At 62.9% G+C, this 56,854-nt stretch carries 54 protein-coding genes (2 of these 54 only partly in view); 41 read left to right on the top strand and 13 right to left on the bottom strand.

Annotation, left to right across the window (positions count from 1 at the left end; all coding sequences use genetic code 11):
• The 8 genes in view from deoC to NCR93_RS21645 are tightly spaced (at most 60 nt apart) and all read left to right on the top strand, a layout consistent with a single transcriptional unit that may run on beyond the window.
• A protein-coding gene (gene deoC / locus NCR93_RS21680; RefSeq protein WP_175980988.1) for a deoxyribose-phosphate aldolase crosses the window boundary here: on the top strand, positions 1-82 show its 3' end. It extends 926 nt beyond the left edge of the window; 82 of the gene's 1,008 nt are visible here — the last part of the coding sequence; the start codon falls outside the window, past its left edge; it ends in the stop codon at positions 80-82.
• A gap of 26 nt (positions 83-108) precedes the next feature.
• A complete protein-coding gene (locus NCR93_RS21675; RefSeq protein WP_008348187.1) occupies positions 109-2,499 on the top strand; it encodes an aldehyde dehydrogenase family protein in 2,391 nt (796 codons plus the stop codon).
• Between the two features lie 60 nt (positions 2,500-2,559).
• Entirely contained in the window at positions 2,560-3,042 is a 483-nt protein-coding gene (locus tag NCR93_RS21670) for an RbsD/FucU family protein (protein ID WP_175980986.1), read from the top strand.
• Complete coding sequence (rbsK, locus tag NCR93_RS21665; RefSeq protein WP_008348182.1) at positions 3,039-3,971, top strand: ribokinase; 933 nt, start codon at positions 3,039-3,041, stop codon at positions 3,969-3,971. The genes NCR93_RS21670 and rbsK overlap by 4 nt, the downstream gene beginning before the upstream one ends.
• Complete coding sequence (locus NCR93_RS21660) at positions 3,968-5,011, top strand: ABC transporter permease (protein WP_008348180.1); 1,044 nt, start codon at positions 3,968-3,970, stop codon at positions 5,009-5,011. Before rbsK ends, NCR93_RS21660 begins: the two co-directional genes overlap by 4 nt.
• 52 nt (positions 5,012-5,063) lie before the next feature.
• Positions 5,064-6,068, top strand: coding sequence for a substrate-binding domain-containing protein (locus NCR93_RS21655; RefSeq protein ID WP_008348178.1), 1,005 nt, complete (start codon positions 5,064-5,066; stop codon positions 6,066-6,068).
• A 47-nt stretch (positions 6,069-6,115) separates the two neighbouring features.
• Entirely contained in the window at positions 6,116-7,636 is a 1,521-nt protein-coding gene (locus tag NCR93_RS21650) for a sugar ABC transporter ATP-binding protein (RefSeq protein ID WP_175980984.1), read from the top strand.
• A 38-nt stretch (positions 7,637-7,674) separates the two neighbouring features.
• Positions 7,675-8,694: an ABC transporter permease gene (locus NCR93_RS21645; RefSeq protein WP_235366231.1), complete on the top strand. Its 1,020-nt coding sequence runs from the start codon at positions 7,675-7,677 to the stop codon at positions 8,692-8,694.
• 74 nt (positions 8,695-8,768) lie between these two features.
• On the opposite strand, the gene NCR93_RS21640 is transcribed toward NCR93_RS21645, so the two are convergent.
• Together NCR93_RS21640 and NCR93_RS21635 are read right to left on the bottom strand one after the other, a co-directional pair.
• Positions 8,769-9,491, bottom strand: coding sequence for a DeoR/GlpR family DNA-binding transcription regulator (locus tag NCR93_RS21640; protein ID WP_008348173.1), 723 nt, complete (start codon positions 9,489-9,491; stop codon positions 8,769-8,771).
• Between the two features lie 112 nt (positions 9,492-9,603).
• Positions 9,604-10,284, bottom strand: coding sequence for a dihydrofolate reductase family protein (locus NCR93_RS21635; protein ID WP_175980982.1), 681 nt, complete (start codon positions 10,282-10,284; stop codon positions 9,604-9,606).
• Between the two features lie 125 nt (positions 10,285-10,409).
• Here NCR93_RS21635 and NCR93_RS21630 point away from each other — a divergent pair, with 125 nt between their 5' ends.
• The 5 genes from NCR93_RS21630 to NCR93_RS21610 all read left to right on the top strand — a co-directional run bounded on the left by NCR93_RS21630 (position 10,410) and on the right by NCR93_RS21610 (position 14,423).
• Positions 10,410-11,624 (top strand): YeeE/YedE family protein, encoded by a 1,215-nt coding sequence (locus NCR93_RS21630; protein WP_175980980.1) that lies wholly within the window; start codon positions 10,410-10,412, stop codon positions 11,622-11,624.
• Positions 11,625-11,703: 79 nt separating this feature from the next.
• Positions 11,704-11,955 (top strand): hypothetical protein, encoded by a 252-nt coding sequence (locus tag NCR93_RS21625; protein WP_033536209.1) that lies wholly within the window; start codon positions 11,704-11,706, stop codon positions 11,953-11,955.
• A 262-nt stretch (positions 11,956-12,217) separates the two neighbouring features.
• Complete coding sequence (locus NCR93_RS21620) at positions 12,218-12,505, top strand: DUF3649 domain-containing protein (protein WP_175980978.1); 288 nt, start codon at positions 12,218-12,220, stop codon at positions 12,503-12,505.
• Positions 12,472-14,130, top strand: a complete 1,659-nt coding sequence (locus NCR93_RS21615; RefSeq protein ID WP_502799857.1) for a PepSY-associated TM helix domain-containing protein — start codon at positions 12,472-12,474, stop codon at positions 14,128-14,130. Before NCR93_RS21620 ends, NCR93_RS21615 begins: the two co-directional genes overlap by 34 nt.
• Entirely contained in the window at positions 14,127-14,423 is a 297-nt protein-coding gene (locus tag NCR93_RS21610) for a DUF3325 domain-containing protein (protein ID WP_175980974.1), read from the top strand. Before NCR93_RS21615 ends, NCR93_RS21610 begins: the two co-directional genes overlap by 4 nt.
• On the opposite strand, the gene NCR93_RS21605 is transcribed toward NCR93_RS21610, so the two are convergent.
• Complete coding sequence (locus NCR93_RS21605; RefSeq protein ID WP_175980972.1) at positions 14,411-15,535, bottom strand: DSD1 family PLP-dependent enzyme; 1,125 nt, start codon at positions 15,533-15,535, stop codon at positions 14,411-14,413. The genes NCR93_RS21610 and NCR93_RS21605 overlap by 13 nt on opposite strands.
• Before the next feature lie 22 nt (positions 15,536-15,557).
• Positions 15,558-15,854 (bottom strand): hypothetical protein, encoded by a 297-nt coding sequence (locus tag NCR93_RS21600; protein WP_239294832.1) that lies wholly within the window; start codon positions 15,852-15,854, stop codon positions 15,558-15,560.
• A gap of 166 nt (positions 15,855-16,020) precedes the next feature.
• Between NCR93_RS21600 and NCR93_RS21595 the strand changes: the two genes are divergently transcribed.
• From NCR93_RS21595 to NCR93_RS21535, 13 genes are all read left to right on the top strand, one after another.
• Complete coding sequence (locus NCR93_RS21595) at positions 16,021-16,326, top strand: non-heme iron oxygenase ferredoxin subunit (protein ID WP_175980970.1); 306 nt, start codon at positions 16,021-16,023, stop codon at positions 16,324-16,326.
• Positions 16,327-16,340: 14 nt separating this feature from the next.
• Entirely contained in the window at positions 16,341-17,585 is a 1,245-nt protein-coding gene (locus NCR93_RS21590) for an NAD(P)/FAD-dependent oxidoreductase (protein ID WP_175980957.1), read from the top strand.
• Positions 17,572-18,864 carry an aromatic ring-hydroxylating dioxygenase subunit alpha gene (locus NCR93_RS21585; protein WP_175980955.1) on the top strand — a complete coding sequence of 431 codons (1,293 nt, stop codon included), beginning with the start codon at positions 17,572-17,574 and terminating at the stop codon, positions 18,862-18,864. Before NCR93_RS21590 ends, NCR93_RS21585 begins: the two co-directional genes overlap by 14 nt.
• Complete coding sequence (locus NCR93_RS21580) at positions 18,865-19,374, top strand: aromatic-ring-hydroxylating dioxygenase subunit beta (RefSeq protein ID WP_175980953.1); 510 nt, start codon at positions 18,865-18,867, stop codon at positions 19,372-19,374. It begins immediately after the preceding gene.
• Positions 19,375-19,394: 20 nt separating this feature from the next.
• Positions 19,395-21,800 carry a xanthine dehydrogenase family protein molybdopterin-binding subunit gene (locus tag NCR93_RS21575; protein WP_175980951.1) on the top strand — a complete coding sequence of 802 codons (2,406 nt, stop codon included), beginning with the start codon at positions 19,395-19,397 and terminating at the stop codon, positions 21,798-21,800.
• The gene (locus tag NCR93_RS21570) at positions 21,797-22,633 is read left to right on the top strand and encodes an FAD binding domain-containing protein (RefSeq protein WP_175980949.1); all 837 of its coding nucleotides are present in this window, start codon (positions 21,797-21,799) and stop codon (positions 22,631-22,633) included. The genes NCR93_RS21575 and NCR93_RS21570 overlap by 4 nt, the downstream gene beginning before the upstream one ends.
• A gap of 10 nt (positions 22,634-22,643) precedes the next feature.
• Complete coding sequence (locus tag NCR93_RS21565) at positions 22,644-23,834, top strand: xanthine dehydrogenase family Fe-S subunit (RefSeq protein WP_175980947.1); 1,191 nt, start codon at positions 22,644-22,646, stop codon at positions 23,832-23,834.
• A gap of 71 nt (positions 23,835-23,905) precedes the next feature.
• Positions 23,906-24,871, top strand: coding sequence for an amidohydrolase family protein (locus tag NCR93_RS21560; protein WP_175980945.1), 966 nt, complete (start codon positions 23,906-23,908; stop codon positions 24,869-24,871).
• Between the two features lie 34 nt (positions 24,872-24,905).
• Positions 24,906-25,658: a maleate cis-trans isomerase family protein gene (locus tag NCR93_RS21555; protein WP_034471022.1), complete on the top strand. Its 753-nt coding sequence runs from the start codon at positions 24,906-24,908 to the stop codon at positions 25,656-25,658.
• Positions 25,659-25,669: 11 nt separating this feature from the next.
• Positions 25,670-26,518 carry an alpha/beta fold hydrolase gene (locus NCR93_RS21550; protein WP_175980943.1) on the top strand — a complete coding sequence of 283 codons (849 nt, stop codon included), beginning with the start codon at positions 25,670-25,672 and terminating at the stop codon, positions 26,516-26,518.
• Complete coding sequence (locus NCR93_RS21545) at positions 26,505-27,539, top strand: 2,5-dihydroxypyridine 5,6-dioxygenase NicX family protein (RefSeq protein WP_250532281.1); 1,035 nt, start codon at positions 26,505-26,507, stop codon at positions 27,537-27,539. The genes NCR93_RS21550 and NCR93_RS21545 overlap by 14 nt, the downstream gene beginning before the upstream one ends.
• 18 nt (positions 27,540-27,557) lie before the next feature.
• The gene (locus NCR93_RS21540; protein ID WP_175980940.1) at positions 27,558-28,181 is read left to right on the top strand and encodes an N-carbamoylsarcosine amidohydrolase; all 624 of its coding nucleotides are present in this window, start codon (positions 27,558-27,560) and stop codon (positions 28,179-28,181) included.
• A 47-nt stretch (positions 28,182-28,228) separates the two neighbouring features.
• Positions 28,229-29,824 (top strand): MFS transporter, encoded by a 1,596-nt coding sequence (locus tag NCR93_RS21535; protein ID WP_175980938.1) that lies wholly within the window; start codon positions 28,229-28,231, stop codon positions 29,822-29,824.
• Here the strand turns inward: NCR93_RS21535 and NCR93_RS21530 are convergent, their stop codons facing one another.
• A complete protein-coding gene (locus NCR93_RS21530) occupies positions 29,825-30,331 on the bottom strand; it encodes a MarR family winged helix-turn-helix transcriptional regulator (protein WP_200889168.1) in 507 nt (168 codons plus the stop codon).
• Between the two features lie 290 nt (positions 30,332-30,621).
• Here NCR93_RS21530 and NCR93_RS21525 point away from each other — a divergent pair, with 290 nt between their 5' ends.
• Together NCR93_RS21525 and NCR93_RS21520 are read left to right on the top strand one after the other, a co-directional pair.
• A complete protein-coding gene (locus NCR93_RS21525; protein WP_239294831.1) occupies positions 30,622-31,944 on the top strand; it encodes an MFS transporter in 1,323 nt (440 codons plus the stop codon).
• A gap of 75 nt (positions 31,945-32,019) precedes the next feature.
• Positions 32,020-33,228 carry a benzoate/H(+) symporter BenE family transporter gene (locus tag NCR93_RS21520; RefSeq protein ID WP_175980936.1) on the top strand — a complete coding sequence of 403 codons (1,209 nt, stop codon included), beginning with the start codon at positions 32,020-32,022 and terminating at the stop codon, positions 33,226-33,228.
• A 1-nt stretch (position 33,229) separates the two neighbouring features.
• On the opposite strand, the gene ptsG is transcribed toward NCR93_RS21520, so the two are convergent.
• On the bottom strand, positions 33,230-35,014 hold the full coding sequence (gene ptsG, locus NCR93_RS21515; protein WP_175980934.1) for a PTS glucose transporter subunit IIBC: 1,785 nt from the start codon (positions 35,012-35,014) through the stop codon (positions 33,230-33,232).
• Between the two features lie 23 nt (positions 35,015-35,037).
• Positions 35,038-37,569, bottom strand: a complete 2,532-nt coding sequence (ptsP, locus tag NCR93_RS21510) for a phosphoenolpyruvate--protein phosphotransferase (RefSeq protein WP_175980932.1) — start codon at positions 37,567-37,569, stop codon at positions 35,038-35,040.
• Positions 37,570-37,889: 320 nt separating this feature from the next.
• Here ptsP and NCR93_RS21505 point away from each other — a divergent pair, with 320 nt between their 5' ends.
• Both NCR93_RS21505 and NCR93_RS21500 read left to right on the top strand, forming a co-directional pair.
• A complete protein-coding gene (locus tag NCR93_RS21505) occupies positions 37,890-38,102 on the top strand; it encodes a DUF6900 domain-containing protein (protein ID WP_008348149.1) in 213 nt (70 codons plus the stop codon).
• A gap of 152 nt (positions 38,103-38,254) precedes the next feature.
• The gene (locus tag NCR93_RS21500) at positions 38,255-39,166 is read left to right on the top strand and encodes a LysR family transcriptional regulator (protein WP_175980930.1); all 912 of its coding nucleotides are present in this window, start codon (positions 38,255-38,257) and stop codon (positions 39,164-39,166) included.
• 9 nt (positions 39,167-39,175) lie between these two features.
• Here the strand turns inward: NCR93_RS21500 and NCR93_RS21495 are convergent, their stop codons facing one another.
• Complete coding sequence (locus NCR93_RS21495) at positions 39,176-40,480, bottom strand: MFS transporter (RefSeq protein WP_175980928.1); 1,305 nt, start codon at positions 40,478-40,480, stop codon at positions 39,176-39,178.
• A 100-nt stretch (positions 40,481-40,580) separates the two neighbouring features.
• Positions 40,581-41,390: a class II aldolase/adducin family protein gene (locus tag NCR93_RS21490; RefSeq protein WP_175980926.1), complete on the bottom strand. Its 810-nt coding sequence runs from the start codon at positions 41,388-41,390 to the stop codon at positions 40,581-40,583.
• Positions 41,391-41,727: 337 nt separating this feature from the next.
• Here NCR93_RS21490 and NCR93_RS21485 point away from each other — a divergent pair, with 337 nt between their 5' ends.
• From NCR93_RS21485 to NCR93_RS21440, 10 genes are all read left to right on the top strand, one after another.
• A complete protein-coding gene (locus NCR93_RS21485; protein ID WP_008348141.1) occupies positions 41,728-42,960 on the top strand; it encodes an urea ABC transporter substrate-binding protein in 1,233 nt (410 codons plus the stop codon).
• A 72-nt stretch (positions 42,961-43,032) separates the two neighbouring features.
• Positions 43,033-43,902, top strand: a complete 870-nt coding sequence (locus NCR93_RS21480) for an ABC transporter permease subunit (protein WP_175980924.1) — start codon at positions 43,033-43,035, stop codon at positions 43,900-43,902.
• 8 nt (positions 43,903-43,910) lie between these two features.
• On the top strand, positions 43,911-44,993 hold the full coding sequence (locus tag NCR93_RS21475; RefSeq protein ID WP_175980922.1) for an ABC transporter permease subunit: 1,083 nt from the start codon (positions 43,911-43,913) through the stop codon (positions 44,991-44,993).
• Positions 44,990-45,700, top strand: a complete 711-nt coding sequence (locus NCR93_RS21470; RefSeq protein WP_008348134.1) for an ABC transporter ATP-binding protein — start codon at positions 44,990-44,992, stop codon at positions 45,698-45,700. The genes NCR93_RS21475 and NCR93_RS21470 overlap by 4 nt, the downstream gene beginning before the upstream one ends.
• Positions 45,697-46,404 (top strand): ABC transporter ATP-binding protein, encoded by a 708-nt coding sequence (locus NCR93_RS21465; RefSeq protein WP_008348132.1) that lies wholly within the window; start codon positions 45,697-45,699, stop codon positions 46,402-46,404. Before NCR93_RS21470 ends, NCR93_RS21465 begins: the two co-directional genes overlap by 4 nt.
• 12 nt (positions 46,405-46,416) lie before the next feature.
• The gene (locus tag NCR93_RS21460; RefSeq protein ID WP_008348131.1) at positions 46,417-47,403 is read left to right on the top strand and encodes an acetamidase/formamidase family protein; all 987 of its coding nucleotides are present in this window, start codon (positions 46,417-46,419) and stop codon (positions 47,401-47,403) included.
• A gap of 81 nt (positions 47,404-47,484) precedes the next feature.
• Entirely contained in the window at positions 47,485-48,639 is a 1,155-nt protein-coding gene (locus NCR93_RS21455) for a transporter substrate-binding domain-containing protein (RefSeq protein WP_008348129.1), read from the top strand.
• A gap of 1 nt (position 48,640) precedes the next feature.
• On the top strand, positions 48,641-49,291 hold the full coding sequence (locus NCR93_RS21450; RefSeq protein WP_008348127.1) for an ANTAR domain-containing response regulator: 651 nt from the start codon (positions 48,641-48,643) through the stop codon (positions 49,289-49,291).
• Positions 49,292-49,337: 46 nt separating this feature from the next.
• On the top strand, positions 49,338-50,102 hold the full coding sequence (locus tag NCR93_RS21445) for an SDR family NAD(P)-dependent oxidoreductase (RefSeq protein WP_175980920.1): 765 nt from the start codon (positions 49,338-49,340) through the stop codon (positions 50,100-50,102).
• A 29-nt stretch (positions 50,103-50,131) separates the two neighbouring features.
• The gene (locus NCR93_RS21440) at positions 50,132-51,673 is read left to right on the top strand and encodes an amidase (protein WP_175980918.1); all 1,542 of its coding nucleotides are present in this window, start codon (positions 50,132-50,134) and stop codon (positions 51,671-51,673) included.
• A 63-nt stretch (positions 51,674-51,736) separates the two neighbouring features.
• Here the strand turns inward: NCR93_RS21440 and NCR93_RS21435 are convergent, their stop codons facing one another.
• Positions 51,737-52,609 carry a DMT family transporter gene (locus tag NCR93_RS21435; protein ID WP_175980916.1) on the bottom strand — a complete coding sequence of 291 codons (873 nt, stop codon included), beginning with the start codon at positions 52,607-52,609 and terminating at the stop codon, positions 51,737-51,739.
• 134 nt (positions 52,610-52,743) lie between these two features.
• On the opposite strand from NCR93_RS21435, the gene NCR93_RS21430 reads away from it, so the two are divergent.
• The gene (locus tag NCR93_RS21430) at positions 52,744-53,595 is read left to right on the top strand and encodes a LysR family transcriptional regulator (RefSeq protein ID WP_175980914.1); all 852 of its coding nucleotides are present in this window, start codon (positions 52,744-52,746) and stop codon (positions 53,593-53,595) included.
• A gap of 21 nt (positions 53,596-53,616) precedes the next feature.
• On the opposite strand, the gene oxlT is transcribed toward NCR93_RS21430, so the two are convergent.
• From oxlT to NCR93_RS21415, 3 genes are all read right to left on the bottom strand, one after another.
• On the bottom strand, positions 53,617-54,897 hold the full coding sequence (gene oxlT / locus NCR93_RS21425) for an oxalate/formate MFS antiporter (protein WP_175980912.1): 1,281 nt from the start codon (positions 54,895-54,897) through the stop codon (positions 53,617-53,619).
• A gap of 101 nt (positions 54,898-54,998) precedes the next feature.
• A complete protein-coding gene (locus NCR93_RS21420) occupies positions 54,999-56,618 on the bottom strand; it encodes a gamma-glutamyltransferase family protein (RefSeq protein ID WP_175980909.1) in 1,620 nt (539 codons plus the stop codon).
• Between the two features lie 134 nt (positions 56,619-56,752).
• A protein-coding gene (locus NCR93_RS21415) for a GntR family transcriptional regulator (protein ID WP_175980907.1) crosses the window boundary here: on the bottom strand, positions 56,753-56,854 show its final stretch. It continues 657 nt past the right edge of the window; only the last 102 of its 759 coding nucleotides appear in the window; its start codon lies off the right edge, out of view; the stop codon is at positions 56,753-56,755.

Genomic DNA, 56,854 nt, shown 5'->3' with positions numbered 1-56,854 from the left:
CCTGCTCGCGGATATCGAACGCCAGCTCGAACATCATGTGAGCGGACGTTATTCGTCGTTCAATCGCCATCCCGTCGCCTGATCCAACAGACTTCACTAAACAGCCTCATGAGCGTTGCCGAATACTTCTCTTCGATGGAATACGGACCCGCACCGGAAGACGATCGCGCCGCGCGCGCATGGCTCGATCAGCATGACGGGCGCTTCGGTCACTTCATCAACGGCGCATGGCGCGACAGCGACGACGCCGCGCGCTTCGACTCACGAGAACCCGCGACCGGCCGCGTGCTCGCATCGATCGCGCAAGGCACGGGAGCGGATGTCGATGCCGCTGTGCAAGCCGCGCACGATGCGCTCGAAGGCTGGCAAGCCATCGGCGGAGCGGGGCGCGCGCGTCATCTCTATGCGCTTTCGCGCATGGTGCAGCGGCACAGCCGTCTCTTCGCCGTGCTCGAATCGCTCGACAACGGCAAGCCGATCCGCGAGTCGCGCGATATCGATATACCCCTTGTAGCAAGGCATTTTCTGCATCACGCGGGATGGGCGCAACTGCAGGACAAGGAGTTCGCGGACTGGGCGCCGCTCGGCGTGATCGGCCAGATCGTGCCGTGGAATTTCCCGCTGCTGATGCTCGCGTGGAAGATCGCGCCGGCGCTCGCGCTCGGCAATACCGTCGTGCTGAAGCCCGCGGAATTCACGTCGTTGACGGCGTTGCTGTTCGCTGAATTGGCGCATCGCGCGGGCTTGCCGAAGGGCGTGCTCAACATCGTCACCGGCGATGGCAGCACGGGCGCGGCGCTCGTCGAACATCAACGCGTCGCGAAGATCGCATTCACGGGATCGACCGAAGTGGGCCGTCAGATTCGCGCGAGCACGGCGGGTTCGGGCAAGTCGCTCACGCTCGAACTCGGCGGCAAGTCGCCGTTCATCGTGTTCGACGATGCCGATATCGACAGCGCCGTCGAAGGCGTTGTCGATGCGATCTGGTTCAATCAGGGACAAGTGTGTTGCGCGGGCTCGCGTCTGCTCGTGCAGGAAGGCATCGAAGCGCGCTTCGTCGAGAAGCTGAAGCGCCGCATGGATACGCTGCGCGTCGGCACGTCGCTGGATAAGGGCATCGACATGAGCGCGGTCGTCGACGACATTCAGCTCGAACGCATTCGCGCGCTCGTCGACAAGGGCGAGCGCGAAGGCTGCGAAGTCTATCGATCGCCGCGTGCCACGTTGCCCGAGAGCGGTGCATTCTTTCCGCCGACGCTCGTCACCAACGTCGCGCCCGCATCGACGCTCGCGCAGGAAGAGATCTTCGGGCCCGTGCTCGTGACGATGAGCTTCCGCACGCCGGAAGAAGCCGTTGCGCTCGCAAATAACACGCGCTACGGCCTTGCCGCGAGCGTGTGGAGCGAGAACATCAGCCGCGCGCTCGACGTCGCGCCGCGCCTGCAATGCGGCGTCGTGTGGATCAACGCGACCAATCTCTTCGATGCGGCCGTCGGCTTCGGCGGATATCGCGAGTCGGGCTTCGGACGCGAAGGCGGACGCGAGGGCATCTACGAATACCTGAAGCCGCGCGCATGGGCCAAGCTTCCGGTGCGCGGCGAAACGAAATCGTTGCAGGCGCAACCGGATTCGCTCGTCGATGCGGGCAATGTGAGTGCGCTCGATCGCACGGCGAAGCTCTTCATCGCCGGCAAGCAGGCGCGGCCCGACAGCGGTTATTCGCGGCTCGTGCATTCGCCCGCCGGTGAGATCGTCGGCGAAGTGGGCGAAGGCAATCGCAAGGACATACGCAATGCGGTCGCGGCCGCGCGCGGCATGACGAAATGGTCGTCGGCGAGCGCGCACAACCGCGCGCAAGTGCTGTACTACCTCGCGGAAAACCTGAGCGCACGCGCCGATGAATTCGCGAAGCAGCTCGTCACGCGCGCCGGTTCGAGCGAGCGCGATGCGAAGCGCGAAGTCGATGCATCGATCGCGCGGTTCTTCACGTATGCCGCTTGGGCCGACAAGTACGACGGCGCCGTGCATGCGCCCCCGCTGCATGGCGTCGCGCTGGCGATGCACGAAGCGCTGGGCGTGATCGGCATCGTGTGTCCCGATGAAGCGCCGTTGCTCGGGTTCGTGTCGCTCGTCGCGCCCGCGCTCGCGCTGGGCAATCGCGTGGTCGTCGTGCCGAGCGAGACGTGTCCGCTGATGGCGACGGACTTCTATCAGGTCGTCGAGACATCGGATGTGCCGGGCGGCGCGCTGAACATCGTCACCGGCGATGCGCGTTCGCTGGCTCAAACGCTCGCGCAACACGATGACGTCGATGCGCTCTGGTGCTTCCACGGCGCGGCGCTATCGGCGATGGTGGAGCGCGAGTCGATCGGCAATCTGAAGCGCACGTTCGTCGATCAGGGCCGCGTGTTCGACTGGCACGATGCCGCAAGCGAAGGGCTGCCTTTCCTTCGACAGGCGGTGCAAGTGAAGAACATCTGGGTGCCGTACGGAGACTGATCAAGGAATTGACTCGGCGCGATTCCGATACGGAACGCGCTCATGCATGGAGGAGACGCTGTGCTGAAGAACATCGATCCGCTCTTGAACGCCGATATCCTGTACGCGCTTGCCGCGATGGGCCACGGCGACGAAGTGGTGATCTGCGATGCCCATTTCCCCGCTGACTCTGTCGCGCGCAAAACGGTGCTCGGCCGCGTGCTGCGCATGGACGGCGCGAGCGCGCCGCGTGCGGTGCGCGCCGTGTTGTCGGTGCTGCCGCTCGATACGTTCGTCGACGATCCCGCGGGCCGCATGGAGATAGTTGGCGATGCAACTACCTTGCCCGCCGTGCAACGGGAAGCGCAACGCGAAGTGGACGATGCCGAAGGCCGCGCGCTGCCCTTCGCGCCGGTCGAACGCTTCGCGTTCTACGAGCGCGCGAAGAACGCATATTGCGTGATCGCGACGGGCGAAGCGCGCGGCTATGGCTGCTTCATCTTCAAGAAGGGCGTGCAACTCGCGCCGGATGCGCCCGAAGCCGCGCACGGAGGCACGCGATGAAAAGCGTCGTCATTCTCGGCATCTATGTGACGGACCTCGCGTTTCGCGCGCAACGCATGCCGCTGCTCGGCGAAACGGTCGCGGGTTCCGCGTTCCAGATGGGACCGGGCGGCAAGGGCTCGAATCAGGCGGTGGCCGCCGCACGCGCGGGCGCGGACGTGATCTTCTGCACCCGCATCGGCGCGGATGCGTTCGGCGATATCGCGCAGGCGACATGGAGCGCCGAAGGCATCACATCGCGCGCAACGGTAATGAACGATGTCGCGACGGGTGCCGCGCATATCTATGTCGATGAGAACACGGGCGGCAATGCGATCATCGTCGCGGCGGGCGCTGCGGGCACGCTCGCGCCCGAAGACGTCGATGCGATCGAAGACGATATCGCGCGTGCCGGCGTCTTCGTCACGCAGCTCGAACAACCGATTCCGGCCGCGCGCCGTGGACTCGAACTCGCGCGCAAACATGGCGTGACGACGGTGTTCAATCCCGCGCCCGCCTTGCCGCTGACGGACGATATCTATCCGCTGTGCGACTACATCACGCCGAACGAAACCGAAGCGCAGGCGCTCACCGGCATCGAGATCGCTTCGGCGGACGACGCACGCCGCGCCGCGAACGTACTGCTCCAAAAAGGCGCACGCGCCGTGATCGTCACGCTCGGCGAAGCGGGCGCGCTCTTGCATACGTCGAACGAATCGACGCTCGTGCCTGCTTTCGAATGCGGCCGCGTCGTCGAGACGGCGGGCGCGGGCGATGGCTTCACCGGCGGCTTCGCGGCGGCCCTCGCACGCGGCGAAAGCCCTGTGGATGCAGTGCGCTTCGGCTGCGCGCTCGCGAGCATTTCGGTGACGCGTCCGGGCACCGCGCCGTCGATGCCGCGTCTCGACGAAATCAACGCGCTGCTAGCGGAAAGGAGCGTCACGCAATGAAAGCGTCGAAGTGGCTCGCGGATCGCCAGTTCAACTTTCTGATCGGCGTGAACGTGCTCGTGGTGATCGTCGCAACGTGGATGTCCCACGGCCAGTTCCTCGACATCGACAATCTTCAGTCGATGGGCGGCCAGTTGCCCGAGCTCGGCCTGCTTGCGCTCGGCATCATGCTGTCGATGGTGTCGGGCAACGGCGGCATCGATCTGTCGGGCGTGGGCCTTGCGAATCTCTCCGGCATGGTCGCCGCGATGATGCTGCCGCATATGGTCTCCGCCGACGATTCGCCCGCGCTCTATACCGCGGTATTCGTATGCATCGTCATGGTGATGGGTGCGCTCGGCGGCTTGCTCAATGGCGTCGTCATCGCGAAGCTGAAGCTCACGCCGATTCTCTGCACGCTCGGCACGCAGTTGCTCTTCACCGGCATCGCGGTGGTGTTGAGCAACGGCGCATCCGTGCGCGTGGAATACGTCGATCCGCTGTCGAACATCGGCAACGGCACCTTCCTGCAAGTGCCCATTTCACTGTGGATCTTCATCGCCGCGGTTCTGCTGCTCGGCTGGATTCTGAAGCGTACGCCGTTCGGCCTGCGTCTCTATCTGATGGGCACGAACCCGAAGGCCGCGTTCTACGCGGGCATTCCGCGCGCGCGCATGCTGATTCTCACGTATGGGATGTGCGGCGTGCTCGCCTCGCTCGCGGGTCTCATCAGCGCGACGCATACGTCGAGCGCGAAGTGGGACTACGGCAATTCGTATCTGCTGATCGCGATCCTGATCGCGGTGATGGGCGGCGTGAATCCGGCGGGCGGTTATGGACGCATCGTCTGCGTGTTTCTCGCCGCGACCGTGTTGCAATTTCTGTCGAGCCTCTTCAATCTGCTCGGCGTATCGCAGTTTTTCGGCGATTGCGCGTGGGGCTTCCTGCTGCTCGCATCGCTTGCATTCGCGGGCGGCGATCGCGTGCGCGCGATCTTCGGCATCGGCGGAGCCGCGCCCAAGAGCAATGTTCCACCGCCGCCCGCATCGACCGGACGTTAGTGTTGCGTGTGATGTTCAAAGAGACCAATGGATAGATAAAGGAGACAACGCAATGAAGCTGAACAAACTGGGCACCGCACTCACCGCGATCGCACTAGCGGCGGGCGCGATCGCAGCGGCGCAGGCCGCGACCAACGAAACCATCGTGACGGTCGTGAAAGTGACCGGCATCAACTGGTTCAATCGCATGGACGAAGGCGTGAAGGAGTTCGGCAAGGAGAATCCGAACATCAACGCATATCAGACGGGTCCGGGCCGCGCCGACGCCGCGCAGCAACTCAAGATCATCGAGGATCTGATCGCGAAGAAGGTCACGGCAATTGCGGTAGTGCCCTACGATCCGCCGACGCTCGAACCCGCGCTCAAGAAAGCGATGGATCGCGGCATCAAGGTCGTCACGCATGAAGCGGACAACGCGAAGAACACGATGGTCGACATCGAAGCCTTCGACAACACCGCATACGGCGCGGGCCTGAACGAGCGCCTCGCGAAGTGCATGAATAATCAGGGCAAGTGGGCCGTGCTGGTCGGCTCGCTCGGCTCGCGCTCGCAGGTGCAATGGGCCGATGGCGGCATCGGCAATGCGAAGGCCAAGTATCCGAAGATGGATCTGGTCGAACCGAAGCTCGAAACGAATAACGATGGCGAGCGCGCGTATCAGGTCGCGAAGGAAGTGCTGCGCAAGCATCCGGATCTGACGGGCTTCCAGGGTTCGTCGTCGCTCGACGTCATCGGTATCGGCCGCGCGGTCGAAGAGGCCGGCAAGGTCGGGAAGATCTGCGTGTACGGCACCGGCTTGCCGACGGAAGCGGCCAAGTTCCTCGAAAGCGGCGCGATCAACGGCATCGCGTTCTGGGATCCGAAGCTCGCCGGTCTCGCGATGAACAAGGTCGCGCAGATGCTCGTCGACGGCAAGGAAGTGCAGAACGGCGCAGACCTCGGCATCACCGGCTATAACAAGGTGACGGTCACGAAGGGCCCGGGCAAGGGCGTGATCGTGCGCGGCACCGGCTGGGTCGATGTCGACAAGTCGAACTACAAGCAATACAACTTCTGATGCCATTCGCGAGGCGCACTGCGGTGTGCCTCGCTCGACTACACGATATGACACCGCTCCTCGAAGTCGTCGATATCCATAAACGTTTCACCGGCGTCTATGCGCTGCGTGGCGTAAGCCTCTCGTTCGAGCGCGGCCAGATCTATCACTTGCTCGGCGAGAACGGTTGCGGCAAGAGCACGCTCATCAAGATCATCTCGGGCGCGCAACCGCCCGATGAAGGCGAGCTCGTGATCGAAGGCGCGCGTCACAAGAAGCTTTCGCCGCTCGAATCGCTTTCGGCGGGCATCGAAACCGTTTATCAGGACTTGTCGCTGCTGCCGAACATGAGCGTCGCGGAGAACGTCGCGCTGACATCCGAACTCGCGGAACATGCGGGCAAGCTCGCGCGCACGTTCGATCGCAAAGCGCTCGCACAAACCGCCGCGCGTGCGCTAGAAGCCGTCGGACTGCCGGGCGACGCGGATTTCCAGAAGACGCTCATCGAGCAACTGCCGCTCGCGACGCGCCAGCTCGTTGCGATCGCGCGCGCCATTGCGAGCGAAGCGAAGTTCGTCATCATGGACGAGCCGACGACATCGCTCACGCAGAAAGAAGTCGATAACCTCATCGCCGTGCTTGCGCGTTTGCGCGCGGATGGCGTCGCCGTGCTGTTCGTGAGTCACAAGCTCGACGAGTGCTATGCGATCGGCGGGGAAGTGATCGTGCTGCGCGACGGCCAGAAGATGGCGCAAGGTCCGATCGAAAACTATACGAAGGCGCAGATCAGCGAGCTCATGACGGGCAAGCATCTGTCGACGGAACGCTATCGCGCGGAAGATGACGGAGGCGCGTCGCAGATCGTGCTCGACGTGCAAGGTCTCGGCCGCAAGGGCCAGTTCGCCGATGTGTCGTTCAAGCTGCACAAGGGCGAGATTCTCGGCGTGACGGGGCTGCTCGATTCGGGCCGCAACGAACTTGCGCGTGCGCTTGCGGGCGTCGCGCCTGCGGATACGGGCACGGTGACGCTCGACGGTATGCGCGTGCGTCTGCATTCGCCCGCGGATGCGAAGGCGCAACGTATCGGCTATGTGCCCGAAGACCGCCTGAACGAAGGGCTTTTTCTCGACAAGCCGATTCGCGACAACGTCGTCACCGCGATGATCGCGAGCCTGCGCGACCGCTTCGGTCAGATCGATCGCAAGCGTGCGCAAGAGCTTGCCGAGCGCACCGTGAAGGACTTGCAGATCGCGACGCCCGATGTCGACAAGCCCGTGCAATCGCTTTCGGGCGGCAACCAGCAGCGCGTGCTGATCGGCCGCTGGCTCGCGATCGATCCGCGCGTGCTGATCCTGCATGGTCCGACCGTGGGCGTCGATGTGGGATCGAAGGACATCATTTATCGCATCATGCAGCGGCTGTCGAAGGAGGGCATCGGCATCATATTGATCAGCGACGACCTGCCCGAACTGCTGCAGAACTGCGACCGTATTCTGATGATGAAGAAAGGCCGCGTCGCGAACGAATATCGCGCGGATCGCTTGAACGAGGCCGATCTTTATCACGCGCTACTTTCAGAGGCAGCATGAGCATGAGCGAATCCATCCGCCGCACGGGAAGCGAGACGATGCCGCAACACGCGGCCCAGGTCGCGCCGCGCGTGCGCAAGGGCAATCTGTATGCGCAACTGATGCGCAATCCGGAGTGGTTCACGGTCGGGCTGATCGTGGTGACGTGTCTCGTCGTGGGCAGCATCAATCCGCGCTTCTTCCAGTTCGCGACACTGTTCGACATGCTCCATTCCGCGACGACGGTCTCGCTCTTCGCGCTCGGCACGCTCGTCGTGCTGGCGTCGGGCGGCATCGACGTGTCGTTCACGGCAATCGCCGCGTTGACGATGTATTCGATCACGAAGGCTGTCTTCGCTTGGTGGCCGGAGTGCCCGTTCGTGCTGATTCTGCTTGCGGGCGCAATCGGCGGCGTGATTCTCGGCGTCATCAACGGCATGCTCGTGCATCGATTGAAAGCGCCTTCGCTGATCGTCACCATCGGCACGCAATATTTGTATCGCGGATTGTTGCTGACGTTCGTCGGCACGCAGTTCTTCATGAACATTCCGCACAGCATGGATACGTTCGGGCGCCTGCCGCTGTTTTTCTATCACACGCCGGATGGCTTGCGCGCGGTTTTGCCGGTGTCCGTGCTCGCGCTCGTGATCGCGGCGATCGTGACCTGGTGGCTGCTCAATCGCACGATGATGGGCCGCGGCGTCTATGCGATGGGCGGCTCGCTCGCCATTGCAGAACGTCTCGGTTATAACTTGCGCGCCATTCATCTTTTCGTGTTCGGCTATACCGGCTTGCTGGCGGGCGTGGCGGGCATCCTGCACGTGTCGACGAACCGGCTTGCGAACCCGTTCGATCTCGTCGGCACGGAACTCGATGTGATCGCGGCGGTGATTCTCGGCGGTGCCCGCATCACGGGCGGTACGGGAACGGTGGTGGGTACGCTTTTGGGCGTCGTGCTGGTGACGCTCATCAATAGCGTGCTGATTCTCATCGGCGTGCCGAGCACCTGGCAGAAGGTCATCATCGGCGCGTTCATTCTCGTTGCGGGGACGTTGTTCGCGCTGGGACGCAGACAGTAACGCCCTTCGAAAAGCGGAACAAAAAAGGCTCGTTCGAAACCTGAACGAGCCTTTCTGATTTTTATCGGAACGATTCAGACGCGTTTGCGGAGCTTCTGACCTTCCTCGGTAATCACCGAATCGAACTCGGAAAGCTGCGAGAAGCGCACGGCCTTGACCTTGCCGAACTTGCTCGCGTCGACGACGAGATGACGTTCCACCGAACTCGCCATCGCGGCTTGCTTGATGGCGACTTCATGAAAGTTCCAGCACGTCACGCCGCGCGCTTCATCGACGCCGCCCGCCGACATGAACGCCTTGTTGATGCCCATGCGCCGCAAGGTTTCGACGCTCTCGTCGCTGGCGAACGATTCCGATGACGGCACATAGACGCCGCCGAGCAGGATCATCCGCACGTTGGGCTTGCGCCGCAAAATTTCCGCGACATTGAGCGAATAGCACACGACAGTGAGATGCATCTCCGTGGGAATCTGCCGCGCGAGCGTGGTCAGCGTCGTGCCGCAATCGATGAAGATGGTTTCGCTATCCGCGAGCAGACGCGCCGCGTGATTCGAAGCGACCGCCTTCGCTTGCGCGAAATGGTCTTTCTCTTCCTCGATCGTGTAGCCCGCGTTGGGGACATCGGCGGCGCTGACGATATAGCCGCCGAGATAGGTGAACTGGCCGGGATGCGCGGCGATATCGCGGCGCACCGTCATCTCCGAAACGCCGAGCAGCGCGGCCGCATCGCGCAGACGCATCACGTTCTGTTTTTCGAGCGCGCCGGAAAGGGCACGCAGGCGGTCGTTCTTGGCCATCGGAGCGGCGCGAGGAATGATGTTAGCTTTTATTCTCGGGATGAAAGAATTATAACAATGCAAGCCGCATTTTTAACGGCTTGCATGCGGTGGCGCGGGTAAATCCCGAGGTTCAGGACTTGCGCGTATAGCGCAGCCACACGACGTCGTGTTCCAGTTTTTCGATGGAATCCAGCTTGAGGTAGGCGGGCGTTTTCCACTTGTCCATCGCGACTTCGAACGACGACGTATGCGCTTCGCGTCCATCGACGAGCGGCATGATCAGCACGCTGACTTCATCGGCAAGCTGCGCATTGACGAACGCGCCCGACACATGTCCGCCGCCTTCGACGATCAGCTTCTTGATCTTCAACTCGCGTTCGAGCGTTTCGACGACGCGCTTCAGTTCGATATCGTCCTTGCCGCCGAACACATACGATGCGTCGATCGATTGCAGATACGCGAGGTAATCGTCATCGACGCTCTCGCTCAGCACTTCGACGATATGCGATTCGAGCGCCGTATTGCTCTTCCAGGCGACACGTCCCTTCGGATCGATGGAAATCGCGTACTGGCTCGCGTCGCGTTTCGCGAAATGATCGGTGCGTGGAATCGGACGCTTCGCGAGCCCGCGCGGATAGTCGCGGTCCTTGCCATGCGAGATTTCCTGCATCGTGACGCGGCCGCATACCCACGCATCGGCGTTGAAACGCGCGGCGGTGTCTTCGTAGGTGGGCGACGCGAAATCGAGGTTCCAGTTGTCGGTGAGACTGCGGCCGTCGATCGACGACATCATGTGACAGACGATATGCATCTTCTTCTCCGTGCAGGAAAGGGCTTCGATGCAACGGCCGATGCAAGCGCTGTGCCGCCTGCGAAGATCAGCCAAACGCGAGAAAATAGGTAGCTGTTCCGCATTTTTTCGAAACGCTTATCGTCATGTCAGATCTCGCTACTCCTCTTGCACGCCGCGCGGATATCGATCCGAAGCCGCTCGGCATCGCCGCGTTGTTGATCGTGCTCGGCGCGGTGTATCTCGGGCAAACCGTCGGCGCGCGCCAGGCTGCGCTTTACGTGGTCGGCACGCTGCTCGGCGTCTCGCTTTATCACGCGGCGTTCGGTTTCACGTCGGCGTGGCGCGTGTTCATCTCCGATGGCCGCGGCGCCGGGCTGCGTGCGCAGATGCTGATGCTCGCGGTCGGCGTCGCGCTGTTCTTTCCCGCGCTCGCGGCAGGGTCGCTTTTCGGCACGCCGGTGACCGGGCTCGTGTCGCCGGTAGGGACGTCGGTGGTCGTGGGCGCGTTCATCTTCGGTATCGGCATGCAACTGGGCGGCGGCTGTGCGTCGGGCACGTTGTACACGGTCGGCGGCGGCAGCACGCGGATGATCGTGACGCTCGCTGCGTTCATCGCGGGTTCCGTCATCGCGACCGCGCACATGCCGTTCTGGACCGCATTGCCGCAAATGCAACCGGTATCGCTCGTGAAGACGCTCGGCGCGGGGCCCGCGCTCGCCGTCAACTGGATCGTGTTCGCGCTGATCGCGGCGGTCACGGTCGTCATCGAGAAGCGCCGTCATGGCAAGCTCGTCGCCGCGCACGTGCAGCCGGCGCATACATCGCCATGGCTGCATGGACCGTGGCCGCTCGTGGCAGGCGGCATCGCCCTCGCCGTGCTCAACTTCGCGACGCTCGCGCTGTCCGGGCGTCCGTGGGGCATCACGTCGGCGTTCGCGTTGTGGGGCGCGAAAGCGGCGGCCCTGTTCGGCGTCGATACCGCGAGCTGGCCATACTGGATGAGCAAGGCCAACGCGGCCGCGCTCGCCGCGCCGATTTCTCACGACGTTACATCCGTGATGGATATCGGCATCGTGCTCGGCGCGATGCTCGCCGCCGCGCTCGCGGGTCGCTATGCGCCCGTCTGGCGCGTGCCGATGCGCTCGCTGATCGCGGCGATCGTCGGCGGCTTGCTGCTCGGTTATGGCGCGCGGCTCGCGTACGGCTGCAACATCGGTGCGTATTTCAGCGGCATCGTATCGGGCAGCCTGCATGGCTGGCTGTGGCTCGTCGCGGCCTTCTTCGGCAATGTAGTCGGCACGCGACTGCGTCCGTTTTTCGGACTCGAAGTGGAGCGCGTGCGGCCGACGGCTTGCTGAGAGTCACACCGCGCGTGACACGTTCGTTCCGTTTTTTTGCGGAACGGAGCGGTCCGCGCGATATGCGAAAATCGCCGGCATGAAAAAGACTACCTTGCTCATCGTTCCGGCCTTGCTGATCGCGCTCGGCCCGTTGGCACATGCGAGCGTCGAATCGGGCGCCCATCAGTTCAAGGAAGACGTGAAATCGGCCGGGCGCCAGACCGGACATGCGGCGCGCGATGCGGCGCACGCCATCGGCGACGGCGCGAAATCGGCCGGACATGCCATCGCCGATACGTCGAAGCGCGGCTATCACGCGACGAAAAAGTGGGTCACGGGCAAAGAATAAACGCCGCCAGTTCGTCCATTTTGTGCTCGCCGATGCGCCACACGCGCATCGCATTGTGTTCGCGCGATCGCGCCACAGCGTTCCACTTTTAAGCGTTGCTTGACAACCTTGCGGAGCGTTATTGATAATTATTATCATTTACGCCGCGCAACGCGGACCTCAACGCGCCTGATTCCGTCTCGTCGTTGCAGACGTGCATCCGGCCAATCTTTCGCATAAGAACGCCTTGAAAGCCTATGACGCGCCGACGCGTACACGACCAATGAGCGCGCTCGTCCGGCACGGCCCGCTCGTCTCTCGCATCGTGGCCGCGATATTCGGCGGATACGCGCTCGCCGCGCTCGCGAGCGTCGCGGCACTCGCCCTGCCGATGAGCAAGCCGCAAGCCGTGCTCGCCGGCATGCTCGTGAGCTTCGTCGTCTACGTGTGCGCGGTGATCTGGGTGTTCGCGGTTCGCAGCGCGCGTCGGGCATGGAGCGGGCTCGCGTTCATCGCCGTGCCGCTGTTGATGGCCGCATGGACGGTATGGCCGGGAGGACACGTCTCGTGAAAAGCGCGCGCGATTCCAAAGCGAAAGGCCGCGGCATTCGCCAGAGCATGTCCGATCTGCATACGTGGGCGGGCCTGCTCGCAGGCTGGATTCTCTACGCGATGTTCCTTACCGGGACCGTCAGCTACTTCAAGGACGAAACGTCGCAATGGATGCGGCCCGAGCAAGCGCAGCAGCGCGACATGCCGGATGCGGCGCTCGTCGCGCAACGCGTCGTCGAGACGCTCGGCAAGATCGCGGCGGGCAGTACGCAGTGGAGCTTCGCATTGCCGGACGAACGCACGAGCGTCATCGATTCGTTCTGGCGCACGCCGGGCGCATCCAAGGGCAAGCGCGCATTCGAATCAGCCCGTTTCGATCCGGTCACGGGCGAGCGCACAACCGCGCGCGAGACCCTCGGCGGTGAATTTTTCTATCGCTTTCATTTCCAGTTTTATTACATGCCGGTGTTATGGGGGCGCTGGCTCGCGGGCCTGTGCGCCATGTTCATGCTCGTCGCGATCGTGAGCGGCGTCATTACGCACAAGAAAATTTTCGTCGACTTTTTCACTTTTCGATGGGGCAAGGGTCAGCGTTCTTGGCTCGACGCGCATAACGCGCTGTCGGTATTCGGTCTGCCATTTCACGCGATGATCACCTACACCGGCCTCGTCACGTTGATGGCGATGTACATGCCGTGGGGCGCGCAGACCGCCTTCAGGACACCCGCCGAACGCGCCGCGATGACTTCGCAACTCAGCGCGTTCATTCAGCCTCGCGAGTCTTTCGGACAGAACGCGCCGCTTGCACCCGTCGATGCGATGGTGCGCGAAGCGCAAGCGCGCTGGGGCCGCGACAAGGTCGGTCGCGTGACGATCACCAATCCCGGCGACAGCACCGCGCGCGTGGCTGTTTCGCGAGGTGAGGCGTCGCGCATGTCGATGAGTCCGCAGTACATGCTCTTCGATGGCGTGACGGGCAAGCTCATCGAAGTGAAGGACAGCGTCGGCGGCGCGGCCGAAACGCGCGGCGTGCTGTATGCGCTGCATCTCGGACGCTTCAGCGATATGCAACTGCGCTGGCTGTACTTCATCGTCAGTCTCGCGGGCACGGCGATGGTCGGCACGGGGCTTGTCATGTGGACGGTCAAGCGCCGTCAGAAGCTGGCCGACCCGGCGCGGCCGTACGTCGGCTTCTGGCTCGTCGAACGTTTGAATATCGCGAGCATCGCGGGACTTTCCATCGCGATGACGAGCTTTCTGTGGGGCAATCGGCTGCTGCCGCTCGGCATCGCCGCGCGTGACGATGCCGAGGTCAATGTTTTCTTCGCGATGTGGGGCGCGACGCTGCTATATGCGTTCGTGCGTCCCGCAAGGCGCGCGTGGATCGAACTGCTTTGGCTCGCCACGGCGATGCTCGCGCTCGTGCCGGCGCTCAATGCGCTGACCACGAACCGGCCCTTGTGGCGCAGCATCGCGCAAGGCGATTGGGTGTTCGCCGGCTTCGATCTGATGATGTGGGCATTCGCCCTGCTGCATGCGGCATTGGCGATACGCGTGACACGCCATCGTCCGCGCACGAAGCCCGTTGGCAAGCGCGTCGCGGCGCGTGCCGTCATGCCCGAGCGCGAAAAGGAAAGCGCATGACGCATCTCTTGCGCATCGTTTTCTGCCTGATGGCCTTCGCTTGCCTCGCGGTCTCGATGGATCGTCATCAGATGATGCTATTCGGCCGCGCGCTTCGCGCAGGGCAAACGCGCGGCTTTCGAATAGCAGGATGGTGCGGTCTCGTGCTCGCGCTGCGCTTCATCGTCGACTATCAAGGATGGGCGCTCGGCCTCGTCAGCTATAGCGGCTGCACGAGTGTTTCGGCGGGAATCGTGTTTGGCGGTCTCATCGTTTATGAGCGGCTTTCCGCTCGTCGATCTCACCAGCCGTGAAAGCGCGGCCATGCGATGGTGCTGCCGTCGGCGGCTAACGCCTGGTACTCGGGGTATTGCGCGCCCGTCGCGCATGCATGATTCGGCAAGACGCGCAGCTTCATGCCGATGGGAAACCGCTTCGTGATCTCATCGCGACATTCGACGGCGAGAATGCCGTGCTCCTGATTCGCACCGACGAGTTCGCAGCCTTCGAGAGGCGTACCGTCGAGCGCGCATGCAAGTCCATAACCGTAATCGTGCGTCTGCTTCGACGTGCCGCGGTCGCGGCTCATCGCCATCCATCCCGCATCGACGATGACCCAGCCCTTGTCGGGTTGATGACCGATGACGCTCGTGAGCACGCTCAACGCGATATCGTTTGCATCGCAAACACCGACGTTCGCCATCACGAGATCGAAGAACACATAAACGCCGGCGCGCACTTCGGTGACGCCTTCGAGATGCTTCGCGGCGAGCGCGGTCGGCGTCGAGCCGACGCTCACGGTCCTGCATGCGATGCCCGCAGCGCGAAGCCGTTCGGCCGCGCGCACGCATCCCGCGCGCTCCTGTTCCGCGAGCGCGGCGAGCGCTTCTTGATCGTTCAATTCGTAGCTGGAGCCAGCGTGCGTCATCACGCCGCCGACTTCGATGCCGCCTTCCTGAAGCACGCGGCCGATCTCGATGAGCGCGTCGTCATCGGGCGCGAGGCCTGAGCGATGACCATCCGTATCGATTTCGAGCCACACTTCGAATATGTCGTTCGCGTGCTTGCAATACGCGACGATCGCCGATGCCGCCGCCGCGTTGTCGGCGATGATCTTCAGATCGCAGCCTTTTTGCTTGAGGGCCATCGCGCGCGGCAACTTCGCGGGCACGATACCCACCGCGTAGAGAATGTCGTCGATGCCCGCCGCGAAGAATGCTTCCGCTTCTTTCAGCGTGGATACGGTGATGCCTTGCGCGCCTGCTGAAATCTGCGCGCGCACGACGCCGGCGCATTTCGTCGTCTTCACATGCGGCCGGAACTTCACGCCGAGCGCGTTCATGCGCGTCTGCATCCGGTCGATGTTGTGCTGCATTCGCGCGATATCGATGATCGCGGCGGGCGTGTCGAGTGCTTCGAGATTCATGATGTCCTTGGTCGAGCGATGATCAGGCGATCGGTCCCGTCGGCAGCGCTATCGCCGTTGCGTGGCAGCGCCAGGTCTGTCCCCTGAAGCCGAGCCGCTTCACGCGATCGATCATCGAGCGCTGGCCGACAGCGCACATCGCCACGGGCGGAATCAGGCCGAACAACATGCAAAAGAACGTGAGCTCGTTGGTGGGATAGCGCAGCGCGATGGCTTTCGCGAGCGGATCGACAATTGCGAGGCACAGCATCGATGCAAGGATGAAGCCAATGCTCGCGAGCGGCAGCGGGTTCGTGCGCGTGACGGCGGTGGAAGGCATGACGCTGATCGATGGGACGAATCTTCGAATCATCGCACGAACGCGTTCTTGCCGGATTCTCTACGGGAAAGCCATTATTTTTGATCGGTTGACTCGGCGAAAAGTCCTGCTAGCATACGAACAACAGATTCATCAGCATACTGATCGATTTTCGAAGGGGCGACGAATGGCACTCAAGTTCGCGGCGAAGCTCGCCGATCTAGTGGAAGACGAACCGCTCGGCGTGACGATCGGCGAAGAGCGCATCGCGCTCTATTTGCTCGACGGAGAAGTGCATGCCACGCACAACGTTTGCACGCACCAGTTCGCGCTCTTGAGCGACGGCTATATGGAAGACGGCTGCATCGAATGTCCGCTGCATCAGGGGCGTTTCGATATCCGCACGGGCGCTGCCCTTTGCGCGCCAGTCACGCAACCGATTCGCGTATACGGCGTGCAGGTGGAAGGCGGCGAGATCTACGTCGATCTTTGATGCACGCGCAAATCATGACTCGGACTGCATTGATCATCGGAGCGGGGCAGGCTGGCGCGCGCGCGGCAGAAGCGTTGCGCACGCATGGTTATGAAGGGCGCATCGTGCTGGTCGGCGATGAGCGTCATGCGCCGTATGAAAGGCCGCCGCTGTCAAAGGATGTCCTCATCGCGAAGGACGATGACGATTGCTTCAACGGCTGGGTGCATGCCGTCGAGCGATACGGCGATGCGCGCATCGAATGGCTCAACGATCGAGTGCTGCGGCTCGATACGCAATCGTGCGTCGCGACGCTCGAACGTAATGGCGAACTGCGCTACGACCATTGCATCCTGACGACGGGTGGTCGTGCGCGGCAGTTGCCGGGCGCGCCGGAAGGTCCGCATACGTTCTATCTGCGCACGCTCGACGATGCGATGCGCTTGCGTGCGCGGCTCGCAACGGCGCAATCGGTGGCTGTGATCGGCGCTGGATTTCTAGGGTTGGAATTCGCGGCGAGCGCAAGAACGCGCGGCCTCGACGTGAGCGTGTTCGAAACGGCATCGGGCTTGCTGAGCCGCGCGCTGCCGCCCATGTTCGCCGAACGTCTGCGCATGAAGCACGAAACTCACGGCGTGCGCTTCATATTCGACGTGAAGCATCTGCAAGTCACGGAGCACGCGGACGGCGTGCAAGTCGATGCAACGCCGTTCGACTTGGGCGTGATCGCTATCGGCCAGGAGCCGAACGACGAACTCGCCAAAGCTGCGGGCATGGCGACGAACAACGGCATCGTCGTCGATCGGCATTGCCGCACGTCCGCCGAGAATGTCTATGCGGCAGGCGATTGCGCCAACTTCCCATACGGCGCAAACGGTCGCGCGACGCGTCTTGAATCGTGGCAGAACGCGCAGGAACAGGCGATCGTGGCGGCGCGCAACATCGCCGGAGAAGAGATTGCTTATGCACCGACGCCGTGGTTCTGGACCGACCAATACGACTGGAACGTCCAGATGCTCGGCCTGCCCGATGGCGAGATCGAGCAGTGGATCGAACGCGCGGGCGTCGATGACAAGACCGTGCTGATGGGTCTGCGCGGCGGCGTCATCGCGCATGTGCTCGCGATCAATCAAGGCGGCGAGTTGCGCGCCATCAGAAGGCTCGTCGAAGAAGCCGTTGCGGTCGATCCCCGCATGCTCGCCGACCCCACGATCAAGCTGCGCCAGCTCGACAAGCTGGTTCGCTCAACACACTCGGGAGATCAAGGTGTACTCGTCTGAAACGATCATCGGCATTCATACGCCTCAATCGAAAAACCCGCCGATAGAAGGGCTCGTTTGGCCCGAAGAAGGGCTGCAATGCATCCCGGACTGGGTGTACACGAGCGAGGCGGTCTATACGCGCGAAGTCGAACGGATCTTCCACGGGCGCACCTGGAACTTCGTCGCGCTCGAAGCGGAAGTGCCCAATTCCGGCGATTTCAAGCGCTCTTATGTCGGCCCGACGCCGGTCGTCGTATCGCGCGCGGAAGACGGCTCGATCAACGTGTTCGAAAACCGCTGCGCGCATCGCGGGGCGGAGTTCTGCCGGCATAGCCGCGGCAACAACAAGGAGTTCGTGTGCCCGTATCACCAATGGTCGTATGACCTCAAGGGCAATCTGCAAGGCGTGCCGTTCCGGCGTGGGGTGAACAAGCTGGGCGGCATGCCGAAGGATTTCCGCAACGATGATCACGGTCTTCGCAAACTTGCGGTTGCGACGCGCAATGGGGTCGTGTTCGCATCGTTCACGCAGGACATGGAATCGCTTGAAGACTATCTCACGCCCGAGATACTCGAGGACTTCGACGCAGTGTTCAACGGCAAGCGCCTGCGCGTGCTCGGCTTCTACAAGAATGAGCTGCCGTGCAACTGGAAGATGTATCACGAGAACTTGAAGGACCCGTATCACGCGACGTTGCTGCACTCGTTCCTCGTCGTGTTCGGCCTGCTCGTGGCGGGCAATCGTTCGGCGATGGTCGCGGACAGCAAATACGGCATTCACGGCACGATGGCCTCCGCAAAAAGCGATTCGCTCTACGCCACCATCGATGAAGACAAGAAGAAGGAGATGCGTTCCTTCCACGACGGCATGATCTTGCGTGACGAGCGCTTCCTCGAATTCATCAAGGAGTTCGATTCCGAATGGTCGGTGACGATGCAGACCATCTGGCCGAACCTCATCGTGCAGCGCGAGATGAATACGCTCGGCATTCGGCATATCGTGCCGAACGGACCGAACAGCATGATCATGCTCTGGACGATGTTCGGTTATGAAGACGACACGGAAGACATGGTGCGTCACCGTTTGCGTCAGGGCAATCTGATGGGACCGTCGGGCTTTCTCGGCCTCGAAGACAACGAAGCGATGAAGTTCGTTCAGGAAGGCGTGCGCCGCTCGGTGAGCGACCGCAGCATCATCAAGCTGGATGGCGACAAGATCGGAACGGCCGACAACCTGATCTCCGAAGCCGCCATTCGCGCCATGTACAAGCACTATCGTGAAGTGATGGGGTTCTAGATGCTGCCAGGATTCGAAAAACAGAACATCGCGCACGACAAGGCGCTGGTCGCACGCGCGGCGGTCGAAGACTTTCATGCGGAGTATTGCGCGGCGCTCGATGGCGGGGACATCGAGCGCTGGCCTGAATTCTTTACCGAGAACTGTCTTTATCGCGTGACCGAATACGAGAACGCGGCCAATGGATTTCCCGTCGGGCTCGTCTACGCCGAAGGACGCGACATGCTGCGCGATCGTGCGGTCGCGATTGCGCGCACGCAGATGTTCGCGCCGCGTCAAATGCTGCACTTCGTTTCCAACGTGCGTATCTTGAACGCGACCGACGAGGAAATCGTCGCGCAGAGCAACTACATGCTGCTGCAAACGCTCGTCGAAGGCGCGACTACGCTGCATCAGGCGGGCAGGCTTTTTGACCGCTTCGCGCGCAATGGTAACGTTCTTCTGCTGAAGGAAAGACAGGCCGTCTACGACACCGCGATGATCGCGAACGATCTCGCCTACCCTGTCTGAACATCGTTGGGAGAGAGCGCATGAGTGACACGGAACACATGGAAGCGCCAGCCGAAAGCGGTGGCGTCGGCGTGCGCGTGAGGCGGCGCGAAGACGAGCGGCATCTTCATGGCAAGGGCAAGTTCGTCGCCGACTACACGTTTCCCGATCTGCAGGAGGTCGCGTTCTTGCGCAGTCCGGTTGCGCATGCGCGTATCGTGCGTATCGGCAAGCCGGCGAGTCATGCGGCACAGGTGATCGTGCGCGACGACATGCACGACGCCACGGATATCGTCGCCGATTCGAGCCTGCCGACGTACAAGCCTTCGTCGCATCCGCCGCTCGCATCGGGCAAGGTGCGCTTCGTCGGCGAGCCGGTCGCGATGTGCTTCGCGAAGACCCGCGCGCAAGCCGAAGATATCGCCGAGGAAATCGAGCTCGATCTCGACGAGCTGCCAGCCTTCGCCAGCGCGTTCACCGCTCGCGAACGCACCGACGTGCGCGTGCACGATCACTGGACGGACAATCTCTTTCTGGACCTCAAGGCGGACATCGACTTCGACGAGCGTTCGAAGGACGCGCCCGTTGTCGTCAAGCAGAAGGTCGATCTCGCGCGTCAATGCATGGTGCCGATGGAAGGCAAGGCCGTGCTCGCGTATTGGGACCATACGCATTCGCAACTCGTGGTCATCACCTCGACGCAAGTGCCGCATATGATTCGCACGGTGCTGTCGCAATGTCTCGGCATCGATCATGCGCAGGTGCGCGTCATTTCACCCGATGTCGGCGGCGCGTTCGGCTACAAGTGCGTGTTGCAGCAGGAAGAGCTGTGCATTGCGTGGCTCGCGCTGACGTACAAGAAGCCTTTTCGTTTCATCGAGGATCGGCGCGAGCATTTGATCGCGGGCGCGAACTCGCGTCAGCATCACTACGAACTCACTGCGTATGCCGATACAAACGGCCGTCTGCTCGCGCTCGATGCGGAGCTTTTGATCGACGGCGGGGCGTACTCCGCATGGCCCTTTACGATAGGTCTTGAAACAGGGCAGGCGCTCGGCAACCTTCCGGGGCCTTACGATTTGAGCGGCTATCGCTGCCGTACGCAATGCGCCGCGACCAACAAGCCGGGCTTTCTGCCGTATCGCGGCGTAGCGCGCACGGGCGTGTGCTTCGCAATCGAACTCACGATGGATGCGATCGCGCGCGCGGTCGGACGCGAAGCGTGGGAAGTGCGCCATGACAATCTCGTGCGTGGCGCGGACATGCCTTATACCAATGTCGTGAAGAAACACTACGACAGCGGCGACTTCCAGGAGAGCCTGCGACGCGCAGTGGCGCAACTCGATGTGCCGAAGTGGCGCGCACGGCAGAAAGAGGGCGAGAAGGATGGGCGTCTCGTCGGCATCGGATTCGCGACGTTCACCGAGCAATCGGCGCATGGCACGGCCGTCTTCGCATCATGGGGCTTGCCGGTCGTGCCGGGATACGATCTCGCGACCGTGCGTATCACGGCCGATGGAGGACTCGAACTGCGCGCGGGCATCCACTCGCACGGACAAGGCATGGAGACGACGCTCGCGCAGATCGCGAACGAAGTGCTCGGCGTGCCGCTGCAAAAGATCAAGGTCGTGCATGGCGATACCGCCCTTACGCCGTATTCGACAGGCACGTACGCATCGCGCAGCATCGTCATGGCTGGCGGCGCAGTGGCCGCGACGTGCCGCGAACTCGTGCCGCGCCTGCTCTTCATCGGTGCTCATCTGCTTGGGGAAGAACAGGAAGTGGTGCGCTTCGAGAACGGTGAAGTGATCGGCTTATCGGGCCGCGTGACGATTCAGGAGATCGCGGCTGCATGGTATCTCCGTCCCGAGCGCTTGCCTGCGGGCGTGAATCTCGCGGGTCTCGAAGCGACGCAAGGCTTCAAGCCGAAGGTCGATACCGGCGCGTTCAGCTATGCGACGCACGCGGCGGCAGTCGCCGTCGATCCGAAGACAGGCGACGTCGAGATTCTCGACTATGTGATCGTCGAAGATTGCGGTCGCATGATCAATCCGATGGTCGTCGAAGGGCAGACAATCGGTGGCACGGCGCAAGGCATCGGCACCGCGTTCTATGAGGAAACGCTCTACGACGACAACGCGCAACCGCTCACGTCGACACTCGCCGACTACATGTTGCCGGGACCGACCGAGTTGCCGTCGCTGACGATCATCCATATGGAAACGCCGTCGCCTTATACGGAATTCGGCGCGAAGGGCGTGGGCGAGGGCGGAGCCATCGCGCCGCCGGCTGCACTCTTCAATGCAGTGAACGATGCGCTCACGCCCATCGGCGCGCTCGTGTCGGAAACGCCGTTGACGCCGCGCCGTTTGCTCGCCGCGATCGAGGCCGCGAAGGCTCGCAAGGCGGCGCGCAAGGAAGAACTCAGTCAGGAGGTGGCGGGATGAAAGCCGCTGCGTTCGAGTATGTAAGGGCGATCTCATTGCCCGACGCGCTCAAGGAGTTGACTCGCGCAAAGCCGATATCAGGCAGTCAGTCGATGGGCCCGATGCTCAACTTGCGGCTTGCACGGCCTGGCCGCGTAGTGGATGTATCGCGCATCGCGGACCTGCGCAGTGTCTCCGACGCGGGCGATCACGTGCGTATCGGCGCGGCGGTCACGCATGCGGAGATCGAAGACGGCAAGCACGCACTGCTGCGTCATCCGTACATGCAGCATGTGGCGGGCGGCATCGCGTATCGTGCGATTCGCAATCGCGGGACCATCGGCGGCAGTCTTGCTCATGCCGATCCCGCCGCCGACTGGCCGCTTGCATTGTCCGCTGTCGATGCCCGTCTGGAGCTATCGAAAGCAGGCGGCGCGCGGCAAGTCCGCGTGAGCGAATTCATGCTGGGTGCGTTCACGACGTTGCTCGTTGACGGCGAGATCATTACCGCCGTGTTGCTGCCGAAGCTCGGTCCGACGCTTCGCTGGGGTTATTACAAGCTGTGCCGCAAGACCGGCGAATTCGCACATGCAAGCGCAGCGGCTGCATTCGATGCACGCACGGGACTCGCGCGCATCGTGCTCGGCGCGCTCGATGGCCCGCCGGCCGCACTCGATGATCTCGCACGGCAGATCGCGCAACGCGGCCCGTCTGCCGCCAACGGCGAAGCGCTCGCGCAAGCCGTGACGAGTGCGATGCCGAACGCGGACGGCATCGATCGGCAGATTCATACCGCAGCGCTCGAACGTTGTCTTCTGCAGGCGTTCGGCGTGTCCAACGCGAATACGGTTTAAAGAGACTGCCATGTCCGTCATCGAACTTACTATCAACGATCGATCCGTGCGCGAGGATGTCGAATCGCGCGTGCATCTCGGCGACTTTCTTCGCGATGCACACAACCTGACCGGCACGCACCTCGGTTGCGAGCACGGCGTGTGCGGCGCCTGCACCGTGCTCGTCGATGGCGAACCGGTGCGCTCGTGCATCACATTCGCCGTCGCTTGCGATCAGCAGAACATACGCACCATCGAAGGCTTCGAGGACGACGAACTGATGAAGCGTCTGCGTCGTGCGTTCTCGATCCATCACGGCCTGCAATGCGGTTATTGCACGCCCGGCATGCTGATCACCGCGCGCGATATCGTGCGCCGCTTTCCCGATGCGGACGAAGCACGCATCCGGCTCGAACTGTCTGGCAATCTGTGCCGCTGCACAGGCTATATGGGCATCGTCGCTGCGATCAAGGCGGTTCTCGCCGATCTGAAAGCGGAACCGATTGCGGATGCGCCTATCGCACGCGCAATAGTTAGAGATGCAACTATTTCGACGCCAGCGTTTCAGACGTTCGCCGCTACACCGGTTGCCGCGCCGCAGGCACCCGTGGCCGCGAGCACTGCATCGACGGATCAACCCGCCGCGCAACGCAAAGGGTGGACCGCAATCGACGACAGCTTCGTCGTTCCCTTCGCGCTCGACAAGGTGTGGGCGTTCATGGGCGATCTGCCTTCGGTCACGTCGTGTCTTCCGGGCGCGGAACTCGTGGAGCACGACGGCGAAAGCGTGAAGGGCAAGATCGCGATCAAGTTCGGACCGATGTCGGCGAACTTCGCTGGCGCGGCGCGCCTGGAACGCGACGATGCCGCGCATCGCGCGGTCATGCGTGGAGCGGGGCAGGACAACATCAGCCGTTCGCGAGCGAATGGCGATGTGACATATGCATTGACGAGCGAAGGCGGGGGCGCGCAAACGCGGGTCGCGGTCACGCTCGAATACATGTTGCAAGGACCGCTCGCGCAGTTCTCGCGTTCGGGCCTCGTGAAGGATTTCGTGCGCAGGATGATCGCGGATTTCGGCGCGCGCATCACGGCGCAGCTCGGCGGTAACGCGGCGCCCGAGGCGGCGCTGTCCTCATCGTCCGCGAAGTTCAATGCGGGCAGCCTCGTGTGGAGCGTCATCTGGGCGCGCATCAAACAGCTTTTCGGAAAGGGCGATTGAGCACGCGAGATGAGCCGGTCCCGGCTCGTCGCACGATCATATCGTCAGCCTACTGATCAAATGGAGTTCAAATGAACAAGCGGATTCGCAAGATCGCCCTGGAAGAGCATTTCAGCACGCCCGGTTTCCAGAGCTATTCGAAGAGCTTCACGCAGCACATCGCGCCTGAAGTCCTGCGCGATCTCGCCGCGCGCCTGACCGATTTCGACGAACAGCGCATCGTCGAAATGGATCGCGCGGGCATCGACTACACGATACTTTCGCAAACGGGCCCGAGCGTGCAGGGCGAGCCGGATGCGGCGCTCGCGATCAGCCGCGCGAAGGCGAGCAACGACTTTCTCGCGCAGCAGATCGCGCGTCATCCGTTGCGCTTCGGCGGCTTTGCGACGTTGCCGATGCATACCGCGAAGGCCGCATCCGATGAACTGACGCGCGCCGTGCGCGAACTCGGCTTCAAGGGCGCGCTCGTCAATGGTCACACACTCGGCACCTACTACGACGACCGCGCTTACGATCCCTTCTGGGCGACGATGCAGGAACTCGACGTACCTTTATATCTGCATCCGACGGATGCATTCGTGACCCCGCGCGTGCTCGACGGTCATCCCGAACTCACCGGCGCGACTTGGGGCTGGGGCATCGAAACCGGCAGCCACGCATTGCGCCTGCTGTTCAGCGGCGTGTTCGATCGCTTCCCCAATCTGAAGATCATTCTCGGGCACATGGGCGAAGGTCTGCCGTTCTTGCGCTGGCGCTTCGACAGCCGTTTCGCGGTTTATTCGCATGGCCTGAGTCTTGAACGGGCGCCTTCGGATTACATCGGCACCAACATCCTGATCACGACCTCGGGCGTGTGCTCGGCCCCGGCGCTCATCGGCGCGATCGGCGAAATGGGCGCGCAAGCGGTGATGTTCTCGGTTGACTATCCGTATGAATCGACGGAGATCGCAGCGGACTTCATAGAACGCGCGCCGCTCGACGACGCCACGCGAGCGCTCGTCTGTCACGGCAATGCGGAACGCCTCTTCCGCCTTTGACCACCCCGAAGAACACAAGCACATGGAGCAGCACATGACCAAGCACTACCGCATCGGCCAGATCGTGCCGAGTTCGAACACGACGATGGAGACCGAGATTCCCGCGATGTTGCTCGCGCGCCAGACGATTCGCCCCGAGCGCTTCACGTTTCATTCGAGCCGCATGCGGATGAAAAAGGTCGTGAAGGAAGAACTCGCCGCGATGGATGCTGAGTCGGACCGCTGCGCAGTTGAACTCTCCGATGCGCGCGTCGATGTGCTCGGCTATGCGTGTCTCGTCGCGATCATGGCGATGGGTCATGGCTATCATCGCGTATCGCAAAAGCGCTTGCACGAGCGCACCGTCGACAACGGCGGCGATGCGCCCGTCATCACGAGCGCGGGCGCGCTGGTCGATGCATTGAAGGTGATCGGCGCGAAGCGCGTGGTCGTCGTCACGCCTTATATGAAGCCGTTGACCGAACTCGTGGTCGACTATATCCGCAATGAGGATTACGACGTGATCGACTATCGCGCGCTCGAGATTCCCGACAATCTCGAAGTCGCGCGTCATGATCCGAGCCGCCTGCCCGAGATCGTCATGTCGATGCGATATGAGGAAGCCGATGCCATCGTGCTGTCGGCATGCGTGCAGATGCCTTCGTTGCCGGTGATCGCGAAGGTCGAGGCAATGACGGGCAAGCCGGTCGTCACCGCGGCCGTCGCGACGACCTATGCGATGCTCAAGCAACTCGGTCTCGAAGCCGTCGTGCCGGGCGCGGGCGCGTTGCTGTCCGGCGCATATTGAGCGAGGGCGACATGTCGACCTATCTGTACGGCGCGAACGTTCAGGCGAATGGCATCCGTCAGCACTATCTGCGTTACGGTGGCGCACGCACGGGACTCGATCCGGTGATCATCGTGCCGGGCATTACGAGTCCTGCGGTGACGTGGGGCTTCGTCGCGGAGCATATTGGCCAAGTGTTCGATACCTATGTGCTCGATGTGCGCGGACGAGGCTTGTCGTCGGCATCGGATTCGCTCGACTACAGCCTCGACGCACAAGCCGCCGATCTGGTTGCGTTCGCAACTACCTTGGGACTCGAGCGCTACAGCGTCGTCGGTCACTCGATGGGCGCGCGCATCGGCATACGCGCTGCGCGTTCGCAGCCCGCAGGCATGACGCGTCTCGCGATGATCGATCCGCCCGTTTCGGGACCGGGACGTCGTGGCTATCCGTCGCAATTGCCGTGGTACATCGATTCGATCCGGCAGTCGCGCGAAGGCATGACCGCCGACGCAATGCGCGCCTTCTGCCCCACATGGACCCATGAACAACTCGCGTTGCGCGCGGAATGGCTTCATACATGTGACGAACGCGCGATACGCGCGAGCTTTGAAGGCTTCCATACCGACGACATTCACGCCGATCTCGCGCATCTGCGGATTGCCGCGCTGCTCGTCACCGCGGGCAGAGGCGACGTTGTGCGCGACGAAGACGTCGAAGAGATTCGCGCACTCGTGCCGCATCTTCAGCACACGCGCGTGCGTGACGCTGGTCACATGATTCCGTGGGACGACGAAGCCGGCTTTCACGCCGCGCTCGGCGATTTCCTCGGCGCATCCATTCCGACGCTCGTTGAAGGAGGCAATCATGCCAGTCAGTGACTATCAGATGGTCGATGCGTGGACGAAGGTGCTCGAGCTCTCGCGTCTCGAAGCAGGGCAGACCGTCACCATTCTCACGAGCGCGTCGACGCATCCGCAAACGCTATCGACCGCACTGATCGCGACGCAAGCGATGGGCGCAATCGTCAATCGCCTCGACTTGCCGCCGGTGAACGGCGAGAAGGCGTTGAGCCGCGATTCCCTCGCGTATCTCGGCACGACGCCGTTGACCGGCAACCGGGCCGCGATTGCCGCGTTGAAGGAAAGCGATCTCGTGCTCGATCTGATGACCTTGCTGTTCTCGCCCGAGCAACTCGACATACTCAAGGCCGGCACGAAGATCCTGCTCGCGGTCGAGCCACCCGAAGTGCTTACGCGCCTCGTGCCGACACCCGCCGATCGCGAACGCGTGCTCGCCGCACGGGCGCGCATCGCGCGCGCTAAGGAGATGCATATCGTCTCCGCCGCGGGGACGGATTTTCGCTGTCCGCTCGGCGAGTTCGAACCGATCGCCGAATACGGTTTCGTCGATGAACCGGGGCGCTGGGATCACTGGCCAAGCGGATTCGCGCTGACGTTTCCTAACGATGGCAAGGCGCATGGCCGCATCGTGATCGAGCGCGGCGATATTTTGTTGCCGCAGAAAAGCTATGTGCAGGAACGCATCGAACTGACCGTCGAAGGCGGTTATGCAAAGCGCATCGAAGGCGGCATCGACGCGCAATTGCTCAGCGAATACATTGCGACGTTCAACGATCCAGAGGCCTACGCGATTTCGCACATTGGCTGGGGCCTGCAGCCGCGCGCTCACTGGTCGACGCTCGGGCTCTACGATCGCGAGGCGACTATCGGCATGGATGCGCGCGCGTTCGAAGGCAACTTCCTGTTTTCGCTCGGACCGAATAACGAAGCCGGCGGCAGCCGCTCGACGACCTGTCATATCGACATTCCGCTGCGTCATTGCGATGTATCCCTCGATGGCGAAGCCGTCGTGCGCGATGGCGTGGTCCTCGACCGCTGACCCAGGAAAACCACGCACATGTCCCACGATATCGAAACCTACAAGCGTCAGAGCTTCGGCTCGACGCTCGAACCGAAAGCACCGGTCGGCCTTTTGATCGTCGATCTGGTGAACGGCTTCGCGAATCCCGAAGTGTTCGGCGGCGGCAATATTCCGCAAGCCATCGAGAACACCGAGCCCTTGCTTGCGCATGCGCGCGAGAAGGGCTGGCCGGTTGCGCATAGCCGTATCGTCTTCGCCGACGATGACTCCGATCACAACATCTTCACGATGAAAGTGCCGGGCCTGCTCGCGCTGAAGGAAGATTCGCACGACAGCGCGATCGTGCCGCAGCTCACGCCGCGCGCAGGCGAACTCGTCGTGCGCAAAACAGCGCCATCGGCGTTCTTCGGGACGTCGCTCGCGGCATGGCTCACGCAGCATGGCGTGCGAACGCTCGTCGTCGCGGGTGCAGTGACGAGCGGTTGCGTGCGGTCGTCCGTCGTCGATGCGATGCAATACGGATTTCGTCCAGTCGTGTTGTCGGATTGCGTCGGTGATCGCGCGATTGCGCCGCACGAGGCGAATCTCTTCGACATGGCGCAGAAATACGCTGCCGTGATGAAGCGTGATGAAGCGCTCGAATTGCTCAAAGATCTTTGATCATCTCGTAGCACGGCTCGCCTGATGCCAGGGCGCATGGGATCGACATGGCCACGTCTCTTTCGGAGCGGTCGCACCGCGCAGTCACGCGTCATGAATTCACGCTAATCGTCGCGTCTTCGTTCGGTGCGTTGCTCGAATGGTATGACTTCTATATCTACGCTGCGCTAGCGGGCACGTTCAGCACGTTGTTCTTTCCGAGCGGCAACGATACGGTGGCGTTTCTCGCGAGTCTCGCGACGTTCGGCGCGGGCTTCCTCGTACGTCCGCTCGGCGCGCTCTTCTTTGGCAGGCTCGGCGATCGCATCGGGCGAAAGTACACGTTCATGGCGACCATCGTGTTGATGGGCGTCGCGACCATCGGCGTGGGCTTGCTGCCGTCGTTCGACAAGATCGGCATGCTGGCGCCTGGCTTGCTCGTTGCGTTGCGGCTCTTGCAAGGCTTCGCGCTCGGCGGCGAAACGGGCGGCGCGGCGACCTATCTCGCGGAACATTCGCCTGTGGATCGGCGCGGCCTTTATACGAGCTCGCTGCAAACGACAGCGACGCTGGGCCTGCTCGCATCGATCGCGGCGGTCAGCATCAGCCGTGCATCGATGGACGAAGCCGCATTCCAGAGTTGGGGCTGGCGCGTGCCGTTCCTCGTGTCGATCGTGTTGCTCGCGATCTCGGTGTATCTGCGCACGAAGCTCGCCGAATCGCCGACCTTTCGTGAGATGAAGCGCGCGAACAGGTTATCGACTTCGCCGATAGGCGAGAGCTTCGGCGAATGGGCGAACCTCAAATACGTGTTGATCATGCTGTTCAGCACGGCATCGGGCGTGGGTGTCGTCTTCGGCACTGGACATTTCTACTCCATGTACTTTCTGCAGAACACGCTGAAAGTCGCGCCCAATACGGTGAACCTGTTCCTCGCGATTGCATTGATCGCGGTATTTCCGTTCTACCTCGTGTTCGGCTGGCTATCGGATCGCATTGGACGAAAGTGGATCATGATGCTCGCGTGCCTGTTGCTCGCCGCGACGACGCAACCGATCTTTCATGCGCTCACGCACTACGCGAATCCTCGGTTGGAAGCGTTTCAGAAGCGCGCACCTGTCACGGTCCACGCGGACGATTGCCGCTTTACGCTGTTCTCCGCGCCAGTGACGGAATGCGATCGCATACGCTCGTTTCTCAGCGCATCGGGTGTTTCGTATGACCGCGCTCCGTTGCAAGCGGGAGAAGCGGCATCGACGCAAATCGGCTCGATCGTCGTTCATGGAAGCGACAAACGCGAACTGGAAAACGCGTTGATCGCCTCGGGCTGGTCGGCGCATGCGGATGCATCGAAAATCAACGCGCCAATGGTCGTATTTCTGATGTGGCTTCTGCTGCTTTATCTCGCGATGGTCTACGGCCCGATGGCCGCATTCATGGTCGAGCTGTTTCCGGCGCGCATTCGATATACGTCGCTATCGTTGCCGTTCCATCTGGGTTCGGGCTGGTTCGGCGGAATGCTGCCGTTCGTGGTGTCGGCGATGGCTGTGGCGCGCGGCAACGTCTACTTCGGGCTCTGGTATCCGATCGTGATCGCGGTAGTGTCGTTCGCGGTCGGCGCGCTCTTCGTGCCCGAAACGTACCGCCGCGATATCACGCGATAGTCAGTCGAAATGCTTGAGGGAAGTGCGGCCGTATTGGTTATTGCCTTCGACGAGCTGCATCATCATTCGCACGAAATGAGCGCGATCTTCGGGGCTCAGCGGGCCAAGGAATCTGACTTGAGCTTCACGCATGCTGCCGTACATGTCCTTCATCGTGCGGCGTCCTTTCGCGGTGATGTTCGCGATCTTGAGGCGCCCGTCGTGCGGACTCGGCTCGCGCTTGACGAGTCCGCGTTCCTCCAGACGGCGCAGCACGTCGGCCATCGTCGTGCGATCGACGCCCACTTCCGCACACAGCGATGTCTGGTCGAGACCGGGCCGCTCGCTCAATGTGGTCAGCAAGCCGTACTGCACGGGCGTGATGGCGAAGTCCTTGCAGCACTCGAAGAAGAGCGCGATATGGATCTGATTGAGCCGCCGGATCAGAAACCCCGGCCGCTGCCACAAGTGTCCGGTCTCGATGCCGCCATCGGAAACAGCAGCTTTTTTATCGGCAACGGTACTCATCCTTAACCCTTTATCGAAGAAGTTTTGCCACGCAGGAATCTAAAGATTGTAGGTGCAATCACAGTTGCGCTCCCAATTTTTTCCGGATAAAAATCTATCCGTCAGCGTACTGACGAAATGCTGATGGCTGGAGCGCCGGATGTCAATGATTGAAGTCAATACGCGAAGTCAATAGAACGATGCGTCGCACAGGGTCATGCGCAGGTGAAGAAGGCGCGCATGAATAATCAGCATGCTGATTAAATGGCGAATGCGTTGAACGTCACCTCACTCAGAGTTTGGAGCCAAAGATGAGTTCTACCCCGGTACAGACGGACGACGTCGCCATTCATGGGCGGTCGATGTCACGCAACGATATCAAGACGCTGATGCTGGCGTCGCTAGGCGGCGCGTTGGAGTACTACGACTTCATCGTCGCGGTGTTCTTCACGAAGCTGCTCGCCACCGTGTTCTTTCCGCCGCAGACGCCCGAATGGCTCGCGCAGCTCGAAGTGTTCTGCATCTTCGCAGCGGGTTATCTCGTGCGTCCGATCGGCGGCATCTTCTTCGCGCACTTTGGCGATCGCATCGGCCGCAAGAAGATGTTCGCGCTGAGCCTTTTTCTCATGGCCGCGCCGACGTTGCTCATCGGCTTGTTGCCGAGCTATGCGACGCTCGGCATCGTCGCGCCGTTGCTCTTTCTCTTGTGCCGCGTTTTGCAGGGTCTTTCGGTCGGCGGGGAAGTGCCGGGTGCGTGGATCTTCTGCTCCGAGCATGTGAGGCGCGATCGTATCGGTCTCGCATGCGGTCTTCTGATGTCGGGTCTTTGCACCGGCATTCTGCTCGGCGCGCTGTCGGCGAAGTTCCTCATCGGCAACATGGAGCCGGCGGATCTGAAGAGCTGGGGCTGGCGTCTGCCGTTCATCGCGGGCGGCGCGTTCGGTCTGATCTCCGTTTATTTGCGCCGCTATCTGCAGGAAACGCCGGTGTTCGAAGCGCTGCGTGCGAAGCGTGAAGCGGATGCGCGTCTGCCGCTCGCGGTCGTGCTGAAAGAGCATCGCGGCGCGGTAATCGTCTCGCTGCTGGCGACGTGGGTGTTCTCCGGCATCTTCGTGCTGTACTTCCTCTACACGCCGACGTTCCTGCAATCGCAGTTCCACTTCGCGCCGAAGGATGTCTTCACGAACAACTCGTGGTCGATCTTCGGGCTGATCGTCGGCAGCACCTTCGCTGGATGGGCAGCCGACAAGATCGGCGGCGGGCGCGCGTATGCGATCGGCAGTGTCGCGATGCTGCTCGTCACCGGCGCGTTCTACATGAACCTGAACGCGGGCAGTCAGTCCGTGTGGGCGCTGTATATCCTCGGCGGCTTCCTGATCGGGACGATCACGCTCGGGCCTTACATCATCGTGAAGAGCTTTCCGCCGGAAGTGCGCTTCACCGGTTTCGCGCTCTCGTACAACACGGCGTATGCGATCTTCGGCGGCACCGCGCCCGCAATCGCCTCGTTTCTGGTAGGGCGGCAGGGCATCACGATGGCCCCCGCCTGGTACATTGGCGCGCTTTGCGTGCTCGGCGTGATCATCGGTCTCGCATGGCGTGCGCCCGTGCATGCCGAATCGACGGCGCATTGAGGCCGGCCCTTCAATCCGCAGCATTTTCTTGCGTCGATGCCGACGCGAGAAAACGCTTCCGTTCGAGCGAGACACATGTCTGTTGGCGGCGCTTCCGATAGCGGCATCGGCCGGTCATGGCTTTTGTACTTTTCGCTTGCGTTCGCGAGCATGACCTTTTCCGCGACGGGACCGGTCGCGATCATCATCGCCGCGTCGCGCGAGGGCGGCTTGAGCTTCGCGCAGACATCGTCGTGGCTGTTCGCGTCGATCGGAATGAACGGGCTGGCGAGCATCGTCATCAGCTGGAAGACGCGTCAGCCTTTGCTCTTTCTGTGGACGATTCCCGGCGCGATTCTCGCCGCGCCGGTGATCGCGCAATACGGATTCGGCGCAGCCGTGGGCACGTATCTCGTGTGCGCCGCGGTGCTGCTCGTGCTCGGCGTGACGAACCTCGTCGCGCTGCTCGACCGATGGGTGCCCATGGCGATCGTCATGGCGATGATCGCCGGACTCTTCATCAAGTACGTGCTGGCCGTCGTGCATTCGACGATAGCCGCGCCGCTCATAGGCGCCAGCATGTCGATCGCGTTCTTCGGGCTGATGTGGCTCGAGCGACGCAACGCAGCGCCCATGCCGCCGCTCATCGGCGCGATGCTGGCAGGCGCGGCGATTCTCTTCGCAACGGGCTTCCGTTTGCCGAGTCACAGCGGCGGTGCATGGACGGCGACGCCTGCGCTCGTCGCGCCGCGCTTCGATATTCACGCGATCTCGCAACTCTTGTTGCCGATGCTCATCACCGTGATTTTCGTGCAGAACGCGCAGGGAATCGCGGTGACGCGGGCATCGGGATATCGCACGTCGTTGCGGCTCGTGACGATCTATAGCGGCGTGCTGAGCGCGATCACCGCGCCGTTCGGCGGCTGTCCTTCGGTGCTTGCGGGGCCGAGCAATGCGATTCTCGTGTCGGGCGGCACGCATGGCCGGCATTACATCGGCGCGTTGATCGCGGGCGTCATATGCGTGGCGATCGGCGTGTTCGCCACGGCATATGTGTTTCTGCTGGCGAATCTGCCTGCCGCGTATATCGCGATTCTCGCCGGGCTCGCGATGATGGGCGTGCTCGAAAAGTCTTTCGTCAGCGCGTTTCGTTCGGCGTTGCCGCTGAGCGCGATGATCGTGTTCGTCGTTACGCTCAGCGACGTGACCTTGCTTGGTATCGGCGCGGCTTTCTGGGGCGTCGTGGTGGGGTGCCTCGCTTACTACGCCGTGGAAAAGCCGCGCTCGGGCGACGTGCCCGCGTGAATCAACGCATCGCGCCCGCAAGGCTCTCCGCTTCGAGTCCAACGATCAGATCGACTTCGCCGTTGGCAAGCGGCTGCGTCGCCGGCACGCCCGCCGCTTTCAGCGCGGCGCCGTCGAGCCGCGACGCATCGCCGAGCGCGACGCGCAAGCGCGTGGCCGCGAGCGGTTCGAGCTTGAGGATATTGGCCGCGCCGCCCAGCGCCGCGCGAATCTTTTCCGCGCGCGCCTTCTGCTGCGCTGCATCCTGCGCGGGCGCCGCAGCCGGGGCGCTCATCGCGTCGGAAGCTGTGGCGGTGGATGCTGCGCCCGCCACTGGCAGATCGGCGTCGCTTCCCGCGGTCTTCAGATAGTCCTGCATGTCGGTCTTCATGTTCTCCGACAGCGGCCCGAAAATCGCCTGCACGCCGTTGCCGACGCGCACGACGCCCGCAGCGCCGAGCGCCTTCAACCTTGCATCATCGACGAGCGACGGATCGTTCACCGTGATGCGCAGGCGCGTGATGCACGCATCGAGGCTCTTGATGTTCGAGCGGCCGCCGAACGCGAGCACGAGATCGCGCGAGCGTCCGCCGACGCCACTGGAACTTACCGCGGCAGTGGCCGCCGTATCGTCCTCACGTCCCGGCGTCTTGAGATTGAAGCGCGTAATCACGAAACGGAACACGACGTAATAGATCGCCGCATAGATCGGCCCGAGGATGAACACGTACCACGCGTGCGTCGCCTTGTTGCCGATCAGGTTGAACATCAAAAAGTCGATCGCGCCTTGCGAGAACGTGAAGCCCATGTGCATGTTCAGCGTATTGGCGACGAATTGCGCCGACGCCGCGAGACACGCGTGAATGAAGTACAGCACGGGCGCGACGAACAGGAACGCGAACTCGATCGGCTCCGTGATGCCGGTGAGGAAGGAAGTCAGCGCTGCCGACACCATCATGCCGCCGACCGCAACCTTCTTTTCGGGTTTGGCGCAATGCCAGATCGCGATCGCGGCGGCGGGCAGACCGAACATCTTGAACAGGAAGGCGCCCGACAGAATGCCCGCGGTCGGATCGCCGGCGAAGAAACGGTTGATGTCGCCATGAACGATCTTGCCTGTCGTCGGATCGAGGAAGCTGCCCGCCTCGAAAAAAAACGGAACGTTCCAGATGTGATGCAAACCGAACGGAATCAGCAGACGTTCAACAAAACCGTACACGGTGGCCGCGGTGCGGGGATCGGAGACCGCCGCCCATTGCGAGAACGCCTTGATGACACCGCCGATCGGCGGCCACACGACCGACAGCACCGCGCCGAGCACGATCGCACCGATGGCCGTGACGATCGGCACGAAGCGCTTGCCGGCGAAGAAACCGAGATAGGCTGGCAGCGTGATGCGGTAATAGCGGTTGAACATCCACGCCGCGAGACCGCCCGCGAGAATGCCGCCGAACACGCCGGTCTGAATCGACGGAATGCCCATGATCATCGTCGGCTCGACGCCTTCGAGCTTCGCGATGACGCCGAGCGTCGCCGTCATCACGAGATAGCCGATCGTCGCGGCGATTCCTGATACGCCATCGTTTTCCGTGAAGCCGAGCGCCACGCCGATCGCGAAGATCAACGGCAGATTGCCGAAGATCACGTCGCCGGCGTTCTTCATCAGTTCGAGGATGATGGCGGGCACGTAGCCATGAAAATCGGTCGCGCCGAGACCGAGCAGGAGGCCGGCGACGGGCAGCACCGCGACCGGCAGCATCAGCGACTTGCCGACCTTCTGCACCACGCCGAATGCGTTTTTGAACATTTTTTTGTCTCCGCTTGTTCCGCTTATTCCGCGTACGGGGCGAGCAGGGCGCGCACTTCGGCGGCCGTGCCCAACGTGATTACCTTTGCCGCGAGCTGGCGGGCTTCGTCCATCGTGAGGCGCGCGAGTTGCGCCTTGATCGAGCCGACGGCAGGCACGCTGACCGACAGCTCGTCGATGCCGAGGCCGACGAGCACCGGCACCGCCATCGCATCGGACGCGATGCCGCCGCACACGCCGACCCACTTGCCATGCTTGTGCGCGCCATCGACGGTCATGCCGATCAGACGCAGCACCGCCGGATGCAGCGCGTCCGCCTGTTTCGCGAGCTTCGGATGTCCGCGATCCATCGCGACCGTGTACTGCGTCAGATCGTTGGTGCCGATGGAAAAGAAATCGACTTCGCGCGCGAGCGGCTCGGCGATGAGCGCGGCGGACGGCACTTCGATCATCACGCCGACCTTGACGCTGTCGATGCGATCGCCGGCTTCTTCCTGAAGAAGCCGCTTGGCCGCGCGCACTTCCTCGATGGACGCGACCATCGGGAACATGATGTGCAGATTGCCGATTGGCGCGGCCCGCAAAATCGCGCGCAATTGCGTGCGGAACATATCGGGACGATCGAGGCTCACGCGCACGCCGCGCAGCCCGAGGAACGGGTTGTCCTCTTTCGGCAGCGGCAGGTAGGACAGCGGTTTGTCGCCGCCGACGTCGAGCGTTCGCACGACGAGCGGACGCTCGCGGCCGAGCGCTTCGGCCACGGCGCAATATTCGGCGGCCTGTTCGTCTTCCGACGGCGCGGTGTCGCGGTTATCGAACAAAAATTCGGAACGCAGCAGTCCGACGCCTTCCGCGCCCGCCGCGACCGCATCGCGCGCTTCCTGTGCATTCCGGATATTTGCAACGACTTCGACGCGATGCCCGTCCGCCGTGACGGCCTGCTTGCTCGCGGCGACTTTCTCTTCCTCGCGCTTTTTCGTCTGACGGTCGATGCGCTCGCGCGCCTTGGCCAGATCGTCCGCACTGGGATTGCGCCGCAGGCTGCCGTGCGAACCGTCGAGCACGACGAGCGTGCCATCGGGCAATTGCAGCGCATCTTCGTCGATGCCGCAGATCGCCGGAATGCCGAGCGAGCGCGCCAGAATCGCGACGTGACTCGTCGCGCCGCCGGTCGTCGTGCAGAAACCGAGCACCTTGCTGCGATCGAGCGAGGCCGTGTCCGAGGGCGAAAGCTCCTCGGCGATGAGGATCGATTCGTCCGCCACGTCGATATGCGCCTGCTTTACGCCCGCGAGCAGCGCCAGCACGCGGCGGCCGACATCGCGGATATCGCCCGCACGCTCGCGCAGAAGCGCGTTGTCGACCCTCTCCAGATTGCTCGCCTGCGTCTCGAACGCGGCGCGCCACGCAAAACCCGCGCTCTTGCCGTCGCTGATGCCGGCGATGGCCGCGTCGGTGAGATCGGGATCGTCGAGCAGTTCGAGGTGCGCGTCGAGGATCTGCGCCTTGGACGGATCGGTCAGATTCGCCTTCAGCGCCTCGATTTGCTGACGCGCTTCGTGATGCGCGGCGTCGAGCCGTGCGCGTTCGCGTTGCGGCGATTCGCCCGCCTCGGCCACGTCGATGACTTCGCGGCGGAACTGCACGATCTTGCCGACCGCGAGTCCCGGCGACGCGGATACGCCCGTGAATTCGTTGGCGTTCGTGGACGGGGCGCGCGCCGGTGCGACCGGTTCGGCCGCGGCAACGGCGGGCGCGGGCGCGTCGCCGGGCTTTTCGCCCGAGCCCGACGCGAGCAGGCGCGCGAGCGCGGCGGCGGCTTCACCGGCATCGGGGCCGGCGGCCTCGACGCGCAATTTGTCGCCGAAGCTCGTCGCGAGCGCCATCAGCGCGACGACGGATTTCGCGTTCGCGCTGTCATCGCCGCGCAGGACGCGAATGTCGGATTTGTATTTCTTGGCTTCGGCGGCGAATACCGCAGCGGGCCGCGCGTGCAGGCCTTGCGGATTCGGCAGCGTGATTTCGTCTGACCGGATGGCGCCTGCTGGGCCGCCGCTCGCGTCGTCCGCGGCGGCGCCGACGAATTCGACCGTCAACGCGACGTCCTTGCCCGCCGTGACGAGGCCCGTGGCGGGCACGTAGCGGGTCACGAGCTCACCGTTGGCGATGACCATCTGCGTGAGCAGGCTCACGGCCCGCGCGCCGACGACGACCGGATCGAAGCGGATCAGCGGCTGGCCGGTCGTGACGGTGTCGCCTTCCTTGACGAGCGGCGTGAAGCCTTCCCCGCGCAGCATCACGGTGTCGAGGCCGATGTGGATCAGCACCTGGAGACCGCTTTCGCCGGTGATCGTCGCCGCGTGCGCCGCTCGATGCAGCTGCGTGACTGTCCCCGAGAGCGGGGCGAGCAATTCGTCCGAAGTGGGATCGATCGATACGCCGTCGCCGACCATCTTCTGCGCGAAAACTGGATCGGGCACGGTGTCGAGTTGGACCATCACGCCTGACAACGGCGCTATCAACTCGATTCGTGCCAAACGTTGAGGAGCTTTCATGTGAACGACTCCTTGTCCTTTGACGATGAGCTGGAACCGGCCTGAGATCAATCATAGGCAACGGCTCCATGATTCGCTGACCGAATGGATGTGCGTTCGCAAAAGCACGCAGTACGTGCCGGATTGCCCACATCGATTCGGATTCTGAAACGCCGCGTTCTGCTTTCAAGAGCAGTGGCGGCAAAAAGCGCGCTATTGTTTCGCGGCGCAATGACGATTTCTAGAGACGACATTCGAATCGCGGCGATCCGTCGCAGGTAACGGGGGCTCGCGCTCCTAAGCTTGTTAAGTAACAAATGCAAGAGAAAGGAGCGCAAACCATGACCTACCGCAACAAGACTGAGGCTCATTGGGAGCCGCTGTTGACAATCGCGCGCGACGAGCTAGGCATTCAATCGTTCGATCCGATCGGCAAGCCGAGCGCGGACATCCGCATGTGTCGCGTCGACGAAATCGGGCGCGCGCTCGAACGCGCTTACGACTTGGGTCTTTTGGTCGGGAACGGCGTGAAGCGCGCGGCGAGCACCGTCTGAAGACGGTTGGCGAGACGGTTTCTGAGGTCGCGAGCCCGTGCTCGAGCCGCTCGAATCGGCCGGGAATCCATACCCGTGCAACTCCCGATATAGAAGTAAGCAGCCGCTGGCTAAGATCGCTGGTTGATCATCGCTTAGGCCGCACCGAGTACATGAAGGACGAACGCCTCGTCGAAATGAGGATTTTCAAGGCCGTCGCGGAAACCGGCGGATTCACCGCTGCGGCGCTCATGCTCAACCTTCAGCAGCCGTATGTCAGCCGCGCGGTCTCGGCGCTCGAAAAGCGCCTCGGCGTCGCGCTGCTCAGGCGCTCGACGCGCAGTCTGCAGGTCACGCAGGAAGGCAACGAATATCTCGCGCTGTGCAAGCGCATTCTCGACGACATCGACACCGGCGAAGCCCAACTCGCGCGCGCGGGTCAGCACATGACCGGCAGTATCCGCGTGACGGTGGCGACTTCGTTCGGCATGGATCAGATCGTGCCGCTCATTCCGGGCTTTCTGGAGCGCTATCCCGGCCTGCGGGTGCGCCTGTCGCTGTCGGATACGCTCGCGGATGTGATCGGCGAAGGATTCGATGTCGCGATCCGCATGGGAAGCCTGCAGGACTCGAATCTCGTCAGCCGCAAGCTGTGTCATCTGCAGCGCGTCGTGACCGCGTCGCCTTCGTATATCGCGCGGCACGGCGTGCCTTCGGTGCCGGCGGATCTCGTCAACCACAATTGCCTGATGTGGGAGCCGCCGATGGATCATCTCAACCATTGGCCCTTCATGGTCGATGGCGAGCGCACGTCCATGCTCATCAACGGCAACTTTCAGACGAGCAGCGGCGTGAGCTCGGTGTACATGTGCCTCGCTGGCGTCGGCATCACGCGCATGGCCGAGCATATGGTGCTTCCGTCGATTCGCAGCAACATGCTCGTGCCGCTCTTGACCGACTTCCAGCCGAAGGACGAAACCGCGATTTATGCGCTGTATCCGCGCGACTCGTCGCTGCATCCGCGTGTGCGGGCGTTCATCGACTACGTGACGGAAAGGCTCAAGCGGCCGCCGTGGGCCGCCTGAGCCGGCGCTTCACTTGTCGTCGAGCGTCTTCGGCAGACGCATGGTCATCGCCGCGCCGAGCACGAGAAACGCGGAGATCACGTACATGCCGATTTCCGCGTGACCGACCATCACATTGAGCATGCCGACGAGATAAGGCGATACGAAGCCCGCGATATTCCCGACCGAATTGATGAACGCGAGCGCCGCCGCGACCGATGCGCCGACGAAGAGGCTCGTCGGCAGCGCCCAGAAGAGCGCGACGCACGAATAGACGCCCGCCGCCGCGATCGACAGACAGAGCGTCGTCATGATCGGGCCTGCCGAAAGCCACATGCTCGTGGCCAGTCCAACCGCGCCGATCAGCATGAAGAGGGCGAAATGCGCGCGGCGTCCGCCGGTGCGGTCGGCGCTGCGATTCGACACGAACAGCGCGATCGCCGCCACGACGTTCGGCACCGCCGAATACAGGCCGATGGACAACGGATCGGTCACGCCGCTGCGCTTGATGAGCGAGGGCATCCAGAAGCCGAGCGCGTAGAGGCCCATGATGAGGCAGAAGAAGATAGCGCAGAACCACCACAGCTTCCGGTTGGCGAGAAACGCGCGCACGCTCGGATGATCGATCTTGCCGGCGTTCTCCGCGCGAATTTCGGCCAGCACGTTCGAGCGCTCGTCCTCGCTGATCCATCGCGAGCGCGCGGGATCGTCATCGAGAAAGGCAAGCACGACGAACGCGAGCACGACGGCCGGAATCGCTTCGATCAGAAAAAGCCATTGCCACGCAGCCATATGCGCGTTGCCGGAGAACGCATGCAGGATGTAGCCGGAGATCGGACCCCCGACGACGAACGCGAGCGGCGCGCCCATCACGTAGATGGACATCGCGCGGCCGCGATAGCGGGCCGGAAACCACAGCGTGAGCAGATACATGATCGCGGGCGCGAAACCGGCTTCGGCGGCGCCGAGCAGAAAGCGCGCGATGTAGAACTGCATCGGCGTCTGCACGAAGATCATCGCCGCCGAGATGACGCCCCACGTCAGCATGATGCGGGCGATCCACTTACGCGCGCCGACACGGCGCATGATGAGGTTGCTCGGCACCTCGAAGAAGAAGTAGCCCGCGAAGAAGATGCCCGAGCCGAGGCCGTAGATCGCGTCGTCGAAACGCAGTGCGTCGAGCATCTGCAGTTTCGCAAAGCCAACGTTCACGCGGTCGAGATAGGCAACGAGATAACAGATCAGCAATAGCGGCAACAGCCGCCAGTAGGCTCGGTAGTAAGTGCGGCTCATGTCCGTCTGTCTGACGGCTTCTTCGCCATATAGCGCGTCCATGCGTGTCTCCAATATAGATTTTCTTGAGCGCTCTCGGGCGGCATGCGCGGGCAAGTTGCGACATGGCGCATCCCGCCGCCGTACCTCGCACACCGATGGGTCAGTCGAGGTAATCCGGCTCCTGCTCGTTGATTTCGTAGAGCATGGTCTGGAAATGCAGCCAGCTGATGAACGAATTGCCCAGATGGCGATGCGAATACTCCGCGAACTCCGGTTCGATCTCGATCGGACGCGACTCGGCCGCGTCCATCAGCAGTTGCATCCTGCAGCAATGATCGAGCGCGATGAACGTCCACACGGCATCGTCGATACTGTGACGGCTCGCGGTCAGCAGCCCGTGATTCTGGTGGATGATGGCCTTGTGATCGTTGAAGGCGCGCGCGATCGGATTGCCCGATTCATTCGCGACCGGTACCTTGCCCGCGCCATCGCGCACCACCGTATGGCTGCCGTAGAACATGCACGCGTCCTGCGTCACGTAGTCGAGCGGCTTGCCCATCGCGGCCCAGGCGTCGCCGTTGACGGTATGCGCGTGACACGAGCCGATGATGTCGGGGTTCTCCGAGTGAATCGCCGAATGCAGCACATAGCCCGCGCGATTCACGGCGTACTTGCCTTCGATCACCGTGCCCGAATGATCGACGAGCACCAGTTGCGATGTCTTCGTGCGCGACCACGGCACGCACATCGGATTGGTCCAGAAAAGCTCCGGATGCTCGGGATCGCGCACCGTCAGATGGCCTCCGAAGCCGAAGCTGAAGCCATGACGCGCGAAGATCCGGCACGCAGCCGCGAGATGCTCCTTGCGATAGCGGCGTTCCTCGGCGGAACTCGAAAACGTCGGTTCTTGCGGAAAAATCAGGTCGTCCTGTGTCGGACTGTAGACCGAGTCCTTGGCGTCCATCAACATCGTTTCGTCTCCTCGTGAAGGTATGGAATGCCAGTATAGAAGCGGACTTTCGGCGGATTCAGGGGCTATCCGGAATAGGATTTATGCATATCGTCCGGCCCGCCGCTTCACCGGCGCCTGTGCCGCGCGTGCGATTTCGGCCATCCGGCGATTTTTGTCCACCGTTGACAAGGAAAAATTTGACGCATTAGACTGGGCTCCATACCTCGCGGCCTGACAAAGATGTCCGCCCGAGGATCCGGCACAGAAGCCCCCTGACGAACCCGCGGTTCGTCAGGGGGCTTTTTTTTGTCCGCGTTTTTCCCCCTGTTCTAGCGCTCATTTCTGGAGAATCCGCATGTTGCTGAAGCCGTCGGGCTGGATGCGTCTCGCCCTTACCGCAGGACTTGCACTGACTTCGCTCGCATCGAGTGCCGCCGATCCCGTGAAGATCGGCCTGCTGGAAGATGCCTCGGGAAACTTCGCACTGGCGACCATTCCGAAAATTCACGCCACGCAACTCGCAGTCGATGAGATCAACGCGAAGGGCGGCATCCTCGGACGTCCGGTCTCGCTGATCGCCTACGACACGCAATCCGACAACACCAAGTTCCAGGAACTGGCACGGCGTCTCGTTCAGACCGACAAGCCCGATGTGATCTTCGGCGCATTCTCGAGCGCATCTCGCGAAGCGATTCGCCCGATCATGGACCGCGCGAAACAGCTTTACTGGTACGACAATCAGTACGAAGGCGGCGTGTGCGATACCAACACGTTCGTCACGGGCGCCGTGCCCGAACAGCAATTCTCGACGCTGATCCCGTGGATGATGCAGAAGTACGGCAAGAAGGTGTACACCATCGCCGCCGACTACAACTTTGGGCAGATTTCCGCCGAGTGGGTCCGCAACATCGTCAAGGAGAACGGCGGCACGATGGCCGGCGAGGAATTCATTCCGCTGTCGGTATCGCAGTTCGGACAGACGATCCAGAACATCCAGAAGGCGAAGCCCGACTTCGTGGTGACGTTGCTGGTCGGCGCGAATCAGGCGTCGTACTACGAGCAGCAGGCGTCGGCACATCTGAATCTGCCGATGGCGAGTTCGGTCAACGTCGGTCAGGCGTATGAGCACAAGCGCTTCAAACCGCCTGCGCTGAAGGACATGTACGTGACGGCGAACTACGTCGAAGAAGTCGATACGCCCGCCAGCAACGACTTCAAGAAGCGCTTCCACGCGAAGTTCCCGAACGAGCCGTACATCAATCAGGAAGCAGCGAACGCGTACGACGCCATCTATCTCTACAAGGCAGCCGTCGAAAAAGCCAAGACGACGAATCAGGACGCGGTGCGCAAGGCGCTCGAAAGCGGCATCTGCACGGAAGGCGCGCAGGGCAAGGTGTGCATGGACCCGAAGAGCCATCACGCGAGCCACACCATTTACCTCGTGCATGTGAAGGACGATCACTCGGTCGATATTCCGAAGGTCTGGGACGACGTCCAGCCGTACTGGCTCGGCAAGGTGGGCTGCGATCTGCCCAACAAGCCGGATCATCGCCAGTACACGCCGTCGAACCTGCCCAAGAAGTCCTGATCGTCCTGATCCGGGCCGGCGCGCGCGCCGCACACGACGGGCGCGCGCGGGTCTCTTGAACGTGGAGCATGCATGGCCACCTTTTCGGTTCTCTATTCGCTCGTCTATCAGTTCGGCGACAGCTTCGCCTATCTGGTGCTCGCGGCGCTCGGTCTCGCGGTCATCTTCGGCATGATGGGCGTCATCAATCTCGCGCATGGCGAGTTCATCATGTGCGGCGCCTACGTGACGATCATCGCGGCCAAGCGCGGCTTGCCGCTTCCTCTCGCCATGCTGCTCGGGGCGCTCGCGGCGGCGTTCGCGGGCGTGGTGATCGAGCGGCTCGTGATTCGCCACCTGTACGACCGCTTGTTCGATTCCGTCGTGGCGACGTGGGCAATCAGCCTCATCGTGCAGCAGACCATGCTGCTCGTCGCCGGACCTTCGATAGAAGGCATCGGCACGCCGTTCGGATCGTTCTCGCTCGGCGATTATTCGTTTTCGACGTACCGCGCCGTGCTGCCCGGCATCGCCCTGGCCATCCTGTTCGCGCTCTATCTGCTGTTCTTCAAGACGAACTACGGCGTCTGCGCCCGCGCGACGATCCAGAACGCCAGCATCGCGCAATGTCTCGGCCTGCGCACGGACCGTCTCTATACGCTGACGTTCGCGCTCGGCGCGGGACTCGCGGGCCTGACCGGCGCGCTCTATGCGCCGACCATGACCGCCGTGCCGACGATGGGCAGCAACTTCATCGTGCAGGCGTTCGTGTCGGTGGTCGTCGGCGGCGCGAACGTGATCGCGGGGACGACGCCCGCCGCGGCCGTGCTCGCCCTCATCCAGACCGCGCTCACGGCCTCGTATGGTCAGTTGTTCGGGCAGATCGGCCTGCTGGTGACGGTCATCGTCGTGATCCGGCTGATGCCGCAAGGTCTCGGCAACCTCTTTTCCCGCGCGCGCTAGGAGGCAATGTGAAGCAAACGAAAGAGCCTTCGCGGCTATCTCCCGCGAGCGCCACGACTCGCGCGGCGCACTACGTGCCCTGGCTCGTGGCGCTCACGCTGCCGCTCGTCGTGGATGCCACCACGAGCGGCAATCTCGCGTACTGCCTGTTGTGGGCGTTCGGCGCGGTCGGCCTCGCCGCAATGTGGGGCTATGGCGGCATCCTGTCCTTCGGGCAGACCGCCTTCTTCGGATTGGCGGGCTACAGCTACGGCATCTTCACGCTGAATTACGGCGATGCCTGGTTCGATTCGTGGCTCGGTCTCGGCGCGGGACTGGTGGTGAGCATCGTCCCGGCGGCGCTGATCGGCTACATGATCTTCTATGGCCGCATCAAGGGCGTGTTCATCGGCATCGTCACGTTGTCGGTGACGCTCGTGCTCGAAACGTTCATGTCGCAGACGGCCGGTCCGCAATGGGCGATCGGCGAAGCGCGCCTGAACGGCTACAACGGCATGGGCGGCATGCCGCCGCTCACGGTTCCCTGGCCGGGCGGACCGCTCACGCTGGAAAACGCGAGCTTCTACTACCTCGTGCTGATTCTGCTGATCGTCGTCTATGCCGCCATGCGCAAGCTGCTCGACGGCACGTTCGGCCTCACGCTCATCGCCATTCGCGAGAATCCGCAGCGCGCCGAGATGCTGGGCGTCGATATCCGCCGGCATCAGTTGCTCGTGTTCGTGCTCGGCTGCGCGCTCGGCGGATTGTCGGGCGCCCTGTACACGATCTGGGGCTCCTACATCACGCCCTCGACGATGGGCCTCACGTCCGCCGCCATGCCTGTGATCTGGGTGGCGACGTCGGGCAGAAAGAGCATCGGCGGGACCATTCTCGGCACGGCGCTCCTCGTGTGGCTTTCGCAGAATCTCGCGGTGTACGGCAGCCAGTACGCGCTGATCCTGCTCGGCGCGATCCTGTTGATCGTCGTGCTCGCGGCGCCGGAAGGTCTGCTGCCGTTCGTCGCGCGGCATCTGCGGCGCATGCAGGGCCGCGCGGGTCAGGATGCGCCTCGCGGCGGCGCATGTCTCAAACGGGAGGAGGGCAAGTCATGACCACGCTGCTGGAAACGCGCGGACTCAAGAAGCACTTCGGCGGCGCGCACGTCATCAACGGCATCGACTTCCGCATCGATGCAGGCGAGATTCGCTGCGTGATCGGGCCGAACGGCGCGGGCAAGAGCACGTTCTTCAAGCTCATCACGGGGGAGCACCGGCCGTCGGAAGGCAGCGTGATGTTTCTCGGCCAGGACATGAGTCATGTGCTGCCGCACGAACGCATTCGCATGGGCATGAGCATCAAGTTCCAGATTCCCGGCGTGTTCCCGGACCTGAGCGTGCGTCAGCACTTGCAACTGTCGCTGCATCGCGCGAAGGACGATCGCCCCGAAAGCCTCGATGAACTCTTGCAGCGCTTCATGCTGGAAAACGAGGAACATGTGCTCGCGCGCAATCTGTCGCACGGCAAGAAGCAATGGCTCGAAATCGCGATGGCCGTATCGCTGCGTCCGAAGCTGCTCTTTCTCGATGAACCCGTCGCCGGCATGTCCGTCGAGGAAACCCATGCGACCGGCGAGCTCATCAAGCGTCTGTCGGCTGCGGGTCTCACGATGATGGTGGTCGAGCACGACATGACCTTCGTCAAGCAGATCGCGTCGCGCGTGACGGTGTTGCACGGAGGAAGCCTGCTCGCCGATGGCCCGCTCGACGAGATCCTCGCACGCGACGATGTCGCGGAAGTCTATCTGGGGAAGAAGAAATGAGCGCGTTGCTTCAAGTGTCGGGCGTGGAAGCGGGATACGGCGGCGGACGCGTGCTCAACGGCGTGTCGTTGAGCGTCGGGGCGGGGGAAGTGCTGGCGCTCATCGGGCGCAACGGGGTCGGCAAGACGACGCTGATGCGCGCGTTGATCGGGCTGATCGATCTCGATGCGGGGAGCATCGAACTCGATGGCGAATCCATCGGCCACGAAAAGCCGTATGTTCGCGCGCAGAAGGGCATGGGCTACGTGCCGCAAGGCCGCGAGATTTTCGGCGCGTTGACGGTCGCGGAAAACCTGCAGGTCGGCGCGCAGGCGAATCGCGCGCAGGCGGCGCAGATGAAGGACAAGGTGGTCGGCTATTTTCCGATTCTGAAGAAGCGCTACCAGCAGAAGGCCGGAACCATGAGCGGCGGCGAACAGCAGCAGCTTGCGATCGCGCGGGCGCTCATCAGTTCGCCGAAAGTGGTATTGCTCGATGAGCCGTCCGAAGGCATCCAGCCATCGATCGTCGATCTGATCGGCGAGACGCTTCAGCAGATCGCGCGTGAAACGGGCATCGGCGTGGTGCTGGTCGAGCAGGACATGGGGATGGTCGAACGCATCGCGACGCGCTGCTGCGTGATGGACAAGGGCCGCATCGTCGAGACGCTGAGCCCCGCGCAGCTCGCGGACGAACAACTGATTCGCCAGTATCTGGCACTGTGACGGAGACGAAACATGAAATGGCTTGAAGACTCGATCATGATGAAGCGTGGCGTCGGCGCCGATCGCGAGCCGGTGGAACACCATCTGACCGAGGAAATGCAGAAGACGTATCACTACACGATCGGCCCGTACTCGCAGCCGGTCTTGCATGTGAAGCCCGGCGATCGCGTCGTCGTGGAAACGCGCGACGCGTTCGAAGGCAAGATCAGGGAGGAGACGGACAAGCCGTCGCAAGTGCTGCAGGTGCCGTTCCTCAATCCGCAGAACGGGCCGATCATGATCGAGGGCGCGGAGAAGGGCGATGTGGTCGCCGTCTACATCGAAAAGATGGCGCCGCGCGGCGACGATCCGCACGGCTTCTGCTGCATGATCCCGAACTTCGGCGGATTGACGGGCACGGACTACACCGCGCTCCTGAACGAGCCGCTGCCCGAAGTGGTGCGCAAGATCAAGATCGACGAAGAAAACGTGTACTGGAGCAAACGCAACACGCTGCCGTACAAGCCGCATATCGGCACGCTGAGTCTTTCACCCGAAATCGATTCGATCAATTCGCTCACCCCCGACAATCACGGCGGCAACATGGACGTGCCCGACATGGGGCCGGGCAGCATCACGTACTTGCCGGTGCGCTCGCCGGGCGGACGGCTGTTCATCGGCGATGCACACGCCTGTCAGGGCGACGGCGAAGTCTGCGGCACGGCTGTCGAATATCAGAGCACGACGACCGTGCGCGTCGATCTCATCAAGAAGTGGCAGATCGACTGGCCGCGCCTCGAAAACGAAGATGCGCTGATGAGCATCGGCAGCGCGCGGCCGCTGGAAGACGCGACGCGCATCGCGTACCGTGAACTCGTGCTGTGGATGGCCGCGGAATACGGCTTCGACAAGTGGGACGCGTACATGATGCTGAGTCAGGTCGGCAAGGTTCGACTGGGCAATTTTGTCGATCCAAAATATACGGTTGGCGCAATGGTCGCCAAGCACTACCTCAAATAACGCGTCAGTCAGACGAATCCAGAGCAGTTGGTATCACGCGCGGGGCCGCCGTTCCGCGCGCATTCGAGAGCGTGTCACGAAATGGCTTTGTCCGATCCCATCCGAGTGGGCCTGTTGTGCTCGACGAGCGGCTCGACCGCGTTGCTCGAGCAGTCTCAATGGCGTGGTGCGCGCCTCGCCGTCGAAGAGATCAATGCGCGCGGCGGCATAGGCGGGCGCGAGCTCGTCGCCGTCCACTACGATCCCGCGTCCGATCCGGCTGCGTTCCGCGAGCTTGCGGAGCGTCTGATCGTGAAGGACGGCGTCAATACGATTTTCGGCGGATACACATCGACGAGCCGCAAGGCGATGCTGCCCGTCGTCGAAAAGCACAACCGTCTGCTGATTTACGCGCAGATGTACGAGGGCTTCGAGTATTCGGACAACATCATCTACAGCGGCGCGTCGCCCAATCAGAACGGCGTGCAACTCGCGGACTTCATGACGGAGACGTTCGGCGCGCGCGTGTATTTCGTCGGTTCGAGCTATGTCTATCCGTACGAATGCAACCGCACCATGCAGGAGCTGCTGCTTCAGCATCCGGAAGGCGCGATCCTCGGCGAACGCTATCTTTCGCTCGACGCCACGCGCGAGCAGTTCGAACAGGTCGTCGCGGACATCCGGCGCAAGTCGCCGGACTGGATCTTCAGCACGGTCATCGGCGCGACCGTGCCGTATCTCTACGATGCCTACGCGCACGCGGACTTCGATCCGTCGCGCATGCCGATCGGCAGCCTGAACACATCGGAGACGGAAATCCACGCGATGCAGCGTGGCATCGCGGCGGGGCACATCACGGCGGCGCCGTATTTTCAGAGCATCGACACGGAAGAGAATCATCGCGCGGTGGCGCATCATCAGTCGCGCTACGGCTCCGATACCCCGACCGACATGAACTGGGAGGCCGCGTACTATCAGATGCACATGTTCGCCGAGGCCTACGCGCGCTCGGGCTCCGACGAGATCGGCGCGATCATGCCGCATCTGCTCGGCTCGGAATACGCTGCGCCGCAAGGCCGCGTGCGTATCGATCCGGTCAATCATCACATGGCGCTCTATCCGCGCATCGGCCGCGCGAATGCCGACGGCCAGTTCACGATCCTGCGCGAGTCCAAGTTCGCCGTCGGCCCCGATCCGTACATGACGCGTCAGACGCTCGGGGACTGGGTCACGAAGCTGAGCACGCGAGAGTACTGACGTGAGCGCGCGAACAGACAGAGGCCAGCGAAGCCTGACCGGTTCGATTCTCGAGCGCAATGCGCGCGTCGTCGTGTTTCATCCCGATGACGATGACGGACTGACGCTCACGAATCATCTGAGGCGCATGGGCTTTCAGGTGGAGCGATGCTGGCCGCCCACGGACACGCTGCCCGAGAAGACCGATCTGGTGTTTCGCGCGTTGCTGCCCGAAGAGCGTGCGCCGAAGGGCGAGTGGAGCGGTCCGGATGCGCCGCCCGTCATCTGCGTGGTGGCGTATGAGAACCCGACGTTCATCGATCAGGCCATCAAGCTGGGATCGGACGGCATCGTCACGACGCCCATTCGCGCCTCCGGTCTCTTGTCCACCGTGGTGATGGCGCTCTATCACGCGAGGCGCGCGCGTCAGCATACGCAACGCATCGCGAGGCTCGAACAGAAGCTGCTCGACAGCCGGCATCTGCAGGAAGCCAAGAACATTTTGATGATCATGCATCGCGTGAGCGAGCGCGAAGCGTACGACATGCTGCGCGCGCAGGCGATGGAAAAGCGCGTGACCATCGACGATATCTGCCACTCCGTCATTCAGGCGGGCGAAGTCCTGCAGATCGCGCGCGGACTTTCAACGGAGGACGGGCGCGACCGGGAGTGAGCGCGTCGTGCCGCCATTTTCATCGACGTACAAAGGAGCGACGAACATGGACCTGCAACTGAAGGGCTTGAAGGCGATCGTCACCGGCGGAACCAAGGGCATCGGTCTCGCGATTGCGCGGACGCTGGCTGCCGAGGGCGCCGACGTGGCCATTTGCGCACGCGACGCGGCCAGCGTCGCGGCGACTGCGAGCGCGCTGTCCGAACTGAGCGGCGCTCGGGCATCGGGCGCGGCCGTCGATGTGTCGGATGGCGCGGCGCTCAAGGCGTGGGTCGAGCGCGTGGGTGCGGAGTGGGGCGGGCTCGATATCCTCGTGGCCAACGTGAGCGCGCTTGCTATCGGCAACGACATCGAATCGTGGCGCAAGGAGTTCGAGACCGATCTGCTCGGCACGGTCAATCTCGTCGATGCCGCCATGCCGCATCTCACCGCGAGCAAGGCCGCTTCGATCGTCGCGATTTCGAGCGTATCGGGACGCGAGATCGACTTCGCTGCGGGACCTTATGGCGTCTTCAAGGCCGCGCTCGTGCATTACATGCAGGGGCTCGCGAATCAACTCGCATCGAAGGGAATTCGCGCGAACACGGTTTCGCCGGGCAACGTGTACTTCGAAGGCGGCGTGTGGGACTGGATCGAGCACAACGATCCGGCGCTGTTCGAACGCGCGCTGGCGCTCAATCCGACCGGCCGCATGGGCAAGCCGCAGGAGATCGCGAATGCGGTGGCGTTCGTTGCGAGTCCGGCGGCGAGCTTCGTGAGCGGCGCGAACATCGTCGTCGATGGTGCGCTCACGCGCGGCGTTCAACTCTGACAAACCGGGCAACTCAACGGGGGCATCGAATGGAAACACGCAGTGCGATCGACATCGATCTCGTCAACCTCACGGTCGAGAGCGTGCAGGACGGATTCAAGCGCGGCAAGTTCACGGCCGAGCAACTGGCGCGGGCCTGCTTCGACTGGATCGAGCGCCATAACGGCACCTATAACGCGCTGATCTTTCTGAATCCGGCGGCGCTCGACGATGCCCGCAGCATCGACGAACGGCGCGCGGCCGGTGAAGCATTGGGGCCGCTCGCGGGCGTGCCGGTCGTCATCAAGGACCCGATGGACATGGTCGGCTTCCCGACCACCGCGGGATGGTCGAAGCTGTACAGCAAGACGGGCGGCGTCGATCTGATGCCCGAGCGCGATGCGCCGGTCGTCGCGCGCATGCGTCGTGCGGGCGCGATTCTGCTCGGCAAGACGAACGTGCCGATCCTGAGCCACACCGGCTCGCACGCCAACGATAGCTGGGCGGGCCCCACGATCAATGTCCCAATGCGCGACCGCGTGCCGGGCGGCAGCAGCGCGGGCACGGCGTCGGCGGTGGCATCGGGCATGGCGGTGCTCGGGCTCGCCGAGGAAACCGGCGGATCGATCCAGAATCCCGCATCGGCGCAGGATCTCGTGGGCATCAAACCGACCATCGGTCTGGTGCCGAATGCGGGCGTGGTGCCGTTGTCGGGCAACCGCGATGTCGTCGGGCCGATCGCGCGCAACGTGAGAGACGCCGCGCTGTGTCTCGACGTGCTCGCCGGCTACACGAGCGAAGACCCGAAGACGCTCGCGAGCGTGGGCGGGCAACCGGAAGGCGGCTATGCGGCCGCGCTGGACGGCAACGCGCTGCGGGGCAAACGCATCGGGCTCTACGGTCCCGGGTGGCGCAATCAGCCGCTTTCCGACGAAGCCGCCGCGTTGTACGAGCGCGCGAAGGGCGAACTGGTATCGCTCGGCGCGACGCTGATCGACGATCCGTTTCAAGGCTCGGGCTTTGCCGATTTGCGCAAGACGACTGCGCCGCTGGCCAATTTCGATGCGCGCGGTCTCGAATCCATTCCCTACGATGTCGAGAAGTATCTCGAACGGCTCGGCAAGGGCGCGGCGCTGAAGACCTTCGCGGAGTTCGCGCAGGCCACGCAGGACGAAGACGCATTCGGTCCGGACGGCGTGTTGAACTTCATGCATAACCTGGCGGATTTCAAGGCCGCGCTGGCGAATCCGTCGCTGCCGCCGGAGATGCCCGAATTCGTCGCACTGAAGGCGCGTTATCTGCGTATCTTCGACAAGGTGTTCGACGAGCAACGGCTCGACGCGCTCGTCTTCCCGCAGATGCGTTGCGAGCTTCCGCCGCTACACGGCAAGGACACCATTCAGGAAACGACCGTGGGCGAGATCAATATCGCGGGTCTGCCGGGCGTCGCGGTGCCGGCGGGTTATTACGCGTCGGGCTCGCCGTTCGGCCTCATCTTCGTGGGCCGCCAGTGGGACGAAGGCGCCTTGCTCGCGTTGGCCTATGCGTATGAGCAAGGCGCGGGCAAGCGGAAGGCGCCTGTGCTCGCCTGACGCGGGTTGCACGCGCGTGCGTCGAATGGCTCGCCTTTGCGGGCGGGCCGCACGAATCCCGCGCTAGCCGCCATCGCCGCTGCTGCGATTGACGACAAGAAGTATTCCCGCGCCGGAAATCACCGTGCCGAGAGCCATCAGCCACGATAGCGGCTCGCGAAACATCGCCCATGCCCAGATCAGCGTGACGGGCGGGCTGAGGAACAGAACGCTCGTCACGCGAGCAGACGATGTCCGCCGCAGACACGCCCAGTAAAGACCGCATCCGCCGAGCGTCGCGAAGATGACGCTCCACGCGACGCTCGCCGCGAAACCGGCGGACAGCATCGGTGCAATGCGGCCTTGAGATGCTTGCAACGCGAGAAAGATCGGGCACGACACCAGGCTCTGCAGCCAGAGCATGCCGAGCGGAGTCAGGGTGCCGCAGTGCGAAGAACGTTGCTGCCAGACGGTGCCCGCCGCGAGCGATAGCATCCCCGCGACCGGCAGTCCATAGGCCCATGCGGGCGCGCTGCCGAGAGAAAGGGCATCGCGACAGACGATCAGCGTCCCGGCAAGACCGAGCCCTAATCCGGCCCACACGACAGCCGGGCTGCGCTGGCGAAAGAGACACGTGGTAATCAGCACCACGCCGACAGGCAACAAGTCCGCGATGAGGGCCGCGAGACCGGCGGGCACGCCAAGCTGCACGCCACCCGCGACGCCCGCAAGATAGCCGGCCATCGCCAATGCGCCGATGCATGATTGCCGGATCAGAACAGACTTGGGCGCGTGCCGCATCTCCCGCGCCACGAACGGAAACAAGCCGATGGACAGCGCGATGAACCGCCACAACGTCACCAGATAGACCGGCGCATAGTCCGCCGAGAACCGCATTCCGATGAAGCCCGAACTCCAGGCGAGCACCATTGCCGCTTCGAGAAAAGGCAGCGGCATGGGGCTCCGTCCCGGCACGGGCTGGTCTGTGTATGTTCTCGCCATGCATCCACACTAGCGCGCCGCCGTGGATTCGAAAATCAAAATATACTGATCCGGTCGTTCAACAACGCTAAACCACCCGGGATCACACGATGAGCACAGTGCTAGACATCGAACTGCTGCGGACCTTTCACGCGATAGCGCGGCTGGGGCGCTTCCGGGCGGCGGCCGAGCACGTCAACCGAAGTCCGGCGGCGGTGAGCCTTCACATTCAGCGTCTGGAAGCCGCTGCGGGCGGCAGATTGCTGGAGCGGGACAATCAGTCGGTCACGCTGACCGTGTTGGGCAAACGGTTGCTGGCGAGCACGGGCGAGTTGCTGGCGGCTCACGACCGGATAATCGACGAGATCAAGGGCAAACGGCTGGCGGGCCGCGTCGTGCTCGGCATCCCCGACGAATACGCTGCTCATGTGATTCATGACATCCTGCCGGACTTCGCGACGAGCTGGCCCGACGTGGTGCTCGAAGTGAAGACCGCGCCGAGCTTCAAGCTGCGGGATCAGATCGCGCGCGGCAAGCTCGACTTGGCGATTTTCGTTCAGCCCGCGCACCGAAGCAGATCGGCGAACGTATTGACGCTGACGACGCCCGTCTGGGTCGGCAGTCCGACGTTCGCGCTCGACGAGTCACGTCCGGTTCCATTGGCGCTGTACGCCGAGCCGTGTCCCTATCGTTTGGCGATGACAGACGCACTGGAAGCCGTGGGGCGCAAGTGGCGAGTCGTGCTCGACAGCGCATCGACGCAAGTCATCAAGGCGTGCGTCGAATCGGGGCTCGCGGTGACGCTGCTCGACCGGGCAAGAGTCACCGCGGACATGCGCGTGATCGACGGTCTTGCGCATGTAGCCGATCACGAGGTGGTGTTGATGCGCGGTGACACCGGACGCGCAACCGAGGCCATCGATCTGCTCGCAACGGCGCTGCGGCAGCAGTTCCGGCTTTAGCGCCGCGCACGATTCGAGCATTCAAGCGCCGGCTCTTTGGAGAAACTTCGCCCGCATCGGCTTCAGCACGAACATCGCGAGCACGGCCGTCACGATGTCGAGCGTGATCCCGACGCTGAACACCGGCACCCAGCTTCCCGCGTGCTGATGCAAGAGCGCCGCGAGCGGACCGCCGAAGATCGAACCGATGCCCTGCGAGATATACAGCCAGCCATAGTTTTCGGTGGCGTGGCGCGTGCCGAAGGTATCCGTCAAGGTGGACGGGAAGAGCGAGAAGATTTCGCCCCAACCGAAGAAGACGACGCCCGAGAGCAGCACGAACAAGACGGCGTTGTCGCGCGTCAGGAGCCACAGCGCCATCGCCACGCCTTCGAGCGCGAAGGCGAAGAACATCGTGTTTTCACGGCCGAATTTGTCGGAGACCCAGCCGAACAGCGGGCGCGTGAGTCCGTTGGTGAAGCGGTCGATGGTCAGCGCGAGCGGCAGCGCGGCCATGCCGAACACGACGACCTTCGTGATGCCGAAGTCCGCCGCGAAGGTCGCCATCTGCGATGTGACCATGAGGCCCGAGGTGGACATCATCGTCATCATGGCGAACATGAGCCAGAAGAGCGGCGACTTCATCATTTGCGAAGGACGCAGATTCGGCACGTTCGATACCGCCACCGCCGATGCCTTCGCCGGCGCTTCGTCACGCGGCACGCGCAAGCCTTGCGATGCGACGAAGCCCACGACCGCGAACGCGATGCCGTAGATCCACAGCGTCGCATCGAGACCGCGCGCCGCCAGCGATGCCGAGATCGGGAACGTCGTCACGATTGCGCCCATGCCGTAGCCCGCGGCCACCGCGCCCGCCGCGAAGCCGCGCCGGTCGGGGAACCAGCGCACCATCAGCCCGACCACGCCGACATACACGATGCCCGTGCCGAGCCCGCCCACGAGACCGTAGGTGAGATACAGCATCGATGTGCTCGCGGCCATCGACGAGAGCACCCAACTCAGGCCCGACATGACGGTGCCGAGCGAAATCAGCAGGCGCGGACCGAAGCGGTCGATCAGCTTGCCCTGAAACGGCGAGAAGAACGTCTGCAGGATGATGAGCAGCGAGAACGTGACCTGCAACTCGGGCAGCGGCACGCCGAGCTTCGCCGACAGCGGTTTGGTCAGCAGCGTCCACACGTATTGCGGGCTGGAAATCGACATCATGCAGAGCAGGCCGAGACCGAGTTGCAGCCAGCGGTTGTGAGCGGCGATCGCGGGCGCGGCCGCATCGTCGTGCAGTGTCTGGATGCGTGTGTTCATAGGCGTTCCCCGGTTGATGTGCGGATAAAAAAGGATGAGTCGTGCCCTCCGGTTCGACGAGCGCGGAACCGGATCACTTCGAAGCAAGAGCGTGTTGAGCGTTACCAGCCGGCGGCTGAACCGTCGCTGCGTGGATCGTGACCGGCTTCGAATAATCCATCGGGATACCGAACGATTGCGCCGGCGTGCCCCATCGCTTCGTCGTAGGCGGCGAGCACTTCGACGTCGTGACCGAGCGCGCGCAATGCGTCGATGGTCTCGTCGGGAAAGCGCGCTTCCAGCTTGAGCGAGTCGGTCGACTGGCCCCACGTGCGGCCAAGCAGCCAGCGCGGCGCATCGATCGCGGCCTGCGGATTCCAGCCGAATCGCGCGATGCGCGAGAACACCGCACTCTGCGATTGCGGCTGGCCGTCGCCGCCCATGTTGCCGTAGACCATCGTGCGGCCATCGGCGAAACGGGCGAGCGCGGGATTGAGCGTGTGGAACGGACGGCGGCCCGGCATCAGCGGATTGAGCGACGACGGATCGAGCGAAAAGCTGCAACCCCGGTTCTGCCAGTTGATGCCCGACTGCGGGAGGACGATGCCGCTGCCGAACTCGTGATAAATGCTCTGGATGAAGCTGACGGCAACGCCATCGCCATCGATGACGCCCATCCAGACCGTATCGCCGGGACCGCGGCCACGGCCCCAGGGCGCGGCGCGCGACATCGACACTTGCCGGGCCATCGCATCGAGCGCGGCGGGATCGAGTTGCGTGACGGCATCGATGCGCATGTGGTCCGGATCGGTCACGTGTTCGTCGCGCACCTTGAAGGCGAGCTTCGTCGCTTCGACGCATGCATGGACGAACTCGGGGCCGAGCGGGTTCATGTCGTCGGTCAGCACGCGGTCCAGCACGCCGAGAATCAGCAGCGACACGAGACCTTGCGTCGGCGGCGGCATGTTGTAGACGGTGCCCAGCGTATGCGTGAGCGCGAGCGGCGTACGTTCGCGAGCCGTGTGCCGTTCGAGATCGGCGAGGGTGATGAGCGTTTCCAGCGACGACAGGTCGTGCGCGATGCTGCGCGCGAGATCGCCGCGATAGAAGTCGTCGAGACCGGCATCGGCGAGCTGTTGCAGCGTTGCGGCGAGACGCGCGTTGACGAAGCGCTCGCCGGTGCGCGGCACGCGGGCATCGGGCATGAAGGTTTGCGCGAAGCCCGGCACGTTGCCGAGTTCGCCGCACTTGCCCGCCATGCAGTCGGACTGACTGCGCGTGACGGGAATGCCCGCCTTCGCATAATGAATCGCGTCTTCCAGCAGACGCGCAACCGGTAGGCGTCCGCCGAGCGTGTTCTTCGAGAAGCGCTGCGCGAAGTCCCAACCGGAGACGGTGCCCGCGACGGTGTTGGCCGCGAGCGGGCCGCGTGCAGGAATGGCGTCGAGGCCCAGCGCGCGATACGTGCCGATGTCGGCGCGCATCGCTGCCGCACCGCACGCCTCGATGCCGATCGGCGCGTGACCCGGACGCGAGATCAGCCAGAAGCCGTCTCCGCCGATGCTGTTCATGTGCGGATAAACCACCGCGACGGTGGCGGCGGCCGCGATCATCGCTTCGACGGCGTTGCCGCCTTCTCGAAGGACGGCGAGCGCACTTTGCGATGCAAGCGCATGCGGCGCCACGGCCATGCCGCGCGAGCCGCGTGTGGAATTGAGTGCAGCAGAGACTTCCAGAGACATCGACGTTTCCTTGTATACAACGAAATCGTCAATGCGAGTTCCGTGCCAGGCGTCCGTGAAAACCCTATGGAGCCTTGCTGGCTATGCCTTGCAGCGTGGTTTGCCGCATGTTTGAAGGAAGTGCGGCGATGCCGTCAGATGGTGCGCCGCGGTCGCGCCGGTGCGTGCGCGACGCTCGAACGCCCCGCTTCGGTGCGGGCGCCGAGCAGGCGCTGCATCGTGAGGCCGCTCACGCT

It is taken from the genome of Caballeronia sp. ATUFL_F1_KS39 (genome assembly GCF_023630985.1).
GTDB classification, from domain to species: Bacteria; Pseudomonadota; Gammaproteobacteria; order Burkholderiales; family Burkholderiaceae; genus Caballeronia; species Caballeronia zhejiangensis.
This window is presented reverse-complemented; position numbering and strand designations above follow the sequence as displayed.

What these genes read in the sequence shown, in the direction of transcription:
- NCR93_RS21675 (WP_008348187.1), top strand. Translation starts at nt 109, where the DNA reads ATGAGCGTTGCCGAATACTTCTCTTCGATGGAATACGGACCCGCACCG.
- rbsK (WP_008348182.1), top strand. Translation starts at nt 3,039, where the DNA reads ATGAAAAGCGTCGTCATTCTCGGCATCTATGTGACGGACCTCGCGTTT.
- NCR93_RS21660 (WP_008348180.1), top strand. Translation starts at nt 3,968, where the DNA reads ATGAAAGCGTCGAAGTGGCTCGCGGATCGCCAGTTCAACTTTCTGATC.
- NCR93_RS21655 (WP_008348178.1), top strand. Translation starts at nt 5,064, where the DNA reads ATGAAGCTGAACAAACTGGGCACCGCACTCACCGCGATCGCACTAGCG.
- NCR93_RS21650 (WP_175980984.1), top strand. Translation starts at nt 6,116, where the DNA reads ATGACACCGCTCCTCGAAGTCGTCGATATCCATAAACGTTTCACCGGC.
- NCR93_RS21645 (WP_235366231.1), top strand. Translation starts at nt 7,675, where the DNA reads ATGCCGCAACACGCGGCCCAGGTCGCGCCGCGCGTGCGCAAGGGCAAT.
- NCR93_RS21640 (WP_008348173.1), bottom strand. Translation starts at nt 9,491, where the DNA reads ATGGCCAAGAACGACCGCCTGCGTGCCCTTTCCGGCGCGCTCGAAAAA.
- NCR93_RS21635 (WP_175980982.1), bottom strand. Translation starts at nt 10,284, where the DNA reads ATGCATATCGTCTGTCACATGATGTCGTCGATCGACGGCCGCAGTCTC.
- NCR93_RS21630 (WP_175980980.1), top strand. Translation starts at nt 10,410, where the DNA reads ATGTCAGATCTCGCTACTCCTCTTGCACGCCGCGCGGATATCGATCCG.
- NCR93_RS21625 (WP_033536209.1), top strand. Translation starts at nt 11,704, where the DNA reads ATGAAAAAGACTACCTTGCTCATCGTTCCGGCCTTGCTGATCGCGCTC.
- NCR93_RS21620 (WP_175980978.1), top strand. Translation starts at nt 12,218, where the DNA reads ATGAGCGCGCTCGTCCGGCACGGCCCGCTCGTCTCTCGCATCGTGGCC.
- NCR93_RS21615 (WP_502799857.1), top strand. Translation starts at nt 12,472, where the DNA reads ATGGACGGTATGGCCGGGAGGACACGTCTCGTGAAAAGCGCGCGCGAT.
- NCR93_RS21610 (WP_175980974.1), top strand. Translation starts at nt 14,127, where the DNA reads ATGACGCATCTCTTGCGCATCGTTTTCTGCCTGATGGCCTTCGCTTGC.
- NCR93_RS21605 (WP_175980972.1), bottom strand. Translation starts at nt 15,535, where the DNA reads ATGAATCTCGAAGCACTCGACACGCCCGCCGCGATCATCGATATCGCG.
- NCR93_RS21600 (WP_239294832.1), bottom strand. Translation starts at nt 15,854, where the DNA reads ATGCCTTCCACCGCCGTCACGCGCACGAACCCGCTGCCGCTCGCGAGC.
- NCR93_RS21595 (WP_175980970.1), top strand. Translation starts at nt 16,021, where the DNA reads ATGGCACTCAAGTTCGCGGCGAAGCTCGCCGATCTAGTGGAAGACGAA.
- NCR93_RS21590 (WP_175980957.1), top strand. Translation starts at nt 16,341, where the DNA reads ATGACTCGGACTGCATTGATCATCGGAGCGGGGCAGGCTGGCGCGCGC.
- NCR93_RS21580 (WP_175980953.1), top strand. Translation starts at nt 18,865, where the DNA reads ATGCTGCCAGGATTCGAAAAACAGAACATCGCGCACGACAAGGCGCTG.
- NCR93_RS21575 (WP_175980951.1), top strand. Translation starts at nt 19,395, where the DNA reads ATGAGTGACACGGAACACATGGAAGCGCCAGCCGAAAGCGGTGGCGTC.
- NCR93_RS21570 (WP_175980949.1), top strand. Translation starts at nt 21,797, where the DNA reads ATGAAAGCCGCTGCGTTCGAGTATGTAAGGGCGATCTCATTGCCCGAC.
- NCR93_RS21565 (WP_175980947.1), top strand. Translation starts at nt 22,644, where the DNA reads ATGTCCGTCATCGAACTTACTATCAACGATCGATCCGTGCGCGAGGAT.
- NCR93_RS21560 (WP_175980945.1), top strand. Translation starts at nt 23,906, where the DNA reads ATGAACAAGCGGATTCGCAAGATCGCCCTGGAAGAGCATTTCAGCACG.
- NCR93_RS21555 (WP_034471022.1), top strand. Translation starts at nt 24,906, where the DNA reads ATGACCAAGCACTACCGCATCGGCCAGATCGTGCCGAGTTCGAACACG.
- NCR93_RS21550 (WP_175980943.1), top strand. Translation starts at nt 25,670, where the DNA reads ATGTCGACCTATCTGTACGGCGCGAACGTTCAGGCGAATGGCATCCGT.
- NCR93_RS21545 (WP_250532281.1), top strand. Translation starts at nt 26,505, where the DNA reads ATGCCAGTCAGTGACTATCAGATGGTCGATGCGTGGACGAAGGTGCTC.
- NCR93_RS21540 (WP_175980940.1), top strand. Translation starts at nt 27,558, where the DNA reads ATGTCCCACGATATCGAAACCTACAAGCGTCAGAGCTTCGGCTCGACG.
- NCR93_RS21535 (WP_175980938.1), top strand. Translation starts at nt 28,229, where the DNA reads ATGGCCACGTCTCTTTCGGAGCGGTCGCACCGCGCAGTCACGCGTCAT.
- NCR93_RS21530 (WP_200889168.1), bottom strand. Translation starts at nt 30,331, where the DNA reads ATGAGTACCGTTGCCGATAAAAAAGCTGCTGTTTCCGATGGCGGCATC.
- NCR93_RS21525 (WP_239294831.1), top strand. Translation starts at nt 30,622, where the DNA reads ATGAGTTCTACCCCGGTACAGACGGACGACGTCGCCATTCATGGGCGG.
- NCR93_RS21520 (WP_175980936.1), top strand. Translation starts at nt 32,020, where the DNA reads ATGTCTGTTGGCGGCGCTTCCGATAGCGGCATCGGCCGGTCATGGCTT.
- ptsG (WP_175980934.1), bottom strand. Translation starts at nt 35,014, where the DNA reads ATGTTCAAAAACGCATTCGGCGTGGTGCAGAAGGTCGGCAAGTCGCTG.
- ptsP (WP_175980932.1), bottom strand. Translation starts at nt 37,569, where the DNA reads ATGAAAGCTCCTCAACGTTTGGCACGAATCGAGTTGATAGCGCCGTTG.
- NCR93_RS21505 (WP_008348149.1), top strand. Translation starts at nt 37,890, where the DNA reads ATGACCTACCGCAACAAGACTGAGGCTCATTGGGAGCCGCTGTTGACA.
- NCR93_RS21500 (WP_175980930.1), top strand. Translation starts at nt 38,255, where the DNA reads ATGAAGGACGAACGCCTCGTCGAAATGAGGATTTTCAAGGCCGTCGCG.
- NCR93_RS21495 (WP_175980928.1), bottom strand. Translation starts at nt 40,480, where the DNA reads ATGGACGCGCTATATGGCGAAGAAGCCGTCAGACAGACGGACATGAGC.
- NCR93_RS21490 (WP_175980926.1), bottom strand. Translation starts at nt 41,390, where the DNA reads ATGTTGATGGACGCCAAGGACTCGGTCTACAGTCCGACACAGGACGAC.
- NCR93_RS21485 (WP_008348141.1), top strand. Translation starts at nt 41,728, where the DNA reads ATGTTGCTGAAGCCGTCGGGCTGGATGCGTCTCGCCCTTACCGCAGGA.
- NCR93_RS21480 (WP_175980924.1), top strand. Translation starts at nt 43,033, where the DNA reads ATGGCCACCTTTTCGGTTCTCTATTCGCTCGTCTATCAGTTCGGCGAC.
- NCR93_RS21470 (WP_008348134.1), top strand. Translation starts at nt 44,990, where the DNA reads ATGACCACGCTGCTGGAAACGCGCGGACTCAAGAAGCACTTCGGCGGC.
- NCR93_RS21465 (WP_008348132.1), top strand. Translation starts at nt 45,697, where the DNA reads ATGAGCGCGTTGCTTCAAGTGTCGGGCGTGGAAGCGGGATACGGCGGC.
- NCR93_RS21460 (WP_008348131.1), top strand. Translation starts at nt 46,417, where the DNA reads ATGAAATGGCTTGAAGACTCGATCATGATGAAGCGTGGCGTCGGCGCC.
- NCR93_RS21455 (WP_008348129.1), top strand. Translation starts at nt 47,485, where the DNA reads ATGGCTTTGTCCGATCCCATCCGAGTGGGCCTGTTGTGCTCGACGAGC.
- NCR93_RS21445 (WP_175980920.1), top strand. Translation starts at nt 49,338, where the DNA reads ATGGACCTGCAACTGAAGGGCTTGAAGGCGATCGTCACCGGCGGAACC.
- NCR93_RS21440 (WP_175980918.1), top strand. Translation starts at nt 50,132, where the DNA reads ATGGAAACACGCAGTGCGATCGACATCGATCTCGTCAACCTCACGGTC.
- NCR93_RS21435 (WP_175980916.1), bottom strand. Translation starts at nt 52,609, where the DNA reads ATGCCGCTGCCTTTTCTCGAAGCGGCAATGGTGCTCGCCTGGAGTTCG.
- NCR93_RS21430 (WP_175980914.1), top strand. Translation starts at nt 52,744, where the DNA reads ATGAGCACAGTGCTAGACATCGAACTGCTGCGGACCTTTCACGCGATA.
- oxlT (WP_175980912.1), bottom strand. Translation starts at nt 54,897, where the DNA reads ATGAACACACGCATCCAGACACTGCACGACGATGCGGCCGCGCCCGCG.
- NCR93_RS21420 (WP_175980909.1), bottom strand. Translation starts at nt 56,618, where the DNA reads ATGTCTCTGGAAGTCTCTGCTGCACTCAATTCCACACGCGGCTCGCGC.